Source organism: Prosthecobacter sp. (assembly GCF_046154365.1).
Classification (GTDB): domain Bacteria; phylum Verrucomicrobiota; class Verrucomicrobiia; order Verrucomicrobiales; family Verrucomicrobiaceae; genus Prosthecobacter.
This window is the reverse complement of sequence record NZ_JBJXFV010000241.1, coordinates 1-49907: the sequence shown is the minus strand read 5'-3', so window position 1 is coordinate 49907 and position 49907 is coordinate 1. Positions and strand designations below refer to the sequence as shown.

General features: G+C 60.4%; 50 protein-coding genes and 2 tRNA genes. 27 read left to right on the top strand and 25 right to left on the bottom strand.

The window, feature by feature from the left end; genetic code table 11:
- Positions 1-658 precede the first annotated feature (658 nt).
- Both ACKVY0_RS30565 and ACKVY0_RS30560 read left to right on the top strand, forming a co-directional pair.
- On the top strand, positions 659-988 hold the full coding sequence (locus tag ACKVY0_RS30565) for an H-type lectin domain-containing protein (RefSeq protein WP_409218678.1): 330 nt from the start codon (positions 659-661) through the stop codon (positions 986-988).
- 188 nt (positions 989-1176) lie between these two features.
- The gene (locus ACKVY0_RS30560) at positions 1177-2238 is read left to right on the top strand and encodes a hypothetical protein (protein WP_409218677.1); all 1062 of its coding nucleotides are present in this window, start codon (positions 1177-1179) and stop codon (positions 2236-2238) included.
- Positions 2239-2259: 21 nt separating this feature from the next.
- Here the strand turns inward: ACKVY0_RS30560 and ACKVY0_RS30555 are convergent, their stop codons facing one another.
- Positions 2260-3060 (bottom strand): phthiotriol/phenolphthiotriol dimycocerosates methyltransferase, encoded by an 801-nt coding sequence (locus tag ACKVY0_RS30555; protein WP_409218676.1) that lies wholly within the window; start codon positions 3058-3060, stop codon positions 2260-2262.
- A 140-nt stretch (positions 3061-3200) separates the two neighbouring features.
- Here ACKVY0_RS30555 and ACKVY0_RS30550 point away from each other — a divergent pair, with 140 nt between their 5' ends.
- Both ACKVY0_RS30550 and ACKVY0_RS30545 read left to right on the top strand, forming a co-directional pair.
- Positions 3201-3974, top strand: a complete 774-nt coding sequence (locus tag ACKVY0_RS30550) for a hypothetical protein (protein ID WP_409218675.1) — start codon at positions 3201-3203, stop codon at positions 3972-3974.
- A gap of 5 nt (positions 3975-3979) precedes the next feature.
- Positions 3980-4192 (top strand): hypothetical protein, encoded by a 213-nt coding sequence (locus ACKVY0_RS30545; RefSeq protein WP_409218674.1) that lies wholly within the window; start codon positions 3980-3982, stop codon positions 4190-4192.
- Between the two features lie 76 nt (positions 4193-4268).
- On the opposite strand, the gene ACKVY0_RS30540 is transcribed toward ACKVY0_RS30545, so the two are convergent.
- On the bottom strand, positions 4269-6242 hold the full coding sequence (locus ACKVY0_RS30540) for a hypothetical protein (RefSeq protein ID WP_409218673.1): 1974 nt from the start codon (positions 6240-6242) through the stop codon (positions 4269-4271).
- Between the two features lie 96 nt (positions 6243-6338).
- Here ACKVY0_RS30540 and ACKVY0_RS30535 point away from each other — a divergent pair, with 96 nt between their 5' ends.
- Positions 6339-7031, top strand: coding sequence for a hypothetical protein (locus tag ACKVY0_RS30535; protein WP_409218672.1), 693 nt, complete (start codon positions 6339-6341; stop codon positions 7029-7031).
- A gap of 267 nt (positions 7032-7298) precedes the next feature.
- Here the strand turns inward: ACKVY0_RS30535 and ACKVY0_RS30530 are convergent, their stop codons facing one another.
- Complete coding sequence (locus ACKVY0_RS30530; protein ID WP_409218671.1) at positions 7299-8243, bottom strand: class I SAM-dependent methyltransferase; 945 nt, start codon at positions 8241-8243, stop codon at positions 7299-7301.
- A gap of 110 nt (positions 8244-8353) precedes the next feature.
- Between ACKVY0_RS30530 and ACKVY0_RS30525 the strand changes: the two genes are divergently transcribed.
- The gene (locus ACKVY0_RS30525; protein ID WP_409218670.1) at positions 8354-9319 is read left to right on the top strand and encodes an MBL fold metallo-hydrolase; all 966 of its coding nucleotides are present in this window, start codon (positions 8354-8356) and stop codon (positions 9317-9319) included.
- A gap of 382 nt (positions 9320-9701) precedes the next feature.
- On the opposite strand, the gene ACKVY0_RS30520 is transcribed toward ACKVY0_RS30525, so the two are convergent.
- From ACKVY0_RS30520 to ACKVY0_RS30505, 4 genes are read right to left on the bottom strand one after another with little or no spacing between them, the layout of a single operon-like run.
- Positions 9702-11084: a DUF4340 domain-containing protein gene (locus tag ACKVY0_RS30520; protein WP_409218669.1), complete on the bottom strand. Its 1383-nt coding sequence runs from the start codon at positions 11082-11084 to the stop codon at positions 9702-9704.
- Positions 11085-11119: 35 nt separating this feature from the next.
- Positions 11120-13243 carry a GldG family protein gene (locus tag ACKVY0_RS30515; RefSeq protein ID WP_409218668.1) on the bottom strand — a complete coding sequence of 708 codons (2124 nt, stop codon included), beginning with the start codon at positions 13241-13243 and terminating at the stop codon, positions 11120-11122.
- Positions 13244-13282: 39 nt separating this feature from the next.
- Positions 13283-14041 (bottom strand): ABC transporter permease, encoded by a 759-nt coding sequence (locus ACKVY0_RS30510; protein ID WP_409218667.1) that lies wholly within the window; start codon positions 14039-14041, stop codon positions 13283-13285.
- A 36-nt stretch (positions 14042-14077) separates the two neighbouring features.
- Positions 14078-14818: an ABC transporter ATP-binding protein gene (locus ACKVY0_RS30505; protein WP_409218666.1), complete on the bottom strand. Its 741-nt coding sequence runs from the start codon at positions 14816-14818 to the stop codon at positions 14078-14080.
- 208 nt (positions 14819-15026) lie between these two features.
- Here ACKVY0_RS30505 and ACKVY0_RS30500 point away from each other — a divergent pair, with 208 nt between their 5' ends.
- Positions 15027-16934 (top strand): hypothetical protein, encoded by a 1908-nt coding sequence (locus tag ACKVY0_RS30500; RefSeq protein WP_409218665.1) that lies wholly within the window; start codon positions 15027-15029, stop codon positions 16932-16934.
- Here ACKVY0_RS30500 and ACKVY0_RS30495 read toward each other — a convergent pair.
- The 3 genes from ACKVY0_RS30495 to ACKVY0_RS30485 all read right to left on the bottom strand — a co-directional run bounded on the left by ACKVY0_RS30495 (position 16911) and on the right by ACKVY0_RS30485 (position 18381).
- Positions 16911-17225, bottom strand: a complete 315-nt coding sequence (locus ACKVY0_RS30495) for an MGMT family protein (RefSeq protein WP_409218664.1) — start codon at positions 17223-17225, stop codon at positions 16911-16913. The two genes, ACKVY0_RS30500 and ACKVY0_RS30495, sit on opposite strands and share 24 nt — an antisense overlap.
- Before the next feature lie 48 nt (positions 17226-17273).
- Positions 17274-17350 (bottom strand) — tRNA-Asp (locus ACKVY0_RS30490).
- 116 nt (positions 17351-17466) lie between these two features.
- Positions 17467-18381, bottom strand: a complete 915-nt coding sequence (locus ACKVY0_RS30485; RefSeq protein WP_409218663.1) for a hypothetical protein — start codon at positions 18379-18381, stop codon at positions 17467-17469.
- 162 nt (positions 18382-18543) lie between these two features.
- On the opposite strand from ACKVY0_RS30485, the gene ACKVY0_RS30480 reads away from it, so the two are divergent.
- Genes ACKVY0_RS30480 through rpmF form a run of 5 tightly spaced genes read left to right on the top strand, consistent with a single transcriptional unit; the run spans position 18544 to position 20913 of the window.
- Positions 18544-19299, top strand: a complete 756-nt coding sequence (locus tag ACKVY0_RS30480; protein WP_409218662.1) for a pyridoxine 5'-phosphate synthase — start codon at positions 18544-18546, stop codon at positions 19297-19299.
- A gap of 6 nt (positions 19300-19305) precedes the next feature.
- Positions 19306-19677 (top strand): holo-ACP synthase, encoded by a 372-nt coding sequence (gene acpS, locus ACKVY0_RS30475; protein ID WP_409218661.1) that lies wholly within the window; start codon positions 19306-19308, stop codon positions 19675-19677.
- 49 nt (positions 19678-19726) lie between these two features.
- Positions 19727-20212 carry a pantetheine-phosphate adenylyltransferase gene (gene coaD / locus ACKVY0_RS30470; RefSeq protein WP_409218679.1) on the top strand — a complete coding sequence of 162 codons (486 nt, stop codon included), beginning with the start codon at positions 19727-19729 and terminating at the stop codon, positions 20210-20212.
- A 7-nt stretch (positions 20213-20219) separates the two neighbouring features.
- Positions 20220-20699 (top strand): YceD family protein, encoded by a 480-nt coding sequence (locus ACKVY0_RS30465; protein WP_409218660.1) that lies wholly within the window; start codon positions 20220-20222, stop codon positions 20697-20699.
- A gap of 25 nt (positions 20700-20724) precedes the next feature.
- The gene (gene rpmF, locus ACKVY0_RS30460) at positions 20725-20913 is read left to right on the top strand and encodes a 50S ribosomal protein L32 (RefSeq protein WP_322278095.1); all 189 of its coding nucleotides are present in this window, start codon (positions 20725-20727) and stop codon (positions 20911-20913) included.
- Positions 20914-21107: 194 nt separating this feature from the next.
- On the opposite strand, the gene polX is transcribed toward rpmF, so the two are convergent.
- From polX to ACKVY0_RS30425, 7 genes are all read right to left on the bottom strand, one after another.
- Complete coding sequence (gene polX, locus ACKVY0_RS30455) at positions 21108-22847, bottom strand: DNA polymerase/3'-5' exonuclease PolX (protein ID WP_409218659.1); 1740 nt, start codon at positions 22845-22847, stop codon at positions 21108-21110.
- Positions 22848-22897: 50 nt separating this feature from the next.
- Positions 22898-23917, bottom strand: coding sequence for a UDP-3-O-(3-hydroxymyristoyl)glucosamine N-acyltransferase (gene lpxD, locus ACKVY0_RS30450; protein ID WP_409218658.1), 1020 nt, complete (start codon positions 23915-23917; stop codon positions 22898-22900).
- A gap of 27 nt (positions 23918-23944) precedes the next feature.
- Entirely contained in the window at positions 23945-24880 is a 936-nt protein-coding gene (locus ACKVY0_RS30445) for a fatty acid desaturase family protein (RefSeq protein ID WP_409218657.1), read from the bottom strand.
- Between the two features lie 233 nt (positions 24881-25113).
- Positions 25114-25893: a YdcF family protein gene (locus tag ACKVY0_RS30440; protein ID WP_409218656.1), complete on the bottom strand. Its 780-nt coding sequence runs from the start codon at positions 25891-25893 to the stop codon at positions 25114-25116.
- Positions 25890-26660 carry an ABC transporter permease gene (locus tag ACKVY0_RS30435; RefSeq protein WP_409218655.1) on the bottom strand — a complete coding sequence of 257 codons (771 nt, stop codon included), beginning with the start codon at positions 26658-26660 and terminating at the stop codon, positions 25890-25892. Before ACKVY0_RS30435 ends, ACKVY0_RS30440 begins: the two co-directional genes overlap by 4 nt.
- On the bottom strand, positions 26657-27517 hold the full coding sequence (locus ACKVY0_RS30430; protein WP_409218654.1) for an ABC transporter permease: 861 nt from the start codon (positions 27515-27517) through the stop codon (positions 26657-26659). The genes ACKVY0_RS30435 and ACKVY0_RS30430 overlap by 4 nt, the downstream gene beginning before the upstream one ends.
- The gene (locus ACKVY0_RS30425) at positions 27514-28620 is read right to left on the bottom strand and encodes an ABC transporter ATP-binding protein (protein ID WP_409218653.1); all 1107 of its coding nucleotides are present in this window, start codon (positions 28618-28620) and stop codon (positions 27514-27516) included. The genes ACKVY0_RS30430 and ACKVY0_RS30425 overlap by 4 nt, the downstream gene beginning before the upstream one ends.
- An 83-nt stretch (positions 28621-28703) precedes the next feature.
- Between ACKVY0_RS30425 and ACKVY0_RS30420 the strand changes: the two genes are divergently transcribed.
- Positions 28704-29828 carry a serine/threonine protein kinase gene (locus ACKVY0_RS30420; protein ID WP_409218652.1) on the top strand — a complete coding sequence of 375 codons (1125 nt, stop codon included), beginning with the start codon at positions 28704-28706 and terminating at the stop codon, positions 29826-29828.
- Between the two features lie 31 nt (positions 29829-29859).
- On the opposite strand, the gene gatA is transcribed toward ACKVY0_RS30420, so the two are convergent.
- From gatA to ACKVY0_RS30395, 5 genes are all read right to left on the bottom strand, one after another.
- The gene (gene gatA, locus ACKVY0_RS30415; protein WP_409218651.1) at positions 29860-31281 is read right to left on the bottom strand and encodes an Asp-tRNA(Asn)/Glu-tRNA(Gln) amidotransferase subunit GatA; all 1422 of its coding nucleotides are present in this window, start codon (positions 31279-31281) and stop codon (positions 29860-29862) included.
- Positions 31282-31305: 24 nt separating this feature from the next.
- On the bottom strand, positions 31306-31596 hold the full coding sequence (gene gatC, locus ACKVY0_RS30410; RefSeq protein WP_409218650.1) for an Asp-tRNA(Asn)/Glu-tRNA(Gln) amidotransferase subunit GatC: 291 nt from the start codon (positions 31594-31596) through the stop codon (positions 31306-31308).
- Between the two features lie 93 nt (positions 31597-31689).
- Positions 31690-32109 (bottom strand): exosortase system-associated protein, TIGR04073 family, encoded by a 420-nt coding sequence (locus ACKVY0_RS30405; protein WP_409218649.1) that lies wholly within the window; start codon positions 32107-32109, stop codon positions 31690-31692.
- Between the two features lie 80 nt (positions 32110-32189).
- Positions 32190-33656 (bottom strand): sulfatase, encoded by a 1467-nt coding sequence (locus ACKVY0_RS30400; protein WP_409218648.1) that lies wholly within the window; start codon positions 33654-33656, stop codon positions 32190-32192.
- A gap of 49 nt (positions 33657-33705) precedes the next feature.
- Entirely contained in the window at positions 33706-33912 is a 207-nt protein-coding gene (locus ACKVY0_RS30395) for a hypothetical protein (RefSeq protein WP_409218647.1), read from the bottom strand.
- Between the two features lie 197 nt (positions 33913-34109).
- Between ACKVY0_RS30395 and ACKVY0_RS30390 the strand changes: the two genes are divergently transcribed.
- The 10 genes from ACKVY0_RS30390 (at position 34110) to ACKVY0_RS30345 (ending at position 44836) form a co-directional block, all read left to right on the top strand.
- Positions 34110-34184 (top strand) — tRNA-Thr (locus ACKVY0_RS30390).
- Positions 34185-34191: 7 nt separating this feature from the next.
- Entirely contained in the window at positions 34192-35265 is a 1074-nt protein-coding gene (locus tag ACKVY0_RS30385; RefSeq protein WP_409218646.1) for a hypothetical protein, read from the top strand.
- Between the two features lie 3 nt (positions 35266-35268).
- The gene (locus ACKVY0_RS30380) at positions 35269-36582 is read left to right on the top strand and encodes a histidinol-phosphatase (protein ID WP_409218645.1); all 1314 of its coding nucleotides are present in this window, start codon (positions 35269-35271) and stop codon (positions 36580-36582) included.
- Between the two features lie 7 nt (positions 36583-36589).
- Positions 36590-37066, top strand: coding sequence for a 2-C-methyl-D-erythritol 2,4-cyclodiphosphate synthase (gene ispF, locus ACKVY0_RS30375; RefSeq protein WP_409218644.1), 477 nt, complete (start codon positions 36590-36592; stop codon positions 37064-37066).
- Between the two features lie 70 nt (positions 37067-37136).
- Positions 37137-38138: an AAA family ATPase gene (locus ACKVY0_RS30370; RefSeq protein WP_409218643.1), complete on the top strand. Its 1002-nt coding sequence runs from the start codon at positions 37137-37139 to the stop codon at positions 38136-38138.
- Positions 38139-38226: 88 nt separating this feature from the next.
- Entirely contained in the window at positions 38227-38745 is a 519-nt protein-coding gene (locus ACKVY0_RS30365) for a four helix bundle protein (RefSeq protein WP_409218642.1), read from the top strand.
- A 24-nt stretch (positions 38746-38769) separates the two neighbouring features.
- On the top strand, positions 38770-39663 hold the full coding sequence (locus tag ACKVY0_RS30360; protein ID WP_409218641.1) for a DUF58 domain-containing protein: 894 nt from the start codon (positions 38770-38772) through the stop codon (positions 39661-39663).
- A 301-nt stretch (positions 39664-39964) separates the two neighbouring features.
- On the top strand, positions 39965-42163 hold the full coding sequence (locus ACKVY0_RS30355; RefSeq protein WP_409218640.1) for a BatA domain-containing protein: 2199 nt from the start codon (positions 39965-39967) through the stop codon (positions 42161-42163).
- Between the two features lie 14 nt (positions 42164-42177).
- The gene (locus tag ACKVY0_RS30350) at positions 42178-44463 is read left to right on the top strand and encodes a hypothetical protein (RefSeq protein ID WP_409218639.1); all 2286 of its coding nucleotides are present in this window, start codon (positions 42178-42180) and stop codon (positions 44461-44463) included.
- 100 nt (positions 44464-44563) lie between these two features.
- A complete protein-coding gene (locus tag ACKVY0_RS30345; protein WP_409218638.1) occupies positions 44564-44836 on the top strand; it encodes a DUF167 domain-containing protein in 273 nt (90 codons plus the stop codon).
- A gap of 211 nt (positions 44837-45047) precedes the next feature.
- Here ACKVY0_RS30345 and ACKVY0_RS30340 read toward each other — a convergent pair whose 3' ends face one another.
- Positions 45048-45641 carry a hypothetical protein gene (locus ACKVY0_RS30340; RefSeq protein WP_409218637.1) on the bottom strand — a complete coding sequence of 198 codons (594 nt, stop codon included), beginning with the start codon at positions 45639-45641 and terminating at the stop codon, positions 45048-45050.
- A gap of 244 nt (positions 45642-45885) precedes the next feature.
- Complete coding sequence (locus tag ACKVY0_RS30335; RefSeq protein ID WP_409218636.1) at positions 45886-46134, bottom strand: hypothetical protein; 249 nt, start codon at positions 46132-46134, stop codon at positions 45886-45888.
- A gap of 147 nt (positions 46135-46281) precedes the next feature.
- Here ACKVY0_RS30335 and ACKVY0_RS30330 point away from each other — a divergent pair, with 147 nt between their 5' ends.
- Positions 46282-46494 carry a hypothetical protein gene (locus ACKVY0_RS30330; RefSeq protein ID WP_409218635.1) on the top strand — a complete coding sequence of 71 codons (213 nt, stop codon included), beginning with the start codon at positions 46282-46284 and terminating at the stop codon, positions 46492-46494.
- On the opposite strand, the gene ACKVY0_RS30325 is transcribed toward ACKVY0_RS30330, so the two are convergent.
- Positions 46486-47685, bottom strand: a complete 1200-nt coding sequence (locus ACKVY0_RS30325; protein WP_409218634.1) for a Tm-1-like ATP-binding domain-containing protein — start codon at positions 47683-47685, stop codon at positions 46486-46488. The genes ACKVY0_RS30330 and ACKVY0_RS30325 overlap by 9 nt on opposite strands.
- A gap of 108 nt (positions 47686-47793) precedes the next feature.
- Here ACKVY0_RS30325 and ACKVY0_RS30320 point away from each other — a divergent pair, with 108 nt between their 5' ends.
- The 3 genes from ACKVY0_RS30320 to ACKVY0_RS30310 form a co-directional block, all read left to right on the top strand.
- Positions 47794-48075 carry a hypothetical protein gene (locus ACKVY0_RS30320; protein WP_409218633.1) on the top strand — a complete coding sequence of 94 codons (282 nt, stop codon included), beginning with the start codon at positions 47794-47796 and terminating at the stop codon, positions 48073-48075.
- Positions 48056-48718: a nucleotidyl transferase AbiEii/AbiGii toxin family protein gene (locus ACKVY0_RS30315; protein ID WP_409218632.1), complete on the top strand. Its 663-nt coding sequence runs from the start codon at positions 48056-48058 to the stop codon at positions 48716-48718. The genes ACKVY0_RS30320 and ACKVY0_RS30315 overlap by 20 nt, the downstream gene beginning before the upstream one ends.
- 125 nt (positions 48719-48843) lie before the next feature.
- On the top strand, positions 48844-49907 hold a 1064-nt coding region (locus ACKVY0_RS30310), incomplete at its 3' end, for an AIR synthase related protein (RefSeq protein WP_409218631.1).

Genomic DNA, 49907 nt, shown 5'->3' with positions numbered 1-49907 from the left:
GTCACGATGGGTGAAAATGCATGAATCCCGCAGATTCAGAGAACCCACAGATTGCATGAGTCTGAAAACAAATCTGCGGGTTTTCTGAATCTGTGGGAAATCACAAAACCTGATGACGCGAGGTATAGTTGATGGCCTGCTGCGAAGCCGCGCAGCGAACATCAACCGTTGGCGAACGGCTCAGCGCTTCACCCCGCAGGTGAATGCCACTCCCACACGCAAGACCCTCAGTGTCAGGCTATCAACCATCCACTCTCAACCATCAACTATGGAAAAACAGGAGAGAGCTGGAGCCAGCGTTGCCGGTGACCTTCACCAAGCCGGACGCCGCAACGGCACAACGCTAAGCCGTAACCATACAGAAGGTGAACCACCGAGGCACCGGGCACACAGAGGATTTAAGAAACACCTGGAAGTCACCTCATGGTGAAGTCGATCAACAAGACTCTTCCCTCTGTGTCCCCTGTGTCTCTGTGGTTCCATTGCATGGACACGGCTAAGCCGCATTGACGAAAGCGGACGGTAAGCAAAGGTTTAAAAACAGGTGCGCATTGACCCGAGGAGGACTGCGCACTCTGATCCATCAGCCGTTGCCACGACAGCTTCCAATAACAAAGGGCGTGATCGGCCCGGATGCTGCTCTATGGGAGGCACCCGCATGTATTCATCCTCTGTTCCTTGGAAAGTTCTCTCGTCCCACGTCGCTGTCAGTGTTCTCACGGCGGGCTGGAGTCTTGCGGACATTGAACCAGCAGCCGAGGAGGATATTCGCACCTTCACTGTCGCGGTGGCGTTTGATTCGCCGTTTTTGTCCGTGCCCGTTGTTCAGCTTGGTCTCACCGGTTTTGACATGGATCAGCGTGACAGCTCCCGCATCAGCATCAAAGCAGATGGCATCACCGAGTCGGGCTTCCTGGCATTCATCACCACCTGGGCCAACACGCGTGTTTACGCCGTTGAGTTCAACTGGTTCGCCATCGGACCATAAAAAGGCAGTCGTGTGCCCAGCCTGCACGCCCCATTCACGGCATAGATCGTGCCAGGAGCTGCGCTATGTTTTCATTGTCTTCCCGGACTCGATGATCATGTTTCCCAATGCCGTCCCACCCGGCGTTGGTGGGGAGGTGCGCGAAGGGTGCTTTGCGCCAACCATCTTCGCCACCTCGAAGGTCTGCCATGAAAAAACGCACGTGGTTCAAACGGTCCAGCCTGATTTTATCCGCCGTGGTGTCCATGGCGGCACCCGCTGGGAAGCTGTCCAAGGAGACGAAAGTTCCCAAGGGCTGCAAGAAATCCAAGTCCCCGCTCTCCAGTGTCGCGGACGAAAGGTATGGGGATACCAGTCCGCCGTTTGACGACGATCTTCAGGCGCAAGGACGGCACCATGCCGCCGCCCATCATCACAAGACACGCGCCACCACTGCCGATGAAGTGCGTCGTGCGCTGCCGGTGGGCCTCCATCCACTCACGCCTGCAATCCCAGTGGAGGAAGTGCGCCGCGCTTTGGCTGCAGACATGCCGCAGGAGGAGGTGCGCCGCGCCGAACCTTCGGATCGCTATACATGGAAGCGCGACATCGGGACCACGGTCTTCTGGATTGGTGAAGAGCCCACGCAGAACAATCCCGTGCCCAATCATGCGAGCAGTTGGGACCAGCAATGGGCCAAGCACTACGGCGGTTACGACGACCCGAATCCCAAGGCACGGCAGGGCTACTTGCCCGCCGAGTTCACGCCGAAGCAGAACCCCTTCTACGTGGCGCTGCCCTACAACGACATCACCCAGCACGGTCACAAGAAAGATGCGCACAGCGTCATCCCCTGGTTCAAGCAAGGCTTCACCAGCAAATGGAAATCGGTGTGCAAAGGCCGCTGGATCGCCATCCGCAAAGGCGACCGCGTCTGCTACGCGCAATGGGAGGATGCCGGTCCCTTCACCACAGACGACGCGGAGTACGTTTTCGGCGATGCGCGGCCGAAGCCCAACCCCAATCACAATGCCGGACTCGATGTTTCACCCGCCGTGCGTGATTTTCTCGGCCTCGACGGCAGTGATGTGACGAATTGGAAGTTCGTGGAGTTCGAGGAGATCCCCCAAGGCCCCTGGGCAAAGCATGGGGAGAACAATCACTTCGTCCTGAACCGCAAGGCTGCGGAGGAACGGACTCTGGCCATGACTGCGCTGGCGAAGAGAAGTCCCATTATCAGACGTCGCACCCAGGCTGCCTCCGCAGGTTGAACATGCACCCCATTTTCACCTTCAAGCTGGTTTGCAGAAGCACCACGAGCGGTAAGACAGCTCGCGCGACTTCAGCGCCTCATACACGCGTGATCCCGGCAGGCCCGCGAAGTCGCGACCAAGCGAATGCAGGAATTTGGGCAGGCGTTGGCAGATGAGCGTCTCGCTGCGTGCCGCATTGCATTCCATGCCGCGCAGCACTTCGGCGCGGATGTCGCGTGTTTGCACGATTTGCAGCGATGCGTTGGCGATGGCGGTCTCCCACTCGGCGAAGCCATCACGGAAGCGGAAATCGGCATAGAGAAAGTGACCTCCAGGCTTCAACACACGCGCGACTTCGGCGAGGAAGCCGGGAAAATCGGGGTAGCAGTGCGAGGCCTCGACATTGATGACGGCGTCGAGCGAGTTGTCAGGGAAAGGAAGCTGCTGCGCATCACCTTGCACAAAACTGAGGCCGGAAACGCGATGACGTTGCTGACAAAAGGCGATGCCGGTGGGATTGAGGTCGAGGCCGGTGTAGTTCGCAGGCTGCAACGTGCGCGTGAGCCAAGAAGCACCGCCACCGTGACCGCAGCTCACTTCCAGCACGTCTTTGCCGCGCAGACCGACCTGCGTGGCGACGTGATGATAAAGTTGGATGCAGGCGCGGTTAGGTTCGTCCTCTGGATCGAGCTTTAAACCGACCGGTGGGTCGGTTTCGAAGGCGTAATTGAGAAACAGCACCGCCTCGCCTCGCAGCCGTCGCGTGAGGAAGGGATACCACAGCCGCCAGATGGCTTTGCGGACGGATGGGATGGAAAAGAGGCGTTCAAGGAGTGACATGGCGTGGGAGCAGCCTGCGATTTGATGATGGCTTACGCAACCGGCCAGTTGGCATCCATGAGCGGCAGCCCCAAAAGTCGCCGCCTGCCAGTTCAACGAAGTCCTTGCGCGAATGATGTTTTGGGCGACTCATCGCGTCGATGAAAACCTCCCTTGTTCTTCATACCGTCGCTTCCTTCCTGGCCTTTTCCGTTGTCACCAACGCGCAGAGCGACACCGCGCATCACCGTGCGGTTTACAATGCGATCAACGCCAAGGAGGACTCGCTCAAGAAAGTCACGGCCACGCACAAGGATGAGCCAACGGTCTTTGCCCTGACCGGCTGGCTGGAGGGCGGTGAGGTCAAAAAAATCGTGGCGAAGAGCGGCGATGATGGCGATGGCGTCACCGAGTATTATCTGGAAGGCGGCATGCCGCTCTTTGTCTTCAACACCTACAGCAAAGGCAGCGCGAGCAAAGCAGGCGCCCGCGTGGAGGAGCGTCTCTATTTCAAAGACGGCAGCATCTTCAAATGGCTAACGAATGAGAAGCCCGCCCCCGTCTTCCATGGCGAGGACTATCAGGCCACCACGGAACTTTATACCACGAACTGCGAGGCCTTCGTCGCCGCACTGAAAAACGGCAAGACTGCTGGCAATGCCAAAGCGGCGGCCAAACTGACGGATGGCGTGTTCCTCGGCATCGAGGAGGGCGATTACGCCCACTGGAACATGCGCACCGTGGCTGGTGACGAGGTTTCCTACTTCATCCTGAAGCCTGACGCCTCGGTGGACAAGGTGCTGGAGCAGCCGAAGGCTTTCATCGGTAAGAAGTGCCGCGTGACCTGGAAAAAATCGACGGAGAACATCCCTGAGGCCGGCGGCAAGATGGAGATCGAGCAGATTCTCAGTGTCGAGTGGCTTGGCAAGAAGTAGCGCCCATGGCATCTCCTGAAAATGTGCAACTGGCCGCCCGCTTCGGCATGTTCATGCTCGCTGCGGGTGGGTTTGGTTTGATCACTGGCACCACGCTGAGCCGCAGCGGCATCGTCCGTCGTGGCGAGGAGCCGGGTGCGTTTTACACCACCTGCATCTGTCATCTGGCCGTCGGTGCCTTCTGCTACTTCGGGCAGTTCTTCGTGCAGACCGCGTAGATGAGAGTGCTCGGCAAAAGCATCGCGCCGGGGTCCATAGCCGACACCAAGACGGCTCGCTCAACAACGCGTCCGTTCAGCGTGAGGTTTGGTCGAAAACAATCGGCCGAGTATTGCCGACGCCCGGCGGAAACTCGTCGGTGACAGGCGCACCGATGGTCTTCTTCGGATGCTGTGGATCGCGGAAGTCGAGAATCACAGTTTCATCGCCTTTGCGGATGTGAATGAGCCCGCTGCCCCATGCGGAACGAATGAATGGCGAGTCGTAGCCGCGTGAGGGTGAGAGATTGGTGGGTGTGCCGTTGATTTCACCCGGCTTGGCGGTGCCGTGGAAGCTGAGAGTGGCGAATTTGAGCACGCCGTCGGTATTGTCGATGGGTTGGGCTTTGATGGCGGCTTTGAACGTGTTGAAGTTGTGGTCGTAGTCGCTCGCTTGGTTGGCGATGAGGATGACTGGCGCGTTCTCGGCGTTGAGCGTGAGAAAAGCTTTGTTGTCCTTCGTCACGGCATCAGCGTGCTGCCATGCGGGTGCCCAAGTGTGGCCGACGGTCACGACTTTGACGGCGGCAAAGGCATTGCCGTCTTTCACAAAGATCCAGCCGCCATCCTCCTGCACATCATCGAGCGTGGGGCTGAAATAGACGCGTAGATGGACAGGATTGGCGGACTTGGGATTCGGCGGCACGGGTGCCCACTTCTGCGTGATGAGAATGTTGCGATCCTGGAGGCTGAAGAAGGGATTGAAACCGTGCCAGTCGTTCGCTTTGGCAGGCAGAACCTCGAAGCCGATGCGTGCGAGCGGTTCGCTCGCAAAGACGACGCCTTGCCAGCGGAATCCGCCGCTGGTGTCGTCGGTGAATGCGGGATTAACCGCAACGGAGCCAAGGATGTAGTCGGGTGTGACAAAGCCGCAGCGCAGCACGCTGCGATGCGGATCGAGCGTGCGCCAGAGCAGGCCGTCAGGATCGGCGTCATCGCGTCCACCGCCTTCGGCCACCGGGCCGGGCCAGCGAGTGGTGAAACTGTAGCTGCCACGAGTTTTGGTGTCGCGTGCGAGGCTCACAATGGCCGGTGGCGGATAGTAACTGCTCGTGGTGACTGAATTTTCGCCCAACGGCAGGAAGGTGCGGCCCGGTGCATTGAAGAGCGTGTTGTAGCTGCGTTCGTTGGCGAAACCGCCGTCGTATTCGTGCCCCACCTTCACGCGGCTTTTCGGCCCGCCGCGTGTTGTGAGCAGCGTTTCCTCGGCCATGACAGCGTAAACGAGATCAAGATACATGTCGGCCTTGCGACGCAGCACTTCATCCTCGGCAAAATCCCGCACATTGTAGAGTGCGTTGATGCTGTCGCCCTGATAGCTCGGAGAACCGGCTTCGGTGAACTGCCCATGCTTCGCGCGTTCATCGAACCACTTCAAAAAGTAAGCGCGCCGCACCTCATACTGCTGCGCCAGTGTGGAACCGTCATCGAGCTTCTGGTCGGCATACGCTGGACTTTTGCGCAGGAATTGTGTGGCCAGCAGATCGCAGGTCTTGCTGGCGAGATGATGGTTCTCGGAGCCTTCAGCGTCCCAGACGTCGCGTTTCGCCTCGGCGAGTTTGGTGTTCGCCTTCGCCACCTTCCACATGCCGCGCTCGAAGTTGTCGATGGCTTTCGGTGACAGCAGTCCTTTGCACGATCCCGTGCGCAGATTGGTCAGCGCATACAGCCGCATGAAGCTGACGGTGAAGAGGCTGAAACCAAACTTCGGATTCGAGTTCCACTCGAACTTGTCCGACTCGAAGAACGCATTGATCTCGTCCACGCGCTGGCCCAGCAGCAGCGATGGCTGTCCATAGCGCACCCAGCCGATGGAGTCGGAGCTTTTACTGTCGCTGACTTTCATTCGCTCCAGTCTCGCCGTGCCTGCCATCATGCACGTCTTGAGCCGCTCCAAGTAATCCGCTGGAAGATTCCGCATGTGCTCCGGCGGCCATGTTACAGGCTCGGCATGAACTTGGGTAACGAGCAGCAACGTGCCAAGGAGGGAACGGATGTGATGGCGATGCATGAATCGTCGCAACGTGAGCGGTGCTGGCGTCTTTCAGATCCCCTAGCCAGCTTCCGATGATAGACCCCATGTAGGCGGTCGTTTGTGGTGGCCCCAATGAAGTTCCTCGTTCGTGTCAGTGCCATTCTCTTGTCCGTGTCCTGCTTGCAGGCTGGTGATGTCACTGGGGTTGATCCTGACCTGCCGCAGCCGCTCGATTTCAGCTTTGCGGATGATTTGGTGACGCACTCGCCCTTCACCCGTGCGGTGAATTTGCAGGAGTCGCTGCAACTCACCGGCATCGCCTACGTCGATGGTCATCCCATTGCCACGGTGCTCAACAAGGAGACCAAACAGCGCTTCGTGGTTTCAGAAGAGCCCAACGCGCAAGGCTGGCGGCTCATGACGGCCAGCGCCGGTGCCGATCTCTATCAGACTCACATCGAGATGCGGGTCGGGGAGGAGATTGTCGCCATGCACTACCAAGGGCAGCAGCTTTCCCCAGGGAGCAGCGGGAAGGATGGCTCGAAGGCGCGAATGGCCGGCTCCAGCAAGAAAGATGGCGACAAAGTGAAGCCGTCGTCCTTCCTCGGTGAGCAGGGCCGCGAGATGTATGATTCCCTCTCGCCTGAAGCGCGCGACAAATTCAAAGACCTCATGAAATCGCGTCAGGAAAAACATCCCGAACTCACGCCAGAGCAAACCTCGGACTATGCTCAGAAGGTCTTTGCCAAACTCAAGGCGTCCGATCCATCGTCCGCAGGCGGCGGCAAGACTCCCAAGCCACCAAAGAAGAAGCAGGGCGCTTGAAAGGAGTGCAGGATGGGATTTTGCTTTGCCAAATTCATCATCTGCCGCAACGCTTCATGGGGCTGCGAATGGTGCAGACCCAACCAGCACACACAAAACGATGAGGAGTCAGAAACAAACCAACAAAGCGCCCCGGCCCTTCAAGAACAACTCATCCGCTGGCAAGTGGACCGGTGGCAGCGGGAGCAGTGGCTTCATTCCAGGCCCCAAGGTCGTGCCACGCGTGAAAAAACCTGACAGCGGGCCGCCGCCCGCAACGCCGCCGCCTTAACGGACCATCATCCACACGGTGCTGGCACCGTGCCCGTGGGGAAAATCCACCGCTGCCGCCGTGCGCGTGTATTCCGTGGTGCGGCGCTTGATCTTCGCGCAGGCACGCGCCTGACGTTCCATGGAAGCCGGATTGAGCTTGGTGCAGTTGGTGGACAGCAGGATCGCACACTTGGGCGCCGCTATTTCCAGCGCAGCGAGCAGCAGATCTTCAAAATGCTGCTCCACCTGCCACAGGCGGCCGTTGTTGCCGCGTGAGAACGTCGGCGGATCGAGGATGATGGCATCAAAGCGCTCACCGCGATGTCCCAGCCTCGGCAGCAGTTCCAACGCGTCATCATTGATGAAACGATGCCCGGCTTCTGCGATGCCATTGAGGGCGAGGTTCTGTTTGCCGCGATCCAGCGACTTCCGGGACAGATCCACGCTCACCGTCTCCGCTCCCGTGAGGCCTGCCACGGTGCTGAAGCTGCAGGTGTAGGCAAAGGTGTTCAGCAGCCGCTTCGGCCGCAGCGCGTGCAGCTTGGCGCGGTTCGCGCGTTGATCCAGAAACAGCCCGTGACTGTAGCCGGTGCCGAAATCCAGCCCAAAGCGGATGCCCGCCTCCGTCACCACCGTCGTGAGCGGCAATGAGGCATCGCCTGAACGCAGGATGGGCGAGACGCGCTCATGATTCTTCAACGGCAGGAACCGTGTGAAGACCCGCGCTGGCGTCCACTGCCCCGACACACTCCACGCCTCCAAACCAGCGGCCAGTTCTTCCAGCGCGGCGTCATTCTTGTGTGAAATCATCGCGTCATCGCCCAGCCGCTCCACCCAGCCCGCCGAACCCGATGCCAGCCGATGTGCCGTCGTGCCTGCCACTTCAAAGGCTTCGCGCTCACCCGGACCAAGCCAAGTCGCGGATTGGATAGCATGGCCACTGGAAGAAAAGGGATTCACCAGGCAACGCCTGTCGCAGGATCGTTGCCCAAGCAACACATCCCTGCGATCTTCTCCGCTCAAGCGATGTGAAATTCTTGTTTTGGCAGCGTTTCACCAAGAGCCACCCCATGAAATCCATCGCCTTCACTCACCTGCCTGCCATCCTCACCGTCCTCTGTCTCTCCGCGCTCGCTTGCCATGCGGAAGTGAATCAGGTCGAAAAAGTCGCCGCCGATGTCTATTTCCATGAGGGCGAAATCAGGCCTGCGGGGCACTGCAACAACGGCTGGATCATCTTTGCAGACTATGTGCTCGTGATCGATGCCAATTTTCCCTCCGGTGCTCGTGTGATCATCCCAAAGATCGAAGCGCTCACAGACAAACCCGTGCGCTTTGCCTTCGACACACATCACCATGGCGATCACGCATACGGGAACCAAGTCTGGCTCGAAAAAGGTGCCACACCAGTCGCGCATGAGGGGGTGCTCGCGGAGATGAAGAAATACGAAACCGGGCTCTTTGGCGACAAGCCCGGCAGATGGGAAGATGCCGCGAAAGGCCGCAAGGATGTCGCCGAGAGCAAACTGAAGGCGCCGACGCTGCTGTATCGCACCGAGATGATTTTCGACGATGGGAAGCATCGTGTGGAACTGCTGCACTTCGGCACCGCTCACACGCACGGCGACGGCTGGGCCTGGCTGCCCAATGAGAAAATCCTCTTCAGCGGCGATGCCTGCGTGAACGGCCCCTATAACTTCACCGGCGACGGCGACATCGGCGAATGGATCAAGACGCTGGAGGCCGTGAAGAAGCTCGGCCCGAAGGTGGTCTGCCCTGGTCATGGTCCCATGGGAGGCCCGGAGTTGCTGGAGGATCAGCAGGCGTTCTTCATCGCCTTGCAGGACGAGGTGAAGAAGTTCGCGGGCAAAGATCCCACCGAGGTTGAAGCCGCCGTGCCCGCCATCATGGCCGCGCTGAAGAAGCATGAGCGCATCTCCCGCTACGTCGGCAAATTCCTGCTCGCGCAGGTGGAGAAGGCGTTCGTGGAGCAGGGCGGCAAGCCCTTTCCGAAGCCAGAGGTGCTGGCTAAGTGAGCAGAAGAATATCATCCTCGGTGCCCCCCGCCTCAGACATCTTTAAGCCAGGGGAAACGCAGTGATCCAGTTCTGCTCTGCGATCGTCCAGCCTCTGCGGTTCAATCCAAATTAACCGCAGAGGTTGGACGGTCGCAGAGGCTCATTGACATTCCTTGTCATGGTTCAAGCAGCGCCCGAGGTCAGGATGTCTGCGCCGGTAACGCGGCAGCATTGGACGCCATGCCGCAGAAGACATTGTCGTTGCGGTGTCAATGCAGCCGGTCGGCAACTGCGCATTGATTCCTAGCCGGTGGGAGGCTGCTGCTGCTAGCGCGGCAGGTGAAACAAAAACGGAGTGATGCGAGGCATCACTCCGTTGCGTGAAGTTGTAGCAGCGCGATTACTTCTTGGCTTCAGCCGCCGGCTTGGCTGGTTCCGCCGGCTTCTCGCCGGTGATGGGGTTGGCACCGGGAGCGGGGGCTGGTTTGATCTCGGACTTGGGAGTCTGGGGGATCGGTGAAGCGGGGGTGGTGAGTGCAGGAGCGGCCGGGGCGGGCTGCAGGCCTTCGAGCATCTTTTGCACGTTGGGCAGGCCGCCGGAGGGAGCAGCGCCTGCGGCAGGAGCGGCGGGGTCTTTCTTCTCGGGCTCGGCGAGGATTTCGCCGCGCTTCTTGAGGAGGCTGCTGATGGTGTATTCGGTGACTTCATAGACCCAGCCGTTGAGCTTCTGCTCGGCGGCGAGTTTGTCGGCAAGCTTCTTCTTTTCTTCAGCGAAGGCGTCGTCTTTGGTCTTTTTGTCCTCGGGCTTTTCATCCTTCACAGGAGCACGTTCCTTGGGCAGTTCGGCGCTGACGGCGACGGTGAGGTAGTATTTGTCGCCACTGCCATCCTTGCCGGCCTGTTTGACGGCCTGAATGCTGTAGGTGAAGCCGTCAAAGGTGGTGATCTTCGCTTTCACGGCACCTTTCATGATCTCGGCAGCTTTGTCTTTGCCGAGCACGTCGTTGAAGGTGGGGCCGGAGAGCAGGGTGGCGATGGAGACCTTGGCGGTGTCGATGCGTTCGCCGGGTTTGGCGCCTTCGAGCGGGAATTCAGCGGCTTCGGCATCAGCACGGGCGGCTTTCCAGGAGTCTTCGGGCTTGGCGGCGGTGACTTCGATGGATTTGATCTTCTGCACATCGAAGAAGGCCTTTTCGATCCAACTGTCGGCCTTGGTGTCGAGATCTTCGAAGGTGTTGCCAACGGTCCAGATGGTGTCGCCATCTTCGGGGATGCGCACGAGGCGCTCGCTGCTGCCACCGAACGGCGAGGCGTTAGCATTGCCGGAGCTGGTGACGTTGCCGCCGAGAACGAGGGACTTCTTGATGTTGCCCTTGCCGTCGAGCAGTTCGACGAGGGTGCCGATGCCGTAGGCGTTGGGTTCGCCGGGCGGCTGGACGCCGACCTTGCCCCAGGACTCTTTGCCGACGCGCTGCTTGCGGGCGATTTTCTGTTCCTTGAGGGCGAGGAGGGCGCGGCTGATCTTCTCGAAGCTGGCTTCGTAACCGCCGCGTTCCGCGAGGGTCCAGAGGGTGCCGTTGAGGGCGACGTTGACTTCGCTTTTTTCGTCCTTGAGGCGGATTTTCTGCACGCTGTTCACGTCGAAGTCCGGCAGGAGCATCTCGCGCGACGGTGCGCCGACGCGGGAACCGCTGCTGAGGCGGGAACTGCGGTCTTTCTGCTGATAAAGAGCGGCTCCGACGAGTGCGGCGAGCACGGCGGTCAGAATGAGGATCTTTTTCATGGGTGGTTCAGTAAGGTTGGAAAATGGAGGAAGGGTTAAACGGCGGCGGTGGCGGCACGACGGCGGATGGCGAGCAGAATGCCGACGCAACTGACGAGCAGCGGCACGCCGAGGAAGTTCAGCCACTTGAGCGTGGTCTTGGTGAACTCGATCTCCTTGTTCTGTTCTTTCTTGATGTCGCGTTCCTTGCGGGAGAGATCGACGTCGTTCTGCATGAGGGCCTCGAGGTCTTTCTGCTGCTGTGGATCGACGATGAAGCCCTTGCTCTTGGCATCACGCTTCAAACGCAGCGCGCCCATTTTTTCGGCAGTTTTCTGGCGTTCGGCTTCGAGCGCCATGAGCTGGGGACGGAAGCGATTCTCCACTTTCTCGCGCATTTCCTTGAGCGTGCTGAAGGGGCGCACGGCGGACTTGCGGTTGCGCACCTGGAGGAGATCGCCGCCGCCGGAGAGGACTTCGATGGCGTTGAGGATCATCGGCAGGTTGCCGGTGCGGGAAACCATTGCCCCGGTCATGGGATCCTGCTGCACGCAGAAGGCGTCATAGGTCATGTCCACGTCGGAGAAGAGAATGACGGCACCTTCGCTGTTGCTGGATTCCTTGAGGGAGCCGTCGTCTTTCGGCGCTGGAGGCGCGGCGGGTGCCGCAGGAGCAGCTGGGGCTGTTGCTGGTGCTGCTGGAGCGGCGGCGGGAGCAGCAGGAACTGAAATCGGCGGTGTCGTGACCGATACAGGGGGCGTGGTCACGGTAACTGGTGCTGGAGCGGCGGCGGGTGCTGCTGCGGGTGGAGTAGGAGCAGGAGCGGCGGGCTTGGGTTCATCCTGCGCACCACCGGTGTCGGGTTTGCCGGGGGCTTTGACGGGTTTGCCGCCGGGGAAGGCGGTTTTGAATTTGCCGGTGAGGCGCAGGCCGAGGATTTGCCTGCGACCGCTCGAATGGAACCCGGTCATGCCCTGGGGGGAGCGGGCTTTTTCCGCTTCCGACTGATCGACCAGCTCGGACTCCTCCGAACTGCTGGCGAGCGTGGTGGCATCAATGCCCTCACGTTTGTCGATGCTGAACGCACCGGCGGTGACGAGGGTGAGGGAGTTGAGGCCGGAGGTGATGCGGTCGTCGCGGTTGATGGCGGCGGCGGGGAGCTGCAATGCGGTGGGATTGTTGCGCCCTTGCAGCATGCCGCGGTAGTTCATGTCGGCGACGATCTGGTCGCCCTTGTAACCGACGCCCCAGGCCTTGAAGAGATTCTTCAGGTCGGAGGTGGTGTTGATCACGCCGCCGGGCTGGCCGGTCATGGGATTCTGCTGGCCGCTGAAGGCCTGGGCGACGACGCTGTTGGGATCGACGAAGGCGATGACCTTGCCGCCACCGAGCAGGAACTGATCAATGGCGTATTCGGCGCTCTCGCTGATGTCGGCGGCATGCAGGACGAGGAGCACCTTGATGTTGGTGTCGATCTTGTCGGTGCCCAGCGGCACTTCGACGACTTCATAGTCGGCACGAAGCTGCTGGATGATCACCCATGGACCCTGGCCCTGCTGCTTTTGGAAGGGATACATCGGCGACCCCATGACCGGGATGGAACTCATGACGCCGATGACGTTCTTGACGGGCTTGCTGACCTTGGAGATGGCGCGGGCGATGTCGTACTCGACTGCGGAGCCTTCATTGGGCGCCGGGGGATTCAGAAAGGGAATGACTTCTTTCTGACCCAGGCACTCGATGGCGAGGCCGAGGTAGATTTTGTCGCCCTCTTGATTCACCGGGCCCATGTCCTGGATTTCATCGGCGCGGGCCTTGTCCTCCTCCTCGGTGTTCGGATTGGGATGGATGGTTTCGAGGATGATCTTGTCGCCGGAGGCCTTCACCAGCTCCAGCAGCAGGTCTTCGACGGCACGCACCTGCGGCTTGAGGACGTTCGGCATCACGCGGTCATCCGTGGTGTAGTAATAACGGATGGTGACGGGTTCGTCCGCGTTGAGACGGCTGAGGATGGTCTTGGTGCCCGGTGAGAGGGTGTAGATTTTGTCCTCGGTGAGGTCGATGCGGAAGTTGCCGAAGCCGAGACCACCGACAAGGAAGTTCAGGACGACGACGATGGCGATCACCAGGATGGCGGTGATGCCGGTGGCGGCTTGTTTGCTGTTCAGATTTACGCTCATGGTGTCAAAGCAGGTTGGAAGGTTGGTTTGATGCCAGGATCAGGCGCGCTTGGCGCGCAGGGCCAGATGAGTGATGATGAGAGTCACGGCGATGACGGAGAGGAAGTAGAGCACGTCACGGAAGACAAAGATGCCCTTGGTCAGCTCAAAGAAGTGGTCCATGAAGCTGAAGTAGCTGACAAAGCGCACGAAGCCAGCCGCCCAGTCGGGTGTGGTGCTGACGATGGTGTGCGTGACACCGGGATCACCAATGAGGGCGATGACGATGCAGAAGGCGACACTGACAATGAAGCACACCACCTGGCTGCGCGTGATGGCGCTGATGGCGGAGGTGAGCGCCAGGCAGGCCAGCGCATACAGATAGCTGGCAATGTAGCCGCTGATGATCGGTCCCATGTCGGGATTGCCGAGATAGCACACCGTCCACACGATCGGGAAGGTCAGCGCGAGACCGATGAGCCAGACACAGGAAGCGGCGAAGAATTTGCCCAGAATCGCCTGCCAAGGTGACACTGGCATCGTCAGCAGGAGTTCAATGGTGCCAAGGCGATGCTCCTCCGACCACAACCGCATGCCCACGGCAGGCGCGAGCACGGTGTAGATCCACGGATGCCAGACAAAGAAGCGTTCGGTCAATGACACGTCCTCGCTGTCGAGAATGCGTGAGAAGAAGAAGGGGAAGCCCATCGCTGCCAGCAGGAAGATGACGACGATGACGTAGAGGACGGGCGAATTGAAGTAGGCCAGGAACTCGCGCTTGAAGACGGCCTTGGTGTTCTGGATGTCTCGGTTGCTCATGTTGATTGGAATTGGGGTTGGGAAATGAAATGCGGTTTAAGCAGCCTGCTTGTGCGCCGTGTCGGGCTTGGTGATGCTGCGGAAGACCTCGTCGAGCGACTTTGCGCCGGGAACGAGCTGCTTGAGGCTTGCGGGCGTGCCGTCGGCGACGACTTTGCCGCGATCAATGATGATGGCGCGTGAGCAGGCAGCTTCGACCTCCTCAAGAATGTGCGTGGAGAAGATGATGGCCTTGTTCTGGCCCATGCGCTTGATCATGCCGCGCACTTCGTGCTTTTGATTCGGATCGAGGCCGTCGGTCGGCTCATCGAGGATGAGCACATCAGGATCGTGAATGATGCTTTGCGCGAAGCAGGTGCGGTGGCGGTAGCCTTTGGAGAGCGTGTCCACGCTTTGGTTGCGCACGCTGTCGAGGAAGCAGAGATCGAGCACGCGGTCGATGGCCTTGGTGCGGTCCGCACCATGCAGGCCGCGCAGCTCGGCGCAGAAGCCGAGAAAGCTGGCCACCGTCATGTCGGAGTAAAGCGGCGCATTTTCCGGCAGGTAGCCGAGACGCTGTTTCGCCTGCTCGGGATTTTCGAGCATGTCGATGCCGCAAAGATTCACGCTGCCGCTGGTGGGGCGGAAATAGCCCGTGACCATGCGCATGGTGGTGGATTTGCCGGCGCCGTTGGGGCCAAGGAAGCCGAGTACTTCGCCTTTCTCCACAGAGAAGGAGACATCATCGACTGCCACCTTGGTGCCGAACACTTTGATGAGGTTCTTGACTTGGATCATAACGTCGTTGGATCAGATGGGTTGGGGGAGACAGAAGCCACAGGGGGGGCGGGTCTGGTTGTTCGCCCCCTCCGGACGTTCAATCGCGGGCCGCTGCTTTAGGAGGTATGCACGGCTTTTCAACTGAATTTTCGACGGGAAGCGGGATGCGTTGAACGCGGTGGTTGACAATCAGGTTGCAGGAAAAATTTCAACGTGACGAGGCAATGTGATCACCTACACTCCGCGCTCCCAGCCGCCAAGCCTCATGCTTTGGAATCAAAACATCGACCCCAACAAGGACCCGTCACAGAAACCCTTCGTTCTGTGGCGTCCCTTTATCATGGCATGGCAATGGCTGGTGCCGCCGACGGTGGCGCACCGCGACCGCCAGTCACCACTGGCGCGCTGGATCGCCGCCTTCGTGATCATCAGCATCTGCACCACACTGCTGCTCCTGGGCATCGTGTACGCTAGGCCGTTGAAGAACTCGTACAAGAACATGCGCGCGGAGAGCATGGTGAAGGAGGCGCGCCGCATGGCGGAAAACGACCAGGTCGTGAATGCCGTGATGAAAGCCCAAGAGGCCGTCCTCTTTGCCCCGGAAAGCATCGACGCCATCCGGCTGAATTTTGAGTACTTCACGCTGATGAAGCGCGACACGGCGCTCTATTTCTATGACAAGCTCAAGGAGTTCGGAGCTCTTACCCCAGCGGACGAGCAGATGCATGTGCGCTGTCTGCTGAATCTCGGCAGGCCGAAGGAGGCCTCCGCCGCACTGGAACAACTGATGCGGGTCGAACAGCCCAGCGAAGCGCTGATGAAGCTGGCCGAGGATGTCTGGGGCCAGCGCGAGCAGAACAAACCGCTGCTCAATGTGCTGCGCATTTTTCACGAGAACCACCCAGAGGACAAGGTCGGCGCGCTGCGCTTTGCCAAGGTGCAGATCGCCTCAAGCAATCCGTCCGAAGTCGGCCAGGGCATGGAACTGCTCTGGACGCTGGCCGCCCAGGAAGATGTCCTGGGCCTGCAAGCGCTGGAATTCATCGACAGCCTGCCCTCATTGTCTCCGATGGATGCGGACAAGCTGATTCAGCGCCTCAAAACCCATCCCAAGGCGGGAGATGCGCATTACGTCGCCGCCTTGAAACGCGAGGTGCTGCAGGCACCGGAACGCAAAAAAGCCATCGTGATGGATGCGGTGGCCAAATACCGGGACAAAAAGCGCGATCAACTGCTGCCCTTCGTGCGCTGGCTCGTCGAGCAGGGAGAATTTCTTCAGGTGCTGACCATCCTGCCCGAGGAGGAGGCCAAGGCGCATCAGGGGCTGCTGGAGAACTACCTCAACGCCCTGACGATGCTTCAGCGTTTCAACGACCTGGAGCGCCTGGTCAACGATCCGAAGGTCGCGGACATCCTCGATCCCACCACGGTGGCGATGTTCCGGGCACATCTGGCCTATGTTTTGAAAAAGCCAGCCGAGGAGCTGCGCGGCAAATTGATCGCCGCCAAGGATGCGGCGCAAGCCAACGGCCGCTACCCTGCCCTGCTGCGCATCGCCCAGTATGGGGAGGACCGCGGTCATTTCGACATCGCGGAAGACGCCTACCGCCTCGCCATCAAGGCGGCGCAGCGGGCCTCGGCCTCGGCCCGCATCGAACGCGAGGCTTTCACCGGCCTCATCAAAGCCTGCGAGGCGAATCAAAACACGGAATCCTTGCTCCAAGCCACTTTGCATGCCGTGCAGCGCTGGCCGGATGACAACACCTTCATCGAACGACATCTCTACTCCAGCCTGCTGGCGGGTCGAAACATCGAGCTGTCCCTGCGCGGCTCGCAGAATCTCCTGAAAATCCAGCCCAAGGACCACCTGCGCAAACTGACCGTCGCCCTGGCATTCTGGCGCCTGCATGACATTGATCAGGCCGTCCGCTATCTTAACTACATCGATTTGAATCCACTCAGCGAGGGACAGCGCGCGGTGTTTGCCGCCATTGCCAACAGCGGCGGCTTCCATGACGAGGCCGCCGGTGTGATCAAGGCGATCAACCCCAAGGCTAGCATGCTGCCGGAGGAACGGCGCTGCTATGAACGTGCGCTGGAGCAGCCGTCTTCAGTCGTCCGGCCACAGCCGTGAGGCGTCCTTGAGCCTGCCAGCCGCAAATTCCACGCCTTCGGCTTTCAGCAGCGCGATTTTTTCACGCACCTTCGCGCCCGTGGTCTGGCCAGAATAGCCGCCGAGTGTCAGATCCGCGCGGATCACGCGATGGCAGGGCACCTCGGGAGCCAGTGGATTGCGTTTGAGCGCCTGCCCGATCGCCTGCGCCGAGCGGCAGTGCAACGCCCGGCCGATGCTGGCGTACGTCGTCACCCGTCCGCATGGGATTTCGCGGATGAACTCATAAACGCGCTGCTGGAATGGTGTCATGGGGGGCAAGAAAAAAGCCGCCTGAAAACAGGCGGCTTTTGTCATTCATGGCGGAACGGACGGGACTTGAACCCGCAACCTCCAACGTGACAGGCTGGCGCTCTAACCAATTGAGCTACCGCTCCTTCACCAAGAATTGGGCCGCGATACTAAACGCATGCATTGCGCTGGCAAACGGAAACTTCTGCGTGTGAAAATTTTATCAACACGCGCGCACCGCCGTCTGCGACACGCACAGCACTCAAGGCACTTCTTCACCGGAACCGGTGAAGAACCAACCTTGCACCTGCCCGTTCACCACCAGCGCCTGCGCCTCCGCCGGTTGCGGACCAAATACGGTTTTGGCATCGAAGTTCACCTTTACCGCCCAGCCGTTCTTGCCCTGCAATGTGGCAGGCTGCGCTTCCTGCCAGCCGGTGATGTTATCGGGTTTGATTTCGGTGACCTGGCCGCGCTTCATGCTGGCAATGAGCAGCGGATAAGTGCCATCGGCGGCGCGCACCGGTTTGCCGCTCGCATCCGCCTCGCTGCTGGAAGGTGCGGCGATGGTAGGCTGGGCCGCAGATTGCTGCTGCTGCTTCTTCGCCGCGATGGCTTTGAGCTCCTCCGCACGCACAATCTTCCATTTCTCGTAGGATTCGTTGAGCTGCGCCTTCAAATCGGTGCCGTCGATGGGCAATTGCGCGCGTGCTGGTGAGGTTGCGGTAGGTGCTAGAATGATCACCCCATTCTCCGCGCTTAGCGCGAAAGCTTTGCCACCAGCAGCCACCTTGCTTGCGCCCACGCTCATCTTGAACATGGCGTCCTGCAGCAGCTTCACCTCACGTGGGAAAGCCGAGGTTGGAATCTTGAGCCAGTTGCCAGTGAGGGCCTCGATGGGCTCGAACTTGGGACTCGTGGACGCTTTGACAGTCGCAGGAGCCGGTGCTGGTGTGACGGGCTTGGGAGACTCCACCACGGCAGGCATGACCGGCGCGGGCGCGGCTTCAACCACCACAGATTTGGGCGGCTCCGCAGATTTCACCGGTGTAGGTTTCGCCTGTTTCGGCGGATTGAGGCTTTTGAAGACCACTTTCTGGCCCGGAGGAGCCAGGAAGTAATCATAACCGAGAAAAACGCCGCCAAGGATGAGGAGGGTGTAGAAGAGTGATTTCATGGGAGTGGAGTTTGATGAAGCATGCGTCACCGCATGAGCAAGCGATCCAGTACTTCCATTTCTTGGGCGGACCATTGCATTTTTCTGTAAAGTTTACGCAAAAATGCGCCGGGACACGCCACTTGCGGGCGGGGGTGACTTCGCTACATAAAGCTAACGCCCATGCCTCAATCCAACCTGCTCCTCGGAGTCAACATCGACCATGTCGTCACCCTGCGCCAGGCACGCTATCGCACCATGCTGGCGTCGCCGAACGCAGAGCCATGCGTGCTGACGGCGGCGCTTGAGGCGGAAAAGGCGGGTGCCCACTCCATCACCATCCATCTGCGTGCCGACCGCCGACATATTCAGGACGCGGACGTGCTACTGCTGAGAAAACACATCGGCACGAAATTGAATCTGGAAATGGGCAACACGCGCGAGATTCTCGCCATCGCCCTCGAGATGCGGCCCGACTTTGTGTGCATGGTGCCGGAGAATCGTGAGGAAGTGACGACGGAAGGCGGTCTCGATGTGGTGGGCCAGTGTGAGGCCTTGCGCTCGACAGTGACGGCACTCAGTGACAACGGCACCCGCGTCAGCATGTTCATCGCCCCGGACCTCGAACAAGTGCGTGCCAGCGCTGACATCGGCGCGGCGATGATCGAACTGCACACTGGCACCTTCGCCAATCACACCGGTCCCGAGCGCGATGCCGAGGTGCGGCGGTTGTGCGCGGCGGCCGAACTGGGTCATGCGCTCGGATTGCAAATCAACGCCGGGCACGGCTTGACGACGAAAAACCTGCCCGATCTCTGGGCCGTGCCACATCTGGCCGAACTGAACATCGGTCATCACATCGTTTCGCGCGCCGTGTTCATCGGCCTGCGTGCGGCAGTGCAGGAAATGCTGGCAATGATGGCCACCTACCGCGATTGAATCCCCATGAAACTCACTGGCATCGGCATTGATCTCGTGGAAGTGCCGCGCATCCGCGAAATGTTGGAGAAGCACGGCCAGCGCTTCAAGGATCGCACCTTCACGGCGGCGGAGATCGCCTACTGCGACGGCTGCGCCGAACCGGCGATGCATTACGCCGCACGCTTTGCCGCCAAAGAAGCCGTCGCTAAAGCCCTCGGTACCGGCATCTGGGCCGATGGCGTGAGCTGGACGGACATCGAAGTCGGGCGCGAGGCCAGCGGCAAGCCGGTGATCATCCTGCATGGCATGGCCAAAGAACACGCCGGCGAAGCCACCTGCCTCGTCAGCCTCACGCACACCCGTGATCTTGCCATGGCGCAGGTGTTTCTGGGGTGAGCTTTTGCTTTTCACGCATTGCCGCAACCGCTACACTCAGGTTCATTAAATCATGCGACGCGCGATCTATCCCGGCAGCTTCGACCCCATCACCAACGGCCATCTCGACGTGCTTCAGCGTGCGGCGGGCATTTTTGACAATCTCATCATCGCCGTGGCCCGTGACAATTCGAAGCAAAGCCTCTTCTCCGTCGAAGAACGCGTCGAACTCATCCGCAACGCCACCGCTGACATCGACGGCATCGAAGTCATGCCCTTCGACGGTCTGCTGGTGAATTTCGCCCGCCAGCACAACGCCATCGCCCTCGTACGCGGCCTGCGTGCCGTGTCCGATTTCGAATTCGAGTTCCAACTCGCCCTCATGAATCGTAAGTTAGAACCGAACCTTGAAACCCTGTTCCTCATGCCCCGCGAAGAGTACACCTACATCAGCAGCCGTCTGGTGAAGGAAATCTGCCGCCTCGGCGGCCACATCGAGCAATTCGTCCCGCCCAACGTCGCCATCGCCCTGCGGTCCAAGCTTCAGCAACCCTGACCTCCCCATGCACCGTCCCCTGCACATCGACATGCGTTCCCTGCCCGACAGCGGCAAGGATGTCTCCGGCCACGAACCTCCCGCATTCTTCGGCTTGGAAGAAAAAGACCCCGTCCGGGCCATTTCCCCGCTGCAGTACGACCTGCACATCGAGCGTGACGATGGTGACCTCATCGTCACCGGCACGCTGGCGGCCACCTTCAGCCTCGAATGCGGCCGCTGCCTGGAGCGCTTCGAGCACCGCCTCGAAATCGCCGATTACGCCGCCGAACTAGAGTTTGAGAAGGATGCCACGATCAACTTGACGGATACCATCCGGGAAGATACTCTCCTGGCCCTTCCGAGCTACCCACGCTGTGAGGACGGCAATGTCCGGCCTCGTCAGTGTCCCGCCGAAGGCAGGTTTGAACCCGTGCTGGAAACAGCCGCAGACGAGCCTCAAAGTGCGGGCCAGGGTGTATGGGAAGCATTGAACAAGTTAAACTAGACCAGACCCCCCACCCGATACTCTCATGGCCAATCCGAAGCGCAGACAATCCAAGAGCCGCCAACGCATGCGTCAAGGCGCCAACCGCTGGAAAGCGCCCACCCTCAAGAGCTGCCCTGAATGCGGCACCACCGTCCCCGGCCACGTCGCCTGTCCCTCCTGCGGCTACTACCGCGGTCGTCAGGTGATCAGCAAGGTCGCCGGCGAAAGCTAGGACCAGCCCCGCATTCCCTTTTCATTCACCCCGCAGTGTCTCACGACGCGGCGGGGTTTTTGTTTTGCCGTACGACAAACACTCATTCCCGAAGGGACGTAAGAGCCGGAGCGCGGGTGTGTCGAAGACCACTCGCCATTTTTTGGCAAATGGTCAGCAGCAGAAAAGACGGCGAGTTAAAAACTCGCGCTCCATCAGCGCGATCGCTTCGCTTGCAAAACCTTCTCCACCTCGGCGAGTGGCAGGCAGTTGACGACATCCTTGCGGGTGAGCCAGCCTTTGCGGGCGGCTTTGACGCCGTGGATCACGTCCTGGAGGCCACGGGTGCTGTGGGCATCAGGATTGATGCTGCATTTGACACCTTTCTCCTTCGCCAGCTTCCACCAGCGCCAGTCCATGTCGAGACGCCAGGCACTGGCGTTGAGTTCGATGATGGTGCCAGTTGCAGCAGCGGCATCAATCACGGCGGCGACATTGACGTGATAACTAGGACGTTGGAGCAGCAAACGGCCGGTGAGATGACCGAGCATCGTCACATGTGGGTTTTCAATGGCGCGGATGATGCGCTTGGTCATCTCGGCTTCGGGCAGATTGAAGACGTTATGAACCGAAGCGACGACGTAATCGAGCTGGGCCATGATTTCGTCGCTGAAGTCGAGACTGCCGTCCTTGAGGATGTCCACCTCGCTGCCGGTGAAGATGCGGAAGTCGTCTAACTCAGCATTCAACGTTTTGATTTCCTCAATCTGAGCAAGCAGCCGCTTTTCATCGAGACCATTCGCCTGAAACGATGATTTACTGTGATCGGCGATGCCGAGGTATTGCAGGCCAAGATCGTGCGCGGCGGCGGCCATTTCGCGCAAGGTCGCACCACCATCACTCGCGGTGGTGTGATTGTGGAAGACACCGCGCAGGTTTTCGAGCTGGATGAGACGCGGCAGGCCGCCGTGCTCGGCAGCGGCGATCTCGCCGGTGTTCTCACGCAATTCGGGGTCGATAAAATCGAGATCGAGGGCGCGGTAGAGGTCCGCTTCATCATGAATCGGCGGAATGACCGGCGCATCGGCATGATCGGGCACGGGAGTGAAAGCGTACTCGTTGAGCGACCAGCCGCGATTGAGCGCCCGCTGGCGGATGGCGACGTTGTGCTCCTTGCTGCCGGTGAAGTAAGCAAGGGCGAAGGGGAACTCTTTGTTGGAGACGGCCCGCAGGTCACACTGTACGCCGTTGACGACATGCACACTGGCCTTGGTGGGGCCTTTGGCGATGACATCGACAACGAGAGGCATCTGCACGAAGGCTTCGATGACATGCTCCGGCTGCTTCGTGGAGACGAGGAAGTCGAGGTCATGCACGGTCTCCTTGCCACGACGGAAGCTGCCACAGACCTCAGCATGCGAAACATTGGGATGTCCGCGTAACGCTTCCAGAATTTCCTGCGCCAAGGGATAGACCTGATCCTGGCGGAACTCGGACGCATGCTGCTCGCGGAAGGCGATGCTTTCGAGCAGCTTCTCCACCGTCTTGCCGCCGAAACCAGAAAGCTTCGCGGCCTCACCGCTTTCGCAGGCACGTTTCAAATCGGCGATGGAGGACACGCCGAGTTCAGCATGCAGCGCAGCCACTTTCTTCGGGCCAAGGCCTTGGACATCGAACAGCTCGAACAACGTGTCGGGAAACTCGGTTTTGAGTTTCTCGTAGAACTCCAGCTTTCCCGTCGTGGCCATTTCATGCAGTTTGTCCCGCAGCGCCTCGCCCAGGCCCTTGATGCCGGCGAGCTGGTTCTCGGCGGCGAGTTTCATGATGTCGCCACTGAAGCTTTCGACGATCTCGGCCCCGGTGCGGTAGGCACGGACTTTGAAGGTGTTTTCTCCCTTCAATTCAAGCAGCAGGGCGATGCGTTCAAAGATGGTGGCGGCGTCAGCGCGGGTCATGCGCACATCATGGCGTGACTTGCCGCAAGGTGAAGCGCGAAGTGCGGCGGTTACGCCAGTTTCGCTACGCCGACCTGCTTCTCCAATGTTTTCAAACGACGCAAGGCATCGGGCAACTGCGCCATGGCAATCCACTGGCGCTTGGCCTGCTTGTCGGGAGCGGCGGGATAGCCGAGCACGGTTTCACCAGCAGGAATGTCACGCATGACGCCGGATTTGGCACCGATGGTGGCCTGCGTGCCGAGTTTGAGATGACCGGCGATGCCGGATTGCGAGGCGATGACGACGTAGTCGGAAAGCTGGGTGCTGCCAGCAAAGCCAACCTGCCCCATGATGAGGCAGTGCCGCCCCATGACGACGTTGTGGGCCACATGGACGAGATTGTCGATCTTGGTCCCCTGCCCGATGACGGTGGAGCCGAGCGCACCCCGGTCGATGGAGGTGTTGGCACCGATCTCGACATCGTCATGAATGACGACGTTGCCGACTTGCAGCATTTTGCGATGGCGGCCTTGATCAAAGACATAGCCGTAGCCGTCCGAGCCGATCGCCGTGCCAGCATGAATGATGACGCGATTGCCAATCTGTGTTTTCGGATAGAGCACCACATTCGGGTACAGGCAGACATCCTCACCGACCTGGCTGTCGAGACCGATGTGATTACCGCCCATCAAGACCGAGCGCGGCCCGATACGTACACCAGCACTGATGATGCAGTGCGGACCAACCGTGGCCGTGGCGTCAATGACGGCGGTGGCATCAACCACCGCACTCGGATGAATCCCGGCGGCATGCGTTTCTGGCGGGAAGAACAAGGGCAGCACCTTGGCGATGCCAATACGGGCGTTTTTGACGCGAATCAGAACCTTCGTGGCGGATTGGAAGCCAGCAGAAACGAGGATTGCGCTGGCCGGGCAGGCTTCGGCAGCCGCCAGATAGCGGCCGGTTTCAGCGAAAGTCAGATCGCCAACACGCGCACCATCGGCTGGCGCAATGCCAGTGATCATCAACGTGCCATCACCGACAACTTCACCACCGATCTGCTCTGCAATAAAGGCGACGGTGAACATGGAAAAGTCGGGATAGAAATAGCGGCCCTAATGCGCGGAATCCGGTAGCCCGACCATGCGTTGCAACTCCACATCCCAGACTTTCAAACGCAGGCAGCGCAGGATTTCGCGTGGGTGCAAAGAGGTGACCTTCGGCTTTTGCAATTCAGGGATCTCGCGGAGCACCTCCGGCAGCCGGTAGAACGGAATGCGCGCATTGAGGTGATGAATGTGATGGTAACCGATGTTGGCGGTGAACCAGGCCATGAGACGGCCGGTCTTCATGTAGCTGGAGGATTCCAGAGCGGCACGCTCGTAGGTCCAGCCCGCCTTGTCATAAAACGACACGTCCGGGAAGTTATGCTGCGCATAGAACAGGTAGGAACCGATCGCGTAAGTGATGAAGTGCGGGATGACCTGCGCCAGCAACCAAGCCAGCCAGCCAAACTTGACCAGCAGCAGCGCCGCGATGCCCGCATGCACCAGCAGGGCGAGCAGACAGTCGAGGTGCTCCCGTGGCTTCGTGACAAACGGCCGCAGGCACATGCCATGCAAAAACACCGTCAGGTAGCCGAACAGGATGGTCAGCGGATGACGCATGAATAGGTAAATCCAACGCGCGGACTTGGAAGCCTTCAGAAAGTGATCCTTCGTCATGATCGGGAACGAACCGATGTGCGAGCCTTTGATCTTCGAGTTGTGATGGTGATGGTGATTGTGCGAGCTGCGCCAGATGCTGCTGGGGCTGAGGGCCAGGAGGCCAAAGCCGCGCATAAGCCACTCCGCCAGCTTCGATTTGGGCAGGAGAGCGTTATGCTGCTGATCGTGGTAGATGACGAACAAGCGCAGCAGCAACAACCCGGACAGAACGCTGCAGGCGAGCTTGAACGCAAAATGGGAAAGCAGCAGTGTGCCCGCGACCGCCGCCGCCAGCAGCGCCGTGGTGGAAAGGATGCACCACCAGCTTTTCGCAGTGCTGTCCACGGCATAATTTTTGGTGGCCAGGATAAGCTCGGTGCCCGTCCTGTTTCTACCGCCAAGAGTGATGGAATCGGCTAAAGCCAGGCCACTAGTCATGTGAGGGTCATGCAACCCCATGATGAGATTGTCCGCAAGTTCTGATTCCTCCAATCTGAGCGGCTTGTGCAATGCTTTTGATTCACTTGAGTCCTCGATCTTTGCCCTTGTCGCAACAGCCCAATCGCTAAGCTCGCGCCTCAAATCCAGCCGCGCAGGCGATACCCCCACCAGCCGATGACTTCGTGCATCCAAGCTTCAAACAGCAACAGGTGCGTGGCACTTGGGACATTGAACCAGTTCAGTGGCCGACCACGCATCGGAGCGCTCTCGTAATTGCACGGCACTGGGATGACAGGTGCTCCGGCCTTGATAAAGACCGCCTGGGTCCGACGCATGTGGCAAGCAGAAGTCACCAGTGCAATGCGCTGCCAGCCTTTCTCTTTTGCCAAAGCGGCAACTTTGACGGCCTCATCGTGAGTGTCGGCACAACCGCCAAGACTATGCACTGGAATCGTCGTCAGTTGCCATTGCTTGAACCAATCCCTGACTCCGTCCGCTTCGAAGATAAGACGGCCATCGGTGGTTTTGACGGCACCACCGCCGATGATGAGAGTTTTTCCCTTCCCAAGCTTCGCGAGGGTCAGCGCGGTGAACAAACGGTCCGCACCACCGAAGAAATGGATGCCTGCGGGCTCCATGACCGACGGTTCTGCGGTGCCGCCGAGCACCATGATGGCATCGCACTCAGGCAATGCAGCCAGATCCACCGGCGGCCACTCTTTTTCGAGCGAAGCCATCAGTAAATGAGGCACTGGCAATGCGCTTGTGATCGTGAGCAGCAGCCAGGCGGACCCCGTCAGCCAGAGCGGCCGCCAGTGCCGGCGGCGAAGGTGCAGCGCACTCTTGATCGTCAGCACCAGCCAGATGAGGCCGGGTGGCTCCAGAAAATCGACCAAGGATTTGAGGAGGGGAATCATGTGCGGCGTTGCAGGCGAAAACTCAAGGCGGCGATGACGAAGGTGCTGGCGATGAGCAGCGTGCTGAGAGCGTTGATGACGGGCAGGCTGCGACTGGTTTTCATCATACTAGCGACTCGTAGCGGCAGCGTGGTGGTGCCGGGACCGGAGACGAAGAAGGTGATGACGTAGTCGTCGATGGACAGCGTGAAAGCGAGCAGGCCGCCGGCGAGCACGCCGGGCAGCAGCAGCGGCAGCAGCACTTTGCGCACTGCCTGTGCCCGCGTGGCACCGAGATCACGGGCGGCGTCGATGAGGGTGAAGTCAAAATCCTGCAAGCGCCCGAGCACGACCATGGTGACAAAGCTCAGGCAAAACGTCACATGCGCGATCCAGATGGTGAGCAGGCCGGTTTCGACCCCAGTGACGACGAACAGCGCCAGCAGCGCCATCCCCATGAGGATGTCCGGCATGACCAGCGGCAGCGTGATGAGCATCTGGTGCACATTTTGCAGCCAGGAGCGAAAGCAGTGCAGCGCATACGCGGCGAGCGTGCCGAGAATCATCGCGGCGAGCGAGGCGGACACGGCGATCTTGAGCGTGACGGCGAGCGATTCCCACACTTCATCCGCCGCCCAGAGCTTGTCATACCAGCCCCAGGTGAAGCCTTCCCACGCGCCGCCAAAACGCGAAGCGTTGAAAGAATTCGTCACCAGCACCACGAGCGGCGCGAACAGAAACACCAGCACGGCGAACGTGATGAGGGATGGCAGCCTGGAGCGTCTCATGACGCAGCCTCCTTGCGGCCAAACCGCTGCCACGCGGCGATGACAAGCATCGGCACCAGCACCGCGAGCATCAGACCGGCGGCAAGGGCGCTGGCGTGCGGCAGATTGCGATCGGAAAACACGCGCTGGGCGATCTTGCTGCCGAGCATCTCATCCGAGGCGCCGCCAACCATCTGCGGGATGACATACTGACCGAGCGAGCAGACAAACACCATGAGCGCGGCGGAGATGAAGCCACGACGCACGCCAGGGACGAAGATTTTGGAGAATGAGCGCCATGGCCCGGCACCGAGATCGCGTGCGGCATCGAGCAGGCCGAAGTCAAACTTCTCGGCGGCGGCATAGAGCGGCAGGATGGCGAAGGGGAGCTGCGTGTAGATGAGCACGAGCAGCACCGCACCGACGTGGTTGAGCAGCAGGGCATCCTCGGGAATGAGATGCAGCCAGTGCAGCAGGCGCGTGAGCGGGCCTTCGGGATGCAGCAGGGATTTCCAGGCGAAGATGCGGATGAGAAAATTCGAGAGAAACGGGACAACCACGAGGAGCAGCAGCACCTGCCGCATGCGGGGGCCGACGCGCGCCATTTGAAACGTCATCGGCAAGGCGAGCGCGAGACAAACGAACGTGGTGACACCGCTGAGCCACACGGTGCGCCAGACAATCGGCAGATAGGCCGGATCGCTCACCGCACGGAGTGTGTCCAGCGTCCACCCTGCCCCGACACCGCCCTGCAGATCCGCCGGGCGAAACGCGGTGAATATGACCAGAATGCTCGGGATCACAAAAAACACGCCGAGCCAGGCGAGGGATGGCAGCGTGAGCAGCCATTGCTTGGATTGCCGGTGTGCGGAGGTCATGCGCCAGCCTCCAGCATGAGGACGCGGCCTTCATCGGGATGAAACGTCATCCAGACCTCGGCTCCGCGTGCGGGATCGATCTCGCCGCCGCTGAACCGGCTGCGTTGCAGTTGCGCCAGGATGCTGTGCTCGCCAGCACGGATGCGATACCGCGTGTGCGAGCCGAAGTAGGCGATGTCTTCGACGATGCCGCGAAACGCGTTCACCCGCTCGCCGCTGGGCGGACGTTTGAGCGTGAGGCTGATTTTTTCCGGCCGCACCATGAGACGCAGCGTCTGATTCGAAGAAACCGTGCCCTTGCTGAGCACCAGCGGGCTGCCGAGGCCCTCCACCATCACACGCACATAGCCTTCGTGCTGCATTTCGACGACGGTGCCGGTGAAGAAGTTGGCCTCGCCGATGAATGAGGCAACGAAGCTGCTGCGCGGGGTTTCATACAGGCGCTCAGGCGAGTCGATCTGCTCCACCTTGCCCTGGTTCATCACCGCGATGCGGTCGCTGAGGCTCATGGCCTCGCCTTGGTCGTGCGTGACGTAGATGAAGGTGGTGCCGACCTGTTCGTGGATCGTGTTCAGTTCCATGAGCATGTGCTGGCGCAGCTTCAAATCGAGTGCGGCCAGCGGCTCATCGAGCAGCAGCACCTGCGGACGATTGACGAGGGCACGGGCGATGGCGACGCGCTGGCGCTGGCCGCCGCTGAGCTGTGCGGGGCGTTTACGTGCATGTTCGGAGAGGCGCACCAGTTCCAGCATGCGGTCCACGCCGCTGCGGATCTCCTCGCGGGGCCGACGGCTCATGCGCAGGCCGAAAGCGATGTTCTCCCAGACGTTGAGGTGCGGAAACAGCGCGTAGTTTTGAAACACCGTGTTCACCGGGCGCTGCTCCGGCGGCAGCGTCGTGATGTCCCGCCCGCCAACGAGGATGCGCCCACGGTCGGGGCGCTCAAACCCGGCGATCATGCGCAGCAGCGTGGTTTTGCCGCAGCCACTGGGACCGAGCAGCGAAAACGCCTCCCCCTGCGCAACGGACAACGACACACCATCCACGGCACGCAAGGAGCCGAAGGATTTAGAGACGTGGTCGATGACGAGAAAGCTATCCATGGGGTGAGCAGGTACAGTAGCCTGCAAACAATGAACATGGCAAGGAGCTTGCGGGATTCGCTGGAACGAACGAGTTTGGCCGAATGTCACCCCGTTTTGAGATTATACGTCCTTTGGAGGAGGATACCTCCAGCAAGCTGTCCCTCGTCCGCGACAACAAGCGCGGGGATGAGCTGCGCATGCGGCGCTTCAGGACGACGAAACCGGAGGAAATCGAGGGGTTGCAGGAGCTGTTCCGCCAGCTTGCCACCCTACAAAGCCCGCACCTCGACCGGGTGATCGATTTCGGCGCGGACAAGGACGGCTTCTACACCATCACGGCCGGTGCGCTGCCGGGCGAGACGCTGAACACCGTGCTGGAACGCGGACCGCTGACGCTGGCGGAGTTTGAAACGGTGGCGCTACAACTGCTGGCGGCGCTGGAACTGCTGCATGAGCAGTCCATCGTGCATGGCAGCCTGCGGCCCGACTTTGTGCGCATCACCGGCGAGAAAGCCGCCGACTGGCAGGTGACGCTGCACGGCTTCGGCCAGGGCTTCGCCGGGCGCGATGACAGCAAGGAGGAACAAATCCGCGCCTACCGCTGCACCGCGCCGGAACAATGGCTCGACGGCACCACCCGCCGCCGCACCGACGTGTATGCGCTGGGTTGCGTGCTCTATGAGGCGCTGACGGCCCGCCCGCCCTTCGATGGCCGGGTTCTGAAAGAGCTGCGCGGCAAGCACATCGGCCATGACCTGGCCCCGCTGCAAAAACTGGCCGCCCATGTGCCGAGCTGGATGTGCGCGTGGGTCATGCACCTGCTGGCCGCTGATCCTGAGCAACGTCCGCGCAAGGCGGCGGCTGCGCGTGAGTTGTTTGAGCGGCGTGAAGCCCCCAACCTGCCAGAACTGCCGCCGCTGTCGGCGGCGCCGCCCGTGGCTTCGAACACGCCGCCCGTCAGCCTGGTCTCAGCCCCCGTGGTGCTGCCGACCGCCCAACCGGCGTCGATGCATGCCACTTCCAGCACCATTCCCATCCCCGTCGGCCCGCATGTGGCCCCCACCATGCCGCGCCGGCCCACTCCCGGCCCGGTGCAGCGCAAGACCTACACCCCGCCGCGCAAACCGCCGGTGACGGTTCCTGCCGTGAACAAAAAGCCGTTCATCATCGCCGGTGCGGCTGTTCTGCTGCTGCTCATCGCCATGCTGACACGGTGCTCCGGCTAGGCTCCGGTTCCAACAAGAGAGTCCAGCAGGATCAACGCGACTGCTCAAAGGCATGCGCGACGCGCAGCACGGTGGCTTCATCGAGTGCTTTGCCGACGATTTGCAGACCGACGGGGAGCGCTTTGCCCTCAACCTCGACATTGCCACAGGGCACGCTGATGCCGGGCAGGCCGGCGAGATTGACGGGGATGGTGAAAACGTCTTCGAGGTAGGCGGCGAGCGGGTTGTCCTTCAGTTCGCCGAGTTTATGCGCGGGCGTGGGGCTGGTGGGCGAGAGGATCACATCGACTTTTTTGAAGGCTTCGGTGAAGTCGTTGCGGATCAGCGTGCGGGCTTTCTGCGCACGGATGTAGTAGGCGTCGTAGTAGCCGGAGCTGAGCACATAGGTGCCAAGCAGGATGCGCCGCTTCACCTCGGGGCCAAAGCCTTCCGCACGCGAACGCGTGTAGTGCTCCATCAAATCGCCAGCGCTACCGCTGCGGTGCCCGTAACGCACGCCGTCAAAGCGGGCGAGGTTGGCGGAGGCCTCCGCAGGGGCGAGCACATAATACGTGGCTACGCCGAGTTCGGTGTGCGGCAGGCTGATTTCCTCGATGATGGCACCGAGAGATTCGAGCTGCTTGATGGCGGCCTGGACGCTGGCGGAGACGCCGGCGTGGATGCCGCTTATATAGTATTCCTTGGGCAGACCGATGCGCAGGCCCTTGATGTCCAGGCCGATGGCGGCGGTGAAGTCGGGCACTTCAACCTTCAAGGAGGTGGAGTCATGCGCGTCGTAACCGCAGAGATGATTGAGCAGCAGGGCGGCATCCTCGACGGTTTTGGTGACGGGACCGATTTGATCAAGCGAGGACGCAAAGGCGACGAGACCGTAGCGCGACACGCGGCCATAGGTCGGCTTGATGCCGACGCAGCCACATAAGGCGGCTGGCTGGCGGATAGACCCACCGGTGTCGGAGCCGAGGGCTGCGATGGCGAGATCGCCAGCGACCGCCGCCGCGCTGCCGCCGCTGGAGCCGCCGGGGACGCGCGAGGTGTCGCGTGGATTGCGGGTCACCCCGAGCGCGGAGTTTTCCGTGCTCGATCCCATGGCGAATTCATCCATGTTCATGCGGCCAAACGGAATGGCACCGCCGGCACGCAGCCGCTGGATCGCGCCCGCATCGTAGGGCGCGGTGTAGTTTTCCGCCAGAATGCGCGAGCCACAAGTGCAGGGCTGGCCGGTGACGTTCATATTGTCCTTCACGCCGATGGGAATGCCGCCGAGCGGCTTCGTGGTGTCAGCACGATCTGCCTCAGCAAGCGCCGTCTCGACATCCCATGAGAGATAGGCTCCGAGTTCGGCATTGCGTGAGTCGATGGCTTTGGCGACATCCAGGACGATGTCACGCGGCGTGATTTCACCAGAGGTGATGCGTTTGCGCAGGGCGGTGATGGTGGAGGAGGCAAGCATGAAGCAGAACTGAGAAAAGGGGCGTTACTCGATCACCTTGGCGATCTGGAACTGGTCGGCGGTGCGTTTGGGAGCATTCGAGAGCGCCTGCTCCTGCGTGAAGCCGGGACGGGCTTCGTCCGCACGCAGGACATCAAAGACCGGCATCGCATGCGCCGTCGGTTCGACGCCATCAAGGTCGTAACGCGTCAGCGTGTCGATGTAGGTGAGGATGCCGTCGAGCTGGGAGGCATAACGCGCAGCTTCGTCGTCGGTGAGAGAGAGCCGCGCCAGTTTGGCGACGTGATGGATGTCGATCTGATGAACTTCAGGCATGAGAAGCGGCTTTCTTGCCAGCAGGCGGCACGCTTTGCAAACAAAAGGCGCAGACTGTTGCCAGCCTGCGCCCTTGAAATGATTATCCGGCTTTTACCAGCCTTGGGAGCTTGAATAGGGAATCTCCGAACGGAAACCCAACTCCGGCGGGAACTCGGTGTAACCCCACCAGTTGTCCAGCACTTCCTTGTGATGGTATGGCGGGCGGTAGGTCAGCTTCCAACTCGGCACGGGGAAGGTGATGGTCTCATAGAAACCGTAGGCAGCCCTCACGAGGGTGCGCTTGGTTCCCTCAACGAAGAAATCAGTAGCTGCGGCAACCGCCCCGTCGGACTGATTGGTTTTACGCCACGTCGTGGGGTACTCGAGCCAGCCAAACATGAGGTTGCCCAAGCCGCGGCTGAGTTTGCGGCTCCAAGTGAAGTGATGCCCGGGAGGAGACTGGATGTCTCCAAAAGCGGTGCTGGAGAGTACCAGAGCGGTGACGGCGAGGAGTAGGAGGCGATTTTTCATGCTGCTTCTATATGATTAACAAAATTCGGCAGTGTTTGGCAACCACTAAGTTGAGCTTTTTTGAAGCTGGTGTTGCTCGATCAGCGGGATTGGGGCGGAAACTGGCCGTGCAGCAGCCGGCGGGCGGCTTCGAGCGCGGCGGGATCAGGCGGACGGTCAATCACGTTGTACAATTCCGCCTCATCGCGTGTGTGGTCGTAAAACTCTCTGCCCACGAGTGCTCCGGTGTCAAAATTCCGCCATTCGGTGTAACGCATGGACGCGGTACGAACACTCAGGCCCATCGCCTCCGGCTTTCCGCGTGGAGTACGATCTGGGTAGGCTGGGCGTGGATGCTGGGTGAAAGCGGCGTCTTTGACCTTGGCCTGCGGGTCAGCCAGCAAGGGCACAAGGCTGACGCCTTCGAGACCGGGGGCGTCCGGGAGCGCACAAAGGGCGGTGATGGTGGGAAACAGATCGATCATTTCGACCAAGGCATCGGTGCTGGTTCCCGCCTGCTTGGCCTGTGGCGGTGCAAGGATGAGCGGAACGTGAGCATCGAACTCAAAATTTGAGGTCTTGGCCCACAAGCCATGTTCGCCAATGTGATAGCCATGATCCCCCGAGAACACGATGAGCGTGGAGTCGAGCAGGCCATGTTTTGCGAGCGCTGAAGTGACTTTTCCCAACTGAGCGTCCATGTAGCTGATACCGGCAAAATAACCGTGCCTCATTTCCATCGCCTGCGCTGGTGTGGGCTGTTTTTGCTTCTCAACCGGCCCCAAAATCTCGGTGCTCTGATGGAAAGCGATCTCCGGGGCGGCGGCAGGACGCGCGGGATTGAGCGGTGGCAGCCTGTCGCGCTGATACATGTCCCAGTATTTTTTCGGCGCGTTGAAGGGGGCGTGTGGCTTCCAAAAGCCGACGGCCAGAAAGAATGGCCGGTCCTTGACCTCGCCGAGAACACGAACGGCCTCGGCGGCAACACGGCCATCATAATACGCTTCGTCCGGCACATCGCGGCACTCGCACAGGGGCACCTTGCCATACTGGCGCAAACCGCTGGAAAGCGTGGTCAGATTCGGCGGCAGCGTTCCAGTCACCTGGGGGACATCGTCGCCATGATTCGCGTAGTGCAGGAATTCAGGGACGCTCCAGGAACGTGGATCGCCGTGCTCCTGGGTGTGCCAGTTGTGGAAGATCTTGCCTACGCAACGAGTGGTGTAGCCGTGCTCCTTCATCCACAGAGGCAGAGTGGTCACCGCCGGCTTCAATTCACGAAAATGCGTGCCATTGACATACAACCCCAAGGTTCCCGGACGCAGCCCGGTGAGCATGGAAGAGCGGGAAGGATTGCAGACCGCCTGCTGGCAGTAGGCATGCCGGAAGATCATGCCACGGCGTGCCAGCGCATCCAGGTTCGGCGTCACCGCCACCGAGCCGTAGCAGCCCAGTTCCGGCCGCAAATCATCGGCCATGATGAACAGAACATTGGTGCGCGGCGCGGCGTGCAGCAGCGATGAAGCCAACAGCAGCAAGCCCCCGAAAAAAACAGTGCGGTAAATCATGACGCAGGCATAACGCGGCACGGGCGGAAATGTTGCCGGGCTGGCATCATCAGACCGGCTGGCGTTGGAGCTGATTGCGCATGCGGCGCCATTTGGCGCGGTGATTCTGCGCCCATTCATTGAGGGCCACCTCAAAACCGATGTCGTGCCCCTCACGTTCGCTGACGAGCCATTTCAAACGCTGAATTTCCTCCTGTTCGGCGAGAAATTCACCATAAGGAGTACCTGCGAGCGCCAGGGTGGAAGGATCAGCCATTTTGCCACTTATGACAGTTGCTGTCGGAGATTCAATCGGGAGCTGTGCCAGGAACCATTGCCAGTTGTTTGTGCCGCTGTCGCATCATGGCCAAGCGTTGATCCGCTGGATGATTTTTGCCGCCGTTAGAAGAAAGCAAATGACAAGGTCTAGCCTCCCCTTATATACTGAGCAGACTTTCAGTCACACGTTTCCAAGCCGGAGTAGCTCAGTGGTAGAGCATCGCATTCGTAATGCGAGGGTCGCGGGTTCAAATCCCGCCTTCGGCTCCACCAACGCGTGTTTGCCATGACCAATCCGAGCACCGCTGACAATGATACGCCACGCCGCAGCAGAGCCCGGCGGCGGGAAGCCATGATCAGTGCCATTGCCACCATTCTCGGCTGCATGGCCTTGGTGGTCATGATCGCCACGGTGGTACGCGTGGTCATGGTGAAACTGTGGGAGTCCGCCCGCGTCAACCCCGAATACGTTCAGTCGGTCTATGACAATGACCTGGACCGCCGCTGGTCGGGCAATACCAAGGAACAACCGTCCCTTCTGAATAATCCGTCAGCAGCTCGGCCCTCGGGCAGCCCCCCCGCTACACCGGCAACCGCCCCCCTTGATGCTGCCACGCCTCCTGTGATGGTGGCTCCTGCGGTCAGCGCCACAATGTCGGGAAGCGTGATGACGTCCCCGCCCACCTCCATACAGAACATCGAAAGCAAACGCCTCAAGATCGAAACGACGGTCCGCGGTTTTTTTGAAGCGATTGATGTGGATCAGAAGCTCGCCTTTGCCCGTGACCCTCAACGGGTACGGCCGTTGATGGAAAACTACTACCGCAGCCATCCTCAGAGCCGCCTCGAGTGGAAAAATCTTGGCTGGGTTTTGCCGGTGCAGGAGCATGGTTACCGCCTCGGTTATGCCCAGGCGATCTTGGCCAATGCCGAACCTGTCAGCCTCATCATTGAGGAAATGGAGGACGGCACTTTTCGAGTGGACTGGGAAAGCTCCGTGCGTTACGGCGAGCTCGACTGGGAAGAGTTCATCACGACCCAGCCAGCCGCGCCCAAGCTTTTTCGCGTGATCGCCTCCAAGCCCCAGCACACACCTCCCGGCGAAACCCCGCAAGACAACGAAGTGCTCGAAATCAAGCCCCCCGACGACGGCGATGTGATTTACGCCTATTTCGACCGCAAAGACCCCAAATTTCACCCCCTTCTTCAGCAACTCCAGACCGGAAACTGGAAAGACGTCCCTTTAACTCTGCGGCTCTGCTATCCAGGTCCCGCAGGCGGCGGCAAAAGCGTACGGATCGCCGATGTCGAAGGCAAAGGATGGCTGATACTTCAAGGAACCAGGAGCTAGACTGTGAGCAAATCCAAACCAACCAAAACGACGGCGGCCCAAGGCAAGGCCAAGCCTACAGCACGCAATCTCAAGAAGTCTGCGGCCGTTAAAAAAACCGCTTCCAAGCCAGCCCCAAAGAAAAAGGCCAACGCCGCACCGAAAAAGAAACCGTTGCCGCAAAAGCCCGTCAATAAGGCCGCCTCACCCAAGTCGGTGCCGAATAAGAAAGCTCCTGCGCCCAAGCCCGTCGCGAAGAAGCCAGCAGCTAAGGCATCACTTCCACAAGCCAAGGCTCCTATGGCGAAACCTGCTCCGGCACCTGTTAAACCCGCAGCTCCCACCAAACCTGTGGTGACGCCTGCTCCTATTGCCAAGGCTACCAAAGCCGCTCCCGCAGTCGTGACCGCATCCAAGACCGCTCCGGCACCCGTCGCCGCAGTTGCAGCCCCGCCTGCGAAAAAAAGTCCGCTACCGCTGGTCGCCGCCGGCCCCACGAAATCCGGCGCGCTGTTCTACGACTCCCACATGCATACGCCACTGTGCAAGCATGCCTGGGGTGAACCCGAAGAATACGCCCAACAGGCTGTCAAAGCCGGCCTCAAAGGCATCATCTTCACCTGCCACTGCCCCATGCCCGACGGCTTCTGGCCCACGGTGCGCATGTCCAACACCGAGTTCGACACCTACGTCGCCATCGTGGAGCGTGCCGCCGCCGCCTTCAAAGGCAAGCTCGACATTCGCCTCGGCATCGAAAGCGAATACTTCCCCGGCTGCGAGGAATGGATCACCAAACTCCATCAGCGTGCCGACTTCCACTACGTCCTCGGGGCCGTTCACTGGCAGGCCAAGGAATACCTCAACAAGTTCGAGACCGGCACCATCGAAAACTTCCGCCGCACCTATTTCGACCATCTGGCCAAGTCCGCCGAATCCGGTCTCTACGACTGTCTGGCGCATCCCGACTTGGTGAAAAACTACCACCCGGACTCCTGGTGCTTTGCCATCGTCAAAAACACCGTCACCACGGTGCTCGACCGCATCGCCGCCACCGGTGTCGCCATGGAATTGAACACCTCCGGCCTCAACAAAAGCTACTCCGAGATGAACCCCGGCCTCGAAATGCTCCGCATGATGGCAGATCGCAAAATCCCCATCGTCATCGGCTCCGACTCCCATCGTGCGGTGCGCGTCGGTGAACACTTCGTCACCGCCTTGAACCATCTCACCGAAGCCGGCTACGAAAAAGTCAGCTACTTCCTCAACCGCCAGCGCATCGACCTCAACATCTCCGACGTGCTCGCCAGCTTGAAGAAGGCCGCCGATCACAACGCCTGATTCGTCCATGGTTCGCACCGGCATCGGCTACGACGTTCACCCTTTCGCTGAAGGCAGGCCCCTTGTGCTTGGCGGCGTGACCATCCCGCACAGCCGTGGCCTCCAGGGCCACTCTGATGCCGACGTGCTCAGCCACGCCATCGCCGATGCCATCCTCGGTGCCCTCGGCGAACCCGACATCGGCCACTGGTTCCCGCCGAGTGATCCCACCATCAAAGGCATCAGCAGTTTGAAGATCCTCGAAAAATGCGCCCAAATCGCCGCTGAAAAAGGCATGCGCATCGAAAACGTCGATTCCTCCCTCATCGCCGAAGCCCCCAAGGTCAATCCGCACGCCGCCGCGATGAAACTGCACATCGCCGCCGCCCTCGGCATCCAGCCCGATCAAGTCGGCGTCAAAGCCACCACCAACGAGCGCCTCGGCTTCGTCGGTCGCGAAGAAGGCATCGCCGCCATGGCCGTCGCCTGCGTCAGCAGCAAATGATCGGCGGAAAGAACCCGGCAGTTCCGCCCGTGTTGACTCGCTCGCTTTTCCCATTCGTCATTCACTCCCCATGTCCGACTCCGCCGCCGCCGCCGCCCTCGTTTCAAGCTATAACAAACTCAAAGCCGCTCTCGGCAGACGCATCGTCGGACAGGAGGCCGTCATTGAGCAGGTCTTCATCGCCATCACTGCCGGCGGTCACAGCCTGCTCGAAGGCGTGCCCGGCCTTGCCAAGACGCTCCTCGTCAAATCGCTCGCCGATGCGATGCACCTCACCTTCCGCCGCATCCAGTTCACCCCGGACTTAATGCCCGCCGACATCACCGGCACTGAGATCATTCAAGAAGATGCCGACACTGGCCGTCGCAAACTCGTCTTCCAACAAGGCCCTATCTTCTCCCAGATCATCCTCGCCGACGAAATCAACCGCACGCCGCCCAAAACGCAGGCCGCGTTGCTTGAAGCGATGCAGGAAAAACACGTCACCGTCGGCCAGATCACGCACGAGTTGCCCAAACCCTTCTTCGTCCTCGCCACGATGAACCCCATCGAGCAAGAAGGCACCTATCCCCTTCCCGAGGCGCAAAAAGACCGCTTCCTCTTCCTCATCAAAGTCGATTACCCCACGCTCGCGGACGAACGCGAAATCATCGCCCGCACCACCGGTGGCGAAACACAGGAAATCGAGGCCGTCATCACCGCCGAAGAACTTCACGCCGCCCAACAGCTCGCCCGCAAAGTCCCCGTGCCCGATCACGTCATCGACTTCGTCCTCGAACTCGTCCGTTCCACCCGCCCGAACGAACCCGGCGCCAGCGACTACGTCAAAAGCATGCTCAGTTGGGGTGCAGGCCCACGTGCCAGCCAAATGCTCGTCCTCGCCGGCAAAGTCCGCGCCCTGCTGCATGGCCGCACCCACGTCACCACCGACGACATCGAAGCCCTCGCCCCCCCTGCCCTCCGCCACCGCCTCGTCCCCACCTTCCACGCCGAAGCCGAAGGCATCAGTGTCGATCAGATCGTCGCCGAACTGATCAAGCAGACGAAGAAGTCGGAGACGCGAGTGCTTTGATCGTTGGTGGCCCTGGGAGTTGGCGGGAGTTTAAGTGCTCAGTGCTCAGTTCTCAGTGCTCAGTAAAATGCCGACACGTTGATGACCCATGAGCACGACCACTGATTCCAAACTTGAGTTCGCGAAGGCGTTCTGGGATCTTCGTGTGTATCAAAAGGCACGCATGCTTCAGGGTGAGGTCTTCAAGTTCTCGAAATCCTTTCCCGCTGATGAGAAATTTTCGCTCACCGACCAATTTCGTCGCGCTGCACGCTCCATCGGCGCTCAAATCGCCGAAGCCTGGGGCAAGCGCGACTACATCAAGCACTTCCAGAGCAAACTCAGCGACGCCGAGAGCGAAAACAACGAAACCCAGCATTGGATCATCACCGCCGTCGATGACGGCTACCTCGCCCCCGATCTCTCCCGCCCCCTTTTCCAACTCTCCCTCGAAATCGGCCGCATGCTCACCTCCATGTCGAATAAAGCCGCCGAATTCTGTCCCGACCCTCTCTCCAACAAAGTCAACGAACCCTCCCCCGAATTCTTCATCTCCCCCGACGAACTCCCCACCATCCTCCAAACCCTCCTCACCGCCGCAGACTCCCCACTGAGCACTGAGCACTGAGCACTTTTCCCCTCTCCCCACCCCGTGGCAACTCTCAGCGACATCCTCCAAGCCGAAGACATCACCAGCCTGCAGCACCTGCAGCTCTTCGCCCGCACCGTCGTTGAAGGCTTCACCACCGGTCATCACGCCTCGCCGCACAAGGGTTTCAGCGTCGAGTTCCGCCAGCATCGCCCGTATGTGCAGGGTGATGAGATTCGCCGCCTCGACTGGAAGATCTTTGGCCGCACCGACCGCTTCTACATCCGCGAGTTCGATGAAGAAACCAACCTGCGCGCCACCATCGTCCTCGATGCCAGCGGCAGCATGAACTACCGCGGCCAGAAAGGCGTGCTCAAATTCGACTACGCTCGCAAACTCGCTGCCTCACTCGCCTACCTGCTCATGAGCCAGCAGGACGCCGTCGGCCTCGTCACCTTCGACTCCAAAGTGCGCGACATCATTCCCTGCCGCACCAAGATCAGTCATCTGCATCTCATGCTCGAAACGATGGTCAGAACCACGCCCGGCAAGGACACCAGTCTCGCTCCCGTCATCGAATCCCTCGCCCAGCGCCTCAAACGCCGCGGCCTCGTCATCCTCATCAGCGATTTCTTCGACGATCCCGCCGCGCTGCTTCGCGCCATCGGCATCCTGCGCAAAAAAGGCCACGAAGTCATCGCCCTGCAGCTCTGGGACCGCGACGAAATCGATTTCCCCTTCGGCAACTGGGCGCGCTTCGAAAACCTCGAAAACGACGACGACTTCCTCCTCCTCGATCCCGCCACGATTCGTCAACGCTACCTCGAAGTGCAAAAAAACTTCGCCGAACAGCTCAAAGACGGCTTCCGCAAACACCAAGTCGATTACTTGAGCCTGCCCACGGATGAATCGCACTCCGCGGCGCTTCGCAGCTATCTAGCCTTGAGAATGCGCTGAAAATGAAGCCTCAAACCTCCATGTCCCATGATGCACCGGCTCGAACCTCGAGTTGGAGAGTTGTTCGTGCGTTGCTGCTCACAATTATACTAATGGCAGTTGGAGTTGCTGGTTTTGTCCTTATCTACCGTCTCTGGCTCAATGAATGGCTTAGAGGCTTGCTTGGGCTGGGTCTCAAAGAACACAGCCAGGTGTTTGACTGGCTCATGTGGTGTGCATTGGGAGTGATCTCTTTTGCCACCTTTTTGCTCGTCCGGCGATTTGATGCCGCAGTCATTCGTCATTCCAGCTCGCCCCCAAGATGAATTTCCTCAACATCGCTCTCCTCGCGGGCGCAGCGGCCTTCTTGATCCCGCTGATCATTCACCTGCTCAACAAGCGGAAAGTCATCACCGTGCGCTGGGGTGCGATGCACCTGCTGCACGAGGTCATCCGGCAGCGGAAGCGCAAGATGAAGATCGAGCAGCTTCTCCTGCTCATCACCCGCATCGCCATTCCCATCGTGCTCGCGCTTTGCCTCGCACGTCCGGTGCTCACGGCGCTGCAATCCCTCGGTCTCGGCAGCTCCTCACTCATCGTCATGCTCGACGATTCCTTCTCGATGCGTGCCCCTGCCGCGCAGACGACGCTTCCCGGCGGCAATGTGATGGAACAAGCCCGACAGGACATGCAGACGATGCTCACAGACCTTCCGAAAGGCTCCAGCGCGCAAGTCATCCTCTCCGGCGGTTCGCCGCGCAAGCTGCTCGATCAAGCCACCACCGCACTCGACCTCGTTCCCAAAAAACTCAGCGATGTGCCTTCCATGTCCGGCCCGCTGTCCGCCAACGATGCGTTTCAGTCCGCCACCTCCGCTTTGAAGGACTCGCCGAATGCCGCACGCGAAGTCCTCATCGTCTCCGACTTCCAAGAAGCCGATTGGAAAGCCATCGCTGACGGTGCCGCACTCCCCGCGCTCGAAAACCTCGCCAAACAAGAGCCCAAGCCGCAGATCACCTTCTACCGCGTCGGCAGCGACCTCGCTGAAAACCTCAGCATCGCCAGCGCCGACATCTCCGCGCTCGTCGCCGCCGAATCCCAACCCGTCGGCCTGCGCGTGCGCATCAAGAACCACGGCAAACGCCCCTGGCAGGATGTCGCCGTGCATCTCGAAGCCGATGGCGCACGCCTCCGCACCGCACGCGTCTCGCTTGCTCCTGAAGGCGAGGCCGTGCTCTCCTTCACGCACGCGTTCGACAAAGTCGGTGATCATTCCCTCTCCGTCCGTCTCGAAGGCGACAGCTTCGCCGATGACAACGCCTTCCACTCCATCGTCCAAGTGCGCAATCAGCTCAACGTCCTGCTCATCGACGGCCATCCTGGCAAAGATCCCCTCACCGGCGCCGCCGACTTCCTCGAACTCGCGCTCACGCCGCACACCGCCGCCGCCGCCACGCTCAAAGACCTCATCCGCACCAAAAAAATCGACCTGCGCAAACTCCGCGACGACGACCTGCGCCAGCAGGAGGTCATCATCATGGCCGATGTCGATCGCCTGCAAGGCCGCGCCATGAGTGACATCGACAAATTCGTCAAAGACGGCGGCGGTCTGCTCGTCTTCGCCGGGCCCGAGTGTGATCTCGACTGGTACAACCGCGAGTTTCATCGCAAAGGCCAGGGGCTTTATCCCGCCGCCATCAAAGGCCAGTCCCGCGCCGAAGCCGACGCCGCACCCGCCCGCATCTTGATGCAACGCTTCACCCATCCCGCCGCGCTCTACTTCAATGACGCCCGCGGCGGCCGCCTGCAGGACGCCGAATTCCGCCACTGGTTCGAATTCACCCCTGGAGGTCAGGCTTCTAGCCTGACAACGGACACGCGGGCTTCCAGCCCGCCCGCCATGCAGCGCATCTTCAATCTCGACCGCAACGTGCCGCTCATGGTCGAGAAAAAATACGGCCGTGGCCGCGTCATCGCCGCCGCCACCACCGCGAATGCCGAGTGGAGCAACCTCCCGCTCCAGCCCTTCTTCGTCCCGCTCATGCAGCGCCTCACGACCTATCTCGCCACCGAAGGCAGTGCCCCCGCCTGGCAGCTCGTCGGCACCCCCATCCGCCTCAGCCTCGAAAAAACTGACCTCACCGCCGAATTCACCCTGCGCGATCCCACCGGCCAGACGCAGACGCTCAAGCCCGCGAAAGAAGGCGAAACCGTCTTCCTTCAAAGCTCCGCCATCGCCCAGCCCGGCATCTTCCAGCTTCAACGCACCGGCAGTGACAAGCCCACACTCCACGCCTTCAACGTCGATGGCACCGAGTCCGATTTGAAGCCCCTCCCCGTCGCCGACATCCAAAAAATCGCCCAGCGTCACGATGCCTCCTTCGCCGACAATTTACAGTCCTACCAAAAACTCGACCGCACCCGCCGCCACGGCAGCGAACTCTGGCAGCCCCTCCTGATCGCCCTGCTCGCGCTGCTGTTCTTTGAAGTGCTGCTGCAACAACGCATCGCCAAAGGCTGACTCGATTTTCCTTCATGAACCCACAAACCGAAACCACCCTGCGCTTCACCGGCGGCTGGCCGCCGCTCCCAGTGGTCGTGCTCGCATTCGGTCTCGCCGCGCTCATGTGGTGGTTGTATCGCCGCGAACTCAAGTTCGTCGCCTCCCGCTTCGCGCAAGTCCCCGCCATCCTGCGTGCGCTGGCCGTCTTCATCCTCGTCATCGCCCTCGCCGGCCCCGTGCTGCGTCACGTCACCACCTTGCGCCAGCTCGGCCGCGTCGTCATCGCGGTGGACAGCTCCGCCAGCATGCAGCTCACCGACGGCACCGACGCCAAAGCCGCCAAATCACGCTTCCACCGCGCCGAAGACCTGCTGTTCAAGGGCACCACGCCGCTGCTCAAAAAACTCGCGGAAACGCAGGACGTCGAACTCGTCGCCTTGCGTGGCAACAACACCCAGCGCCTCTGGTGGCATCGCCAGGGCGGCAAAGACACCTCCGGAGAGCTGCCCACGGCTTTTGAGCTGCCCGCGACCACGCCGATCACCAATCTCGATCAAACGCTGCGTGCCGCACTCGGCCCCGCCACGGCTGGCACCGCGCTCGTGGTGCTCAGCGACGGCCAGCACAACACCACCGGCTCACCCGAAGAATTCAGCACCACAGTGAAGTCCACCGGCACCGCCATCTTCACCGTTGGCTTCGGCAGCGAAATCCCCCCGCCTGATCTCTCGCTGCTCGATGTCAGTGCCCCCGAGTCCGTCTTCAGCAAAGAAAACTTCCAGGGCCGCCTCACCATCAACGACAGTATGCCTGCGGGCGTTCCCGCCAACGTGCGCATCGAAAGCCAGGGCAAAGTCCTGTGGCAAAAAGAATTCATCACCGACGGCAAAGGCGAAAAAGGCTTCGATTTCATCTTCCCCGTCGCGCAACTGCCGCCGCCTGCTCCCGGCCAGCGCGACAAGACCTTGCGCAGCGTGAACATCCAAATCGCCGCCAGTGGTGATCGTGCCGCGCTCGAAAAAACCCGCTCCAACAACGCCCGCGAACTCGCCATCCATCTGCTGGAGAAAAAACGCAAGGTCTTAATCCTCGACGGCCGTCCGCGCTGGGAAACACGCTACATTCACAATCACTTCGACCGCGATGACCGCTGGCAGGCCACGCTCATCTTCGATGACATGGCCGACAACGCCGCCAATGGCAGCTTGCAGAAAAACTTCCCCAAAACTCGCGACGATCTCCTCAGCTACGACCTCATCATCCTCGGCGATGCCGCCCTGAACCGCTTCAAGGCCGAAAACCTCGACTGGATCGTCGAGTTCGTCGAAAAACGTGGCGGCGGTCTCATCATGATCGACGGCCAGCGCGGCAAACTTCGCGAATGGGCGAATGGTAAAACGTCCTCGCTCATCCCCGTGCGGTTTGGCACATCCAGCATCAAGAATCAAGCATCCAGCATCCAGCTAACCACTGACGGCCAGCGCTTCGACGCCCTGCGCCTCAGCGACAGCCCCAGCGCCAACACCACGCTCTGGCCCACGCTGCCCAAGATCAACTGGCATTCCACCATCGAGCCACTCCCCGCCGCCATCACACTTGCCAAAGCCAATCAGCCGCTCGTCGTCTTCCGCCAAGTCGGAGCCGGAGCCGCACTCTATCTCGGCACCGACGAACTCTGGCGCTGGCGCTTCCAAGTGGCCGATTTGTATCATCAACGCCTCTGGATGCAGCTCGGAGCCTGGATTGCGGCACCACCGTTTCAAATCGACCAAAAGAAACTCTCCGTCGGCACCGACCGCCTGCGCTACTCGCCCGGTGAAGCCTCCGAGATCCGCGTGCGCGTCCGCAACGACAAAGGCGACATCATCACCGACGCCCAACCCCGAGCTTATCTGCTCCACGACGGCAACGAAGTCGCCACGCTGCAGCTTGAAGCCGATCCCACACACGTCGGCGTCTATCGTGCGCTCACCCCACCGCTCAAAGCCGGCACCTATGAGATCGCCGTCGCTGAAAGCCCCAGCGCCGTGCGCAGCGATGCCCGCCTCTCACTTCATGTCTCCGACACCGGCAATCCCGAGTGGGCCACGCTCACCATGAACCGCACGCTGCTCGAAACCATGGCCACCAACAGCGGCGGTCGTTTCCTGCGCGAAGAACAAGCCGCCACCGATCTGCCGAATCTCCTGCAAACCCTCGACCGCAAACAAGTCATCACCAAAGAAACCATCCTGTGGTCCAGTTGGTGGTGGTTCGGTGCCGCGATCCTGCTGCTCACCATCGAGTGGCTCATGCGCAAGCGCTTGAAACTCGTCTGAGCTAGGAGTCCCGGCTTCAGCCGGAAAACCTCACGCAAAATCATCACGCCTACAACACAGCCAACTGCCGCTCTCACCGCCTGAAGGCAGAACCCCGAACATGATTGATCGCGCCCAGCTTGCCGTTCGCGTGACGCCAAACGCCAAAAAATCCGCCTTCGCCGGCTGGACCGCCGATGAAAAAGGCCGCCCCGTGCTGCTGGTGAAACTGCAATCCCCACCCGTCGATGGCAAAGCCAACGCCGAACTCCTGCGCTTCCTCGCCGAAGCTCTCGATTGCGCCAAAGGCCAGATCACATTGCTGCGCGGCACCTCCAGCCGACAGAAAGCCGTCGAACTGCCTGCTGCGGCGCTGGAACGGCTGCCGAAGTAGCCAAACCCCACGCTCTGGCGAGCGTGGCCACGGACCGTAGCTGCGTTCGCCAGAACGGGTGCGTCGCCGGTATGATGTAGGATGACTGTGGCGACAGCCCGGTCGTCTGCGTTGGGCGTTGGTTCGCCCAGTGAGCACCGTTCAGCCGGGCGGGCTTACGCCACACCCAGCCTACGACATCAATCCGCCCCCCCTGCTGCTGCCGCCGCACTCACCCTCGCGCCCGCTCCAGCAGGTTCATCATCAGGAATGACAGCAGCAGGGCCATTTGTTCGCCTTCATTGGCTTCACCAGTCGGCTCCAGTTTGAATAGGCCTTCAAACAAGGCAGGCTGTTTGGTCAAACGCAGCACGGCAGCATTGCCTGCGACACGGCTGGCGATGTAGCTCGGATGCAGCAGGTACCCGGCGAACATGCCCACCACCGGAATCCCGCTCACCAAGCCGTCCAGCATTTTGGTCCACGGATTCTCCTCCTGAATTGCAAACGTGGGCGACTGCGCTCCAGGCGCAAAGACATCGTAGTGCGCCTTCCACAGCGATTTCATTCCGCGACGACCGATGGCTCCCAGCACCTGCCCATTCGGTGACTTAAAGGTGTAACGCGCCGACCAGTCGATGATGCGATCCGCTTCAATCGTCGCGACGAGTTGTTTCATCGTGTCATCCGTGAAGACCTCGACCTTTTCTTTGAAGCGAAACAGCTTCTGCTTCACATAACAAATCGTTTTGCCGTTGGCGTCCGTCACATAGATCTGCGGAGCGAGGGCGATGAGCTTGAAGCGAAACGTGATCGGGTAGTTCATGAGGCGGCCAAGGTGGCGTCTATTTTTTGACTGACAAGCTTTCAAGCAGTGCCTTCGCGCAAGCCTTCACGAATTAGAAATCTGACGTTCGGCCTTGCCCTGTGCGTTCTCTGACCTCACGCAGCTCATGCGCGTTGGTCTGCTCCAGCAGCCAGTCAATCGGCATCACCGAACCGTCATCACGCGTGATGGCGTTTCCTTCGGTAAGCGTGTCACCAATCGTGACTCCGAGGATCGGATGAATTCAACGGCCCTTGTGCTCGACAAAGCCGCGTTCACTCAGAAAACCAGACACTTCAGCCACTGTCGCATCGCGACCTTGGACGAACGGCTGCGAAATCACCACCCGCGGCGCATCTTCATCCGGCAACCTAACAACGCCCTCAATCTTCACATCATCGCCAAACACACGGTTGGCCAGTGCCCAGCGCTCCAGATATGCCCCGGCATCCTCGGCATAATATCCAACGAAACCAGGTTTGGTGAGCTTCACGACACGCCCTGATTCAGCATCGTAGATGACGAGATGCTCGCCACCCGTGGCTCCACCGTTTTCTAATTGGAGCGCCTCTGGAACGAGCGTCCTGCCATGGGCGTCCGCCCACGCCACGAAACCGGCAACACTGAGGATGATTCCCCCATGTTTCCTTTGCTCTGCAACATTTGCCGCAGTGCTTCTTCTCTGCTGACTTTGGCCGGTGATGGCTTGGTAGAGACTGGCTGGGCAGCGATGCTCATAAGGGAGCTTGCTGGATTAGGCACCGCCGTCAAGCAGTTGCACCATCGCAGGCCGCACATCAGCTTGGTTTTGCGCTTCGGTGTTCATGGCGCATCTTTCGTGCCGTCAAAGTGAAGTCAGCAGTGCCTGCGCACACGCCGCTGCAAATTCCGGCGCGTTGATCTCGCAAGGCATCTCGATCAGCGGAATGCCGGGACGCAGATGCTGACGAATAGCGTCGAACAACGCCGCATCGGCAGCGGCATCATGGAACGGCTTGCCAACAGCGCTGATGATGCTGATCGCCTTCAGCGGAAGCAGCACGGTCACGGGTCCGCGATACGCATTCACCTTCTCCGCCAGGATGCGGCCCAGTTCGGCGCATTCGGCGGCATTGGTGCGCATGAGCGTGACCTGCGGGTTGTGGATGTAGAACGTGCGCCCGTCGAACTTGGCGGGAATCGTCGCCTTCTCGCCGAAATTGACCATGTCGAGGCAACCGGGTGTCACGATGGCTGGAATGCCCGCTTTGCCTGCGGCATCGAGTCGCGTCGGTCCGGCACCGAGGATGCCGCCGACGAGTTCATCGGCCCATTCGGTCGTCGTGACATCGAGAACGCCCGCGAACATGCCGCTTTCGATGAGTGACTCCATGATCTTGCCGCCGGTGCCGGTGGCGTGGAAGACGAGCACTTCGTAACCAGCGTCTTCGAGAATCTTTTTCGCCATGTTCACGCACTCCGTCGTGTTGCCGAACATTGAAGCGGCGATCAGCGGCTTGTCATCCGCCACTGGCACCGCTGTTTCCACCATCCCGCAGATCGCACCGGCCGCACGTGCCAGCAGCACGCGGGAAATGCGGTTCATGCCGCTGACATCGACGATGCTCGGAAACATGACGATGTCCTTCGTGCCGACATAGGGTGCCACATTGCCTGCGGCGAGCGTGGACACCATCACCTTCGGAAATCCGACCGGCAGCGCCCGCATCGCCGCTGTGCCGATGGCCGTACCGCCACCACCGCCGAGCGAAATCACACCCTGCACCTTGCCGCTTTCGACCAAGGCCGACAAAAACGTCGCCGCCGCCCCCGCCATCGCCGTCACGGCCTCACCACGATCCTTCCGTGCCATGATGCCCGCGAGATCGACGTTTCCCGCCGCAGCGACTTGTTCCCGCGTCACATCGGGCTGCACCTGCGGTGCTTCGCCACTGCCCGTGTCGATAAGCAACGTCTGATGCCCGCGTGCGCGGATGATTTCCGCCACGTAGGCGTGTTCGTGACCTTTGGTGTCGAGCGTGCCGAGAACTGCGATGGTTGCCATGGTGGCAGGATAAAAGCGGTTGCCGGAAAAACAGCAACCGTTTCACACCAGCACCTATCCGCCGTCCACCGGCTTGACGGCCCAACTGCAGGCCATTACTCTCGCGTCATGCCGCCAGTAGCTGCCATGCCCGCTGACAACCTCGACTTCGCGTGGGACCGTCCTGAAACGGCTTCCAGCCTGAGAGCGCGTCTTGCCACCAGTACGGGCGTTGACTGGCTGAACACCGCCGCCTGGCTCATGCGCGAGGCACGGGTGGATCAGGTTTGGCAATTTCTCACGCTTCGGCAGGTCGCCGAGAGTTTTCCTCAGCTCAGCCCCATGCTTGGTCGTCGTCGTCCCGTCTGGGAACATCTACTCCGCGCCGCTCATGAGCTGGGAAGAATCTAACGCCTGCACGCCGCTGAAACGTGATTTTCTCCGCGCCTGGTTCGCGCGGGAGCAGCGTTTTTTTCTCACTGGGGGCAGTGCTCTCGGGCTGTTTTATCTCGATCACCGCCGCTCTTATGATCTGGATCTTTTCACCAGCGACGAGGTTGAGGGGATCGAAGTGCAAAACCTCGTGCACCGTGTCGCGGCTGAAATCAAAGCAGACTGTCAAGCCTTGCGCACCGCCCCGGACTTTCACCGTTTTCGGCTCACGCGTGGTGATGAACGAGAGCTGGTGGATGTCGTCGTGGATCGTGCGCCACAGCTTGATGCGCAGAAGGCCGACTTTGACGGCATCCGCGTGGACACGCTACGGGAGATCATCGCCAACAAGCTGACCACCCTGCTCAGCCGCACTGAATTGAAAGACGTGGTGGACCTCTATTTTCTGGAACAGGCGGGCCACGACCTGCTCGCCGCCCTGCCAGATGCCCAGGCCAAGGATGGTGGCTGGGAGCCTGCGGTCGTCGCCATGCTATTGGACGGACTACGCGTCACCGAACTGCCCGCGTGGATGATACGCCACCTCGAACCTGCCGAACTCCAGACGTTTCTCCATCGCCTGCGCATGGCCATTGCCGAGAAGGCCTTGCCCGCAGCATAAGGCGTTCAAAAGACATGGCCCAGTGCAGCCCCGGCTGCCACCTTGATCAACCCCGGCCCATTTTCCTCCCCCTCCGGCGTTGACCGGCTCTCCCCGCTTTGCATAGACAAAGTGACCCCACCATCATGTCCAAAGCCGTCTTCCGCTCCATCCCCCTCCGCGATCTCACCGCTGACCAGCTTCTCGATCTCTCGAAGCGCATGAAGCTTTCGCTTTCCAAGGCGGACATGCTCGCGGTGCAGAAGATTTATCAGGATGAAGGTCGCGAGCCGACGGATGTGGAGATGGAAGTCATCGCGCAGACTTGGAGCGAACACTGCAAGCACCGCATTTTTGGTGCGAAGATTTATCATACGCTCAATGGTCAGCAGGAGGTCGTGGACGGCCTGTTCAAGACCTACATCCGCAATGTGACGGAGGAGATTTGCAAAACGAAGCCCGACTTCGTGCTCAGCGCCTTCGAGGACAACGCGGGCTTTGTGAAGCTCGACGACGACAAGGCCGTGTGCCTCAAGGTGGAGACGCACAACCACCCCAGCGCCATCGAGCCCTACGCCGGCGCGAACACCGGCCTCGGCGGCGTCATCCGCGACATCCTCGGCGCGGGCAAGGGCGCAAAACCCGTCGCCTCGCTCGATGTGTTCTGCTTTGGCCCGCCCGACATCGAGCAGGATCAAATCAAGGCCAAAGACGTCATCCATCCGCTCGGCGTCATGCGCGGCGTGGTGCGCGGCGTGCGTGATTACGGCAACCGCATGGGCATCCCCACCGTCAATGGCGCGATCCAGTTCGACGACACCTTCATCTACAACCCGCTCGTGTTCTGCGGCACCGCCGGCATCATCCCGATCAAGGACATCGCCAAGGAAGTGAAGCCCGGCCATTTGCTCATCGCTGCTGGAGGCCGTACGGGCAAGGACGGCCTCAAAGGCGCGACGTTCTCGTCTGCGGAGCTCACCACCGACTCGCATGAGGAAGACCAGACCGCCGTGCAGATCGGCAATCCCATCGAGGAGAAAAAAGTCGCCGATTGGGTGATTGCCGCTCGTGAAAAGGGCCTCATTCAATTCGTCACCGATTGCGGCGCGGGCGGTTTCAGCTCCGCCGCGGGCGAAATGCTCCGCGATACCGGTGGCGTGGTTTGGCTGGAGAATGCGCCGCTCAAAGCGCCCGATCTCGAAAGCTGGCA

Bases quoted from the DNA above. Each gene is read 5' to 3' on its own strand.
- ACKVY0_RS30565 (WP_409218678.1), top strand. From the start codon at position 659: ATGTATTCATCCTCTGTTCCTTGGAAAGTTCTCTCGTCCCACGTCGCT.
- ACKVY0_RS30560 (WP_409218677.1), top strand. From the start codon at position 1,177: ATGAAAAAACGCACGTGGTTCAAACGGTCCAGCCTGATTTTATCCGCC.
- ACKVY0_RS30555 (WP_409218676.1), bottom strand. From the start codon at position 3,060: ATGTCACTCCTTGAACGCCTCTTTTCCATCCCATCCGTCCGCAAAGCC.
- ACKVY0_RS30550 (WP_409218675.1), top strand. From the start codon at position 3,201: ATGAAAACCTCCCTTGTTCTTCATACCGTCGCTTCCTTCCTGGCCTTT.
- ACKVY0_RS30545 (WP_409218674.1), top strand. From the start codon at position 3,980: ATGGCATCTCCTGAAAATGTGCAACTGGCCGCCCGCTTCGGCATGTTC.
- ACKVY0_RS30540 (WP_409218673.1), bottom strand. From the start codon at position 6,242: ATGCATCGCCATCACATCCGTTCCCTCCTTGGCACGTTGCTGCTCGTT.
- ACKVY0_RS30535 (WP_409218672.1), top strand. From the start codon at position 6,339: ATGAAGTTCCTCGTTCGTGTCAGTGCCATTCTCTTGTCCGTGTCCTGC.
- ACKVY0_RS30525 (WP_409218670.1), top strand. From the start codon at position 8,354: ATGAAATCCATCGCCTTCACTCACCTGCCTGCCATCCTCACCGTCCTC.
- ACKVY0_RS30520 (WP_409218669.1), bottom strand. From the start codon at position 11,084: ATGAAAAAGATCCTCATTCTGACCGCCGTGCTCGCCGCACTCGTCGGA.
- ACKVY0_RS30515 (WP_409218668.1), bottom strand. From the start codon at position 13,243: ATGAGCGTAAATCTGAACAGCAAACAAGCCGCCACCGGCATCACCGCC.
- ACKVY0_RS30510 (WP_409218667.1), bottom strand. From the start codon at position 14,041: ATGAGCAACCGAGACATCCAGAACACCAAGGCCGTCTTCAAGCGCGAG.
- ACKVY0_RS30505 (WP_409218666.1), bottom strand. From the start codon at position 14,818: ATGATCCAAGTCAAGAACCTCATCAAAGTGTTCGGCACCAAGGTGGCA.
- ACKVY0_RS30495 (WP_409218664.1), bottom strand. From the start codon at position 17,225: ATGACACCATTCCAGCAGCGCGTTTATGAGTTCATCCGCGAAATCCCA.
- ACKVY0_RS30485 (WP_409218663.1), bottom strand. From the start codon at position 18,381: ATGAAATCACTCTTCTACACCCTCCTCATCCTTGGCGGCGTTTTTCTC.
- ACKVY0_RS30480 (WP_409218662.1), top strand. From the start codon at position 18,544: ATGCCTCAATCCAACCTGCTCCTCGGAGTCAACATCGACCATGTCGTC.
- acpS (WP_409218661.1), top strand. From the start codon at position 19,306: ATGAAACTCACTGGCATCGGCATTGATCTCGTGGAAGTGCCGCGCATC.
- ACKVY0_RS30465 (WP_409218660.1), top strand. From the start codon at position 20,220: ATGCACCGTCCCCTGCACATCGACATGCGTTCCCTGCCCGACAGCGGC.
- rpmF (WP_322278095.1), top strand. From the start codon at position 20,725: ATGGCCAATCCGAAGCGCAGACAATCCAAGAGCCGCCAACGCATGCGT.
- polX (WP_409218659.1), bottom strand. From the start codon at position 22,847: ATGACCCGCGCTGACGCCGCCACCATCTTTGAACGCATCGCCCTGCTG.
- lpxD (WP_409218658.1), bottom strand. From the start codon at position 23,917: ATGTTCACCGTCGCCTTTATTGCAGAGCAGATCGGTGGTGAAGTTGTC.
- ACKVY0_RS30440 (WP_409218656.1), bottom strand. From the start codon at position 25,893: ATGATTCCCCTCCTCAAATCCTTGGTCGATTTTCTGGAGCCACCCGGC.
- ACKVY0_RS30435 (WP_409218655.1), bottom strand. From the start codon at position 26,660: ATGAGACGCTCCAGGCTGCCATCCCTCATCACGTTCGCCGTGCTGGTG.
- ACKVY0_RS30430 (WP_409218654.1), bottom strand. From the start codon at position 27,517: ATGACCTCCGCACACCGGCAATCCAAGCAATGGCTGCTCACGCTGCCA.
- ACKVY0_RS30425 (WP_409218653.1), bottom strand. From the start codon at position 28,620: ATGGATAGCTTTCTCGTCATCGACCACGTCTCTAAATCCTTCGGCTCC.
- ACKVY0_RS30420 (WP_409218652.1), top strand. From the start codon at position 28,704: ATGTCACCCCGTTTTGAGATTATACGTCCTTTGGAGGAGGATACCTCC.
- gatA (WP_409218651.1), bottom strand. From the start codon at position 31,281: ATGCTTGCCTCCTCCACCATCACCGCCCTGCGCAAACGCATCACCTCT.
- gatC (WP_409218650.1), bottom strand. From the start codon at position 31,596: ATGCCTGAAGTTCATCAGATCGACATCCATCACGTCGCCAAACTGGCG.
- ACKVY0_RS30405 (WP_409218649.1), bottom strand. From the start codon at position 32,109: ATGAAAAATCGCCTCCTACTCCTCGCCGTCACCGCTCTGGTACTCTCC.
- ACKVY0_RS30400 (WP_409218648.1), bottom strand. From the start codon at position 33,656: ATGATTTACCGCACTGTTTTTTTCGGGGGCTTGCTGCTGTTGGCTTCA.
- ACKVY0_RS30395 (WP_409218647.1), bottom strand. From the start codon at position 33,912: ATGGCTGATCCTTCCACCCTGGCGCTCGCAGGTACTCCTTATGGTGAA.
- ispF (WP_409218644.1), top strand. From the start codon at position 36,590: ATGGTTCGCACCGGCATCGGCTACGACGTTCACCCTTTCGCTGAAGGC.
- ACKVY0_RS30370 (WP_409218643.1), top strand. From the start codon at position 37,137: ATGTCCGACTCCGCCGCCGCCGCCGCCCTCGTTTCAAGCTATAACAAA.
- ACKVY0_RS30365 (WP_409218642.1), top strand. From the start codon at position 38,227: ATGAGCACGACCACTGATTCCAAACTTGAGTTCGCGAAGGCGTTCTGG.
- ACKVY0_RS30355 (WP_409218640.1), top strand. From the start codon at position 39,965: ATGAATTTCCTCAACATCGCTCTCCTCGCGGGCGCAGCGGCCTTCTTG.
- ACKVY0_RS30350 (WP_409218639.1), top strand. From the start codon at position 42,178: ATGAACCCACAAACCGAAACCACCCTGCGCTTCACCGGCGGCTGGCCG.
- ACKVY0_RS30345 (WP_409218638.1), top strand. From the start codon at position 44,564: ATGATTGATCGCGCCCAGCTTGCCGTTCGCGTGACGCCAAACGCCAAA.
- ACKVY0_RS30340 (WP_409218637.1), bottom strand. From the start codon at position 45,641: ATGAACTACCCGATCACGTTTCGCTTCAAGCTCATCGCCCTCGCTCCG.
- ACKVY0_RS30330 (WP_409218635.1), top strand. From the start codon at position 46,282: ATGTTTCCTTTGCTCTGCAACATTTGCCGCAGTGCTTCTTCTCTGCTG.
- ACKVY0_RS30325 (WP_409218634.1), bottom strand. From the start codon at position 47,685: ATGGCAACCATCGCAGTTCTCGGCACGCTCGACACCAAAGGTCACGAA.
- ACKVY0_RS30320 (WP_409218633.1), top strand. From the start codon at position 47,794: ATGCCGCCAGTAGCTGCCATGCCCGCTGACAACCTCGACTTCGCGTGG.
- ACKVY0_RS30315 (WP_409218632.1), top strand. From the start codon at position 48,056: ATGAGCTGGGAAGAATCTAACGCCTGCACGCCGCTGAAACGTGATTTT.